Source organism: Tenacibaculum soleae, from assembly GCF_001693415.1.
Lineage (GTDB): Bacteria > Bacteroidota > Bacteroidia > Flavobacteriales > Flavobacteriaceae > Polaribacter > Polaribacter soleae.
Window position 1 is genome coordinate 115,344 of record NZ_MAKX01000024.1, and the last position, 57,671, is coordinate 173,014.

Sequence of the window (57,671 nt, forward strand, 5' to 3'; positions counted from 1 at the left end):
GTGGAATAAAGCTCCTGTTGATAAGTGTGTTGTTAGGGTGTTTGATTTAAAAATATAAAATAAATGAATCTTAAAGTTAAAAAACCAATCGTTACTGTAACATGGTTATACAACAATAAAGAAAAAGAAAATTTAATAATTTTAGATGCTAGTATACTAAAAGTAGGAACGGCACAAAAGAAAGAGGAGTCAAAAAAAACAATTCCAAATTCTACTTTTTTCGATTTAAAAAACGTGTTTTTAAATAAAGATGGGCAATTCCCAAATACTATTCCAACACAAAACCATTTTGAAGAAGAAGTTCGAAAATTAGGAATTAACAAAGATAGTTGTGTTGTGGTTTATGATGATTTAGGCGTGTATTCTTCACCTAGAGCATGGTGGTTATTTAAATTATTCGGGTTTAAAAATGTAGCTGTTTTAAATGGTGGTTTACCTGCTTGGGTCAAAAACAATTATCCAATAGAGTTTTTATCATTAAAAGAATCTCAACAAGGAAGTTTTACAGCTATTTTTCAAAAAGAATTACTTTGTAAAACGGATAATGTTTTGTTGGCGTCTAATAATAAACAGATGATTTTAGATGCTCGATCTAAAGAAAGATTTTATGCAACAGTTCCGGAGCCTAGAAAAGATTTAAGAGGTGGACATATTCCGAACTCTAAAAGTTTGCCTTATACTGAACTACAGGTTGATGGTAAAATGAAATCTAAAGAAGAGTTACAAAAAGTTTTTTCAATATTAAATCCACATAATAGGAAAGTCATTTTTTCTTGTGGATCAGGAATTACTGCATGTATCTTAGCTTTAGCTAATGAAATTATTGGAAATACTAATTATAGTGTTTACGATGGTTCTTGGACAGAATGGGCAAGTACTTTAGAGCTTCCTGTTGAAAAATAAATTAACGTATGATTCAAAAAAAAGCCACTATTTAATAGCGACTTTTTAATTATATTAATTTTCTTACCTCTTGTTTTAAGTAAATAATAGAGGTTTGTGTAGGGTTTTCATTTTGAGAATAATCTATCAAAACATTTTCGCGTAATTTTTTTGCAGAATCAGAGGTGTCGGCAGTACTACGTAATTTGGCTATTATTGATAATTTGGCAGCTAATATAGCTTTCCAACTATCCTCCGATACGTATAATTGTTGTACCATATTATGCTCGTATTCTTGTTCGATATTAGCAATTAATAATTGTAAATAACTATTTACATCATCACCAATAGGGTTTACTCTAATTAGTAGTTTAGTTGGGTTTATTCGTTCGCAAAATAAAAGTAAGCGTTCATAAGCCTGTAATTTAATAGGTAAGCTTTCACGCTTTTTATCAACTAAAGCATTAAACTTTTTTTCATTATTATCTTGCTTAATAAATGCGCCTAATATAAAATAAGCTACAAATCCTGTTACTAATGCGGGTAACGCGTATGCTAATCCTTCAATAATTTTATCTTCCATAATGCGAATATACAAGTCCTGTTAAAATAGCCAATCCAAAACTTAATAAAGTTCCAATTAAAATGTATTCAGTTAATTTTCTGTCTTTAGCCAAGGTTAAATCTCCAAAACGAAAAACAGATTTGGCTGCGAGTAAAAATCCTACTCCAGCCCATTGCCCAATAATTACAAATATAAAAATTAATAAACGTTCTAAAATACCAATATAATTACCTGCTTTTGATAGTGATTCATTTTCTTTTTTATCATTTTTTTCAGGATTCCATTGCGATATTATTGTTCTTATAATTATTGAGGACACAAAACTCACAAAAAGTAAGCTAGCTACAAGTAAAAGTTTTTTTTCAGAAAAGTAGAAAGTAACATCAAATTTAATGGGTTTATACCAAAATGTTACCAATAATAACATTAAAATATGTAAAAATTGATCTAAGAAAAATAACCATCTCTTATTTTTTTTATTTTGTAAATATAACTTTCCTAAATCAATACCATAATGTGTTACAACTATAAATAAGATACCCAAAGTGTATTTAAAATTAAAAACTAAAACAAGTAATAGGAGTAATAAATGAATTGATATGTGAAGGTATAACTTTTTTGATTTGATTTTTTTCTTCTCCTTGTTTTTAACCCATTTTTCTGATTGAAAAATGAAATCACCTAAAAAATGTGCAATTAAAAATTTTAAAAATAAGATCATAACAGTGAGGTTTTTTCTTTAATTTGTTTTCGATATCTTTTTTCTAATTTGCTTATAGCATCATATCCAGCTCTTTTTTGACGTTCACTAACACGACCTTGTGTAATTCCTAATTTATCGGCAATTTCATTTTGAGTAAGCGTAGGGTTTTCTAAAGATATTTGAAAAACTTCAGCTGAGTTTTTTGTCCAGTTATTCATTGTTAAAAGCGCTAATTCTAAAGCTAAATTAAATTCATCATCAAGTTCTGTCCAAGGAGATTTTATAGCAATCAATTGTTTTTTTACTAAACCTTCAAAAACTTTTCCAGAGTTAATAAACGCTTCTCCATTAGCTTCTGTAATGTTTTTAGAGTTGTTAATTCCTTTACCAATACCAACTCCAATTCTAACATCTATATTTTCAATTTGTTTTAAATAAGATTTTATTAAAAAAGCAGCAAAAAAAGCCTCTTCAATAGCAATTTTTAATTGAAAACTGTCACCTCTAAAAATATCCCAGTCATTAGGCTGTTTCCCGAATTTTATAAGCGTTTTTTTTAAAGCAGCAAGCCAAGTAAAGTCGGATGCTTTCCTCGAATTTACAATATCACCTGTTATTATACTAATCATAAAAAAATATTAGAAGTTTTAAAATTACTTAAATTTTTATATATAAACAAATTTATCTGCTTTAAAGCAGATATTTGTACTTATCTGTCTATTGGCAGATATTTATATTTATCTGTCAATAGGCAGATAAAAAAAAGTAAATAAAAAGTAGCTAACATTCTTTAAAAAACCTAAAAGAATGGTTAAATTTCCATTTTAAAAATTCTTTCAAACTATTTCTATTGAATACTTATTTACAGCAACTTAACGAACCCCAAAGAGCCGCCGTTTTACAAAAAGATGGACCAATGATAATTATTGCAGGTGCCGGATCGGGTAAAACAAGAGTTTTAACGTATCGTATTGCTCATTTAATGCAGCAAGGGGTAGATTCTTTTAACATATTATCACTAACCTTTACTAATAAAGCAGCACGCGAAATGAAAGAACGTATTGCTGGTGTAGTTGGGCATAGTGAAGCTAAAAATTTATGGATGGGAACTTTTCACTCGGTTTTTGCACGTATTTTACGTTCAGAAGCAGATCGTTTAGGGTATCCATCAAATTTTACAATTTATGACTCGCAAGATTCTGTTCGCTTGATAACAGCCATTATCAAAGAAATGAATTTAGATAAAGACCGTTACAAACCTAAGCAGATTTTGAGTAGAATCTCATCATTTAAAAATAGTTTAATAACGGTAAGAGCGTATTTTAATAATTCTGATTTACAACAAGCAGATTTAGAAGCCAGTCGCCCAAAGGTAGGTGATATTTATAAAGCTTATGTAGAAAGATGCTTTAAATCTGGAGCCATGGATTTTGATGATTTATTGTTAAGAACCAATGAATTATTAACACGTTTTCCTGAAGTGCTGGCAAAATATCAAGATCGTTTTCGTTATATAATGGTTGATGAGTATCAAGATACCAATCACTCACAATATTTAATTGTAAGAGCTTTAGCAGATCGTTTTCAAAATATCTGTGTAGTAGGTGATGATTCGCAAAGTATTTATAGTTTTCGTGGCGCAAACATCAACAATATTTTAAATTTTCAAAAAGATTATCCAGATGTTAAAACCTTTAAGTTAGAACAAAATTACCGATCAACCAATAATATTGTTGAAGCTGCAAATAGTGTAATTGATAAAAATAAAACGAAGTTAGATAAAGAAGTTTGGACGGCAAATGACCCTGGAGAAAGTATAAAAATAATGCGTACAATTTCTGATGGAGAAGAAGGGCGTTTTGTAGCTCAATCTATTTGGGAAAACCAAATGAATCATCAGTTAACAAACGATTCATTTGCTATCTTATATCGTACCAATGCACAATCGAGAGCAATGGAAGATGCGTTGCGAAAAAAAGACATAAAATATAAAATTTACGGAGGTATTTCATTTTATCAACGCAAGGAAATAAAGGATTTGTTATCATATTTACGATTACTAATAAATCCGAATGATGAAGAAGCATTAAAACGAGTTATCAATTATCCAGCAAGAGGAATTGGAGCTACGACGATTGATAAATTAGCAATAGCAGCGAATCACTATAAAAAATCAATTTTTGATATTTTATTAAATTTAGATAAAGTTGATTTAAAAATAAACTCAGGAACAAAAACCAAACTGGCAAATTTTACTAGAATGATTCAACGTTTTCAAATTGAATCACAAAAAATGAATGCTTTTGAAGTTGCCGATTTAGTAGTAAAACAAACCCAATTAGTAAAAGATTTACAAAAAGACGGTACGCCAGAAGGAGTAAATAAAGTTGAAAATGTTCAAGAATTATTAAACGGAATAAAAGATTTTATTACCGATAAAATAGAAACAGGAGAAGATGCATCACTCCCTATTTTTTTAGAAGATGTAGCCTTGGCAACAGATTTTGATAGTGAAAAAGATGATACACCACGTGTTTCGTTAATGACAATTCACTTATCAAAAGGGTTAGAGTATCCGTATGTATATATTGTTGGTTTAGAAGAAAGCTTATTTCCATCGGCAATGAGTATGAACACACGTAGTGAGTTAGAAGAAGAACGACGTTTGTTTTACGTAGCCCTTACAAGAGCTGAAAAGGTAGCTTATTTAAGTTATGCGCAAACTCGTTACCGTTGGGGTAAATTAACAGATGGTGAACCAAGTAGATTTTTAGAAGAAATAGACGACAAATATGTCGAACATTTAGCACCTAAAGAGCCAAAAGGGTTGGCAAATAGATTTATTGATGCAAGTATTTTTGATGACGATTCTCCTAAAAAAATACGCTTTCAAAAACCAATTCAAAAAAAACGAAAAGAGTTTTTAGCTAAAAAAGAAAAACCAAGTATGGTACCTCCTAAAAGTAAAATGAAAAAGGTGTCAGACGTAAATCCGAAAATGAGTTTATTTGAAGGAGATATTGTTGTTGGTAACTTTGTAGAACATAATCGCTTTGGTACAGGAGAAGTAATAGGTTTAGAAGGAAAAGGCCCAAACAAAAAAGCCGAAATTAAATTTGGTACAGTAGGTAAAAAGAAATTATTATTACAATTCGCAAAACTAAAGGTAATCGGATAGCTAATTAATCCATAATAATTACCTATTTTGCATATAAATACAGAGAAATGACGTTTGATTTAGAGTATAATTCAGAAAGAGATCACTTAATAATTCCAGAATATGGAAGACATATACAAAAACTAGTAAATCATTGTATTGCTTTAGAAACTAAAGAAGAACGAAATACAATGGCAAAAGCAATTATTGATGTAATGGGTAATTTACAGCCTCATTTACGAGATGTGCCAGACTTTAAACACAAACTTTGGGATCAGTTACATATCATAGCCGATTTTAAATTAGATGTAGATTCACCTTATGAAAACCCATCAAAAGAAGAATTAACGGAGAAGCCAGCAAAAATGGACTATCCAAAATCAGCATCGAGATATCGTTATTATGGTAACAATATTCAAACCATGATAAATATCGCACTAACTTGGGAAGAAGGAGATAAAAGAGAAGCTTTAGTATTTACTATTGCTAATCACATGAAAAAATGCTATTTAAATTGGAATAAAGATACCGTTGATGATGCTGTTATTTTTAAGCATTTATATGATTTATCAGAGAAGAAAATAGATTTAAGAGAATCTACCGAAAAATTATCAGAAAGTAAAAATTTACTTAGAAAACGAAGTAGCCAACAAGGAAAAGCAAACCATAAAAACGCTTCAAAAGGAAAATCTAATTATAGTAATAATAAACATAGAAAAAAATAATGGCATCATTTAAAATTGAAGGAGGTCACAAACTTAGCGGAGTAATAACACCTCAAGGAGCAAAAAATGAAGCACTACAAATTATATGTGCCGTATTATTAACTCCAAAAAAAGTAATAATTAATAATATTCCAGATATTATTGATGTAAATAAACTAATATTTATTTTAGGAGAGTTAGGTGTTAAAATAGAAAAGTTAGGAACAAATTCATATAGTTTTCAAGCTAATGAAATTAATTTAAAATATTTAGAATCTGCCGAATTTAAAAGAGATGGAAGCTCACTAAGAGGTTCAATTATGATAGTTGGTCCGTTATTAGCACGTTTTGGTAAAGGATATATTCCACGTCCAGGAGGTGATAAAATAGGACGTCGTCGTTTAGATACACATTTTGAAGGTTTCATTAACCTTGGAGCAAAATTTAGATATAATAAAGAAGAGTATTTTTATGGAGTAGAAGCTGAAAACGGTTTAACAGGTACCGATATGCTTTTAGATGAAGCTTCGGTAACTGGTACAGCCAATATTATTATGGCAGCTGTTTTAGCAAAAGGAACTACTAAAATATACAATGCAGCTTGCGAACCTTACATTCAGCAATTATCTAAAATGTTGAACTCTATGGGCGCAAAAATATCTGGAGTTGGCTCAAACTTATTAACTATCGAAGGAGTAACTGAACTAGGAGGATGTGAGCATCGAGTTTTACCAGATATGATAGAAATTGGTAGTTGGATTGGTGTAGCAGCCATGACTCGTTCGGCATTAACAATAAAAGATGTTAGTTGGCAAAATTTAGGGCAAATACCAAGCGTGTTTCGTAAGTTAGGAATTAAATTAGAAAAAAAAGGAGACGACATATTTATTCCAGAACAAGAAAGTTATGAAATACAAAATTATATAGATGGGTCAGTGTTAACAGTAGCTGATGCTCCTTGGCCTGGTTTTACACCAGATTTATTAAGTATCGTTCTAGTAATCGCAACTCAAGCGAAGGGAACTGTATTAATACATCAAAAAATGTTTGAAAGTCGTTTGTTTTTTGTTGATAAATTAATTGATATGGGTGCAAAAGTTATTTTATGTGATCCGCATAGAGCAACAGTCATTGGACATAATTTCCAATCGATATTAAAGGCAACAAAAATGACTTCACCTGATATTCGTGCCGGAATTTCATTATTAATAGCAGCATTATCAGCCAAAGGAACTTCAATAATTAATAATATTGAACAAATTGATAGAGGTTACGAAAACATTGAAGCTCGTTTAAAATCTATCGGAGCAAAGATTGAAAGAATAGAAGATTAATAAAAACACAAAATAAATAAAAAAATCGTGTCATGTTGGCACGATTTTTTTATTGGCAATATTATTGATAAAAGTATGCTGAAGAATTTAAAGAAACGATTTACAATGAGTAAAGATCAATATACAAAAGAAGACGAGTTAAAAGATACTATTGATAATCTTGAAATTGATGAAAATCAAGAAGAGATTCAAGAAAATAAAGAGGTAGAAGCAAAAGAAGAAGAAAAATCAGTACCAACAACTGAAGAGTTGTTAGAGGCTGAAAAGAATAAATATTTACGCTTATTTGCAGAGTTTGAAAACTACAAAAAGCGTACTTCTAAAGAACGTATCGAGCTTTTTAAAACAGCAGGACAGGAAGTAATGACAGTTTTACTGCCAGTTTTAGATGATTTTGAACGCGCCTTGACACATATTGAAGATGATAAAGAAGCAGAAGAGTTACGTAAAGGAGTTTTATTAATCTATCAAAAAATGGTAAAAACTTTAGAGCAAAAAGGATTAACTGCAATTGAAGTAAAAGCAGGTGATGTTTTTGATGCAGAAGTACACCAAGCAATTACTCAAATTCCTGCACCATCTGATGATTTAAAAGGAAAAATTATCGATTGTGTAGAAAAAGGTTATAAGTTAGGAGATAAAATTATTCGTCACCCAAAAGTGGTGGTAGGACAGGCGTAAAAATAATAATTCCCAATTATCAATAATAAATCAATTGATAGTTGTCAATTACAATAAAATGACAAAACAAGATTATTACGAAGTATTAGGTATTTCAAAATCAGCATCACAATCTGAAATAAAAAAAGCATATCGTAAAATGGCGATAAAATATCATCCAGATAAAAATCCTGATGATAAAAATGCTGAAGAAAAATTTAAACTATGTGCTGAAGCTTACGAAGTACTTAGTGATGATAATAAAAAAGCACGCTATGATCAATATGGTCATGCAGCTTTTGATGGTCCACAAGGTGGTGGCGGTTTCGGTGGTGGCGGAATGAATATGGATGACATATTTAGTCAGTTCGGAGATATCTTTGGAGGCGGTGGCTTTGGTGGTTTTGGTGGTGGCGGTGGTCAGCGACAAGCCAGAGTTAAAGGATCTAATATGCGTATTCGTGTAAAACTTACTTTAGAAGAAATTGCAAATGGAGTAGAGAAGAAAGTTAAAGTTCGTAGAAAAGTTAAGGCAGACGGAGTAACCTATAAAACCTGTACAACTTGTAATGGTAGTGGGCAACAAATGCGTGTAACCAATACTATTTTAGGAAGAATGCAAACAGCAACTACTTGCGGTACTTGTCAAGGAGCAGGAGAAATACTTAATAGTAAACCAAACGGATCAGACGCTCAGGGTTTAATTGTAAAAGAAGAAACAGTTTCAATTAATATTCCAGAAGGAGTTACTGAAGGAGTACAATTAAAAGTAGGAGGTAAAGGAAATGAAGCCCCAGGTAAAAATTCTATTCCTGGAGATTTATTAGTGTTGATTGAAGAAGTACAGAATGAAACTTTAAAAAGAGAAGGAAGTAATATTCATTATGATTTATATATTAATTTTTCTGAAGCCGTATTAGGTGTTTCTAAAGAAGTAGCAACAGTAACTGGTAAGGTAAAAATTAAAATTGAAGCAGGTACACAATCAGGTAAAATTTTAAGATTAAAAGGAAAAGGATTACCAAGTATTGAGCGTTATGGAAAAGGAGATTTTTTAATCCATATAAACGTTTGGACACCGCAAGAATTGACAAAAGAACAGCGTAAATTTTTTGAAGCTATGCAAGAAGATGAAAATTTTAGTCCCAATCCTCAAACATCTGACAAGTCATTTTTTGATAAAGTTAAAGATATGTTTTCATAAACACTTAAAAAACTTATTATTAGTTAATTACGTGTGATAAAAAAGCTTTTCATTTTAATGAAAAGCTTTTTTATTATATTTTTTTTAAAAAAAGTATATGAAAACAAAAAAACATTCATATATTTGTACCGTCTAGGAGACGTTCTAGACACTTTTTCTTTTTCATAGCAATTTTCCCACTCAATTTATTGAGTGGGTTTTTTTATGAAAATAGCAAATTTATAAAATATTAAAGCAACCCAATCTTATCGACTTGTATTTAGTATAAGTAGGAAAGTCTGGACACCATAGAGTAGCATAGCGGATAACGTCCGTCCGGTGTAAACCGAGGACAAGTGCAGCAGAAAGTATGTACAGGTAATGCTGTAGTGAAACCAGGTAAACTCTATGCGGTGCAATGCCATGTACATTAGAGTTCGAGCGCTACTCGCGCGATTCTAAGGGGTAGGCAGATTGATTTTACAAGCAATTGTAAAACTAGATAAATGATAAGAGCCTTATTTTTTAGGGAACAGAATCCAGCTTATAGGGTTGCTTTTTTTATTATTTAGAATGGTTATATGTATTTTTTTTATGTATAACCATTTTTTAATTATCATATTCGTAATATATAGTTTGTTTTTAATGTTTTTTATGTGTTAAATTAAAACAAATTAAGTTTTATTTAGTTTTTATTTACTTTTTAATGCCTTTTCTTGTTTATTTTTAAATATGAAGCTAAAATTGTATTTTTGCCTAGCAAAAAAAACAATATAATTTATACAGAAAAACAGTTTTTAAATTAAAACACTTTAAATATAAAATTGTGTTATAAAACTATTTCTTATTAAAAATATACCTTTTATATTATGAATATATACTCAGACTACCTTAAAGAGATAGAAGAAAGAAAAAAACAAGGACTACATCCAAAACCTATTGATGGAAGCGAATTATTGAATAACATAATTTCTCAGATAAAGGACGAGAATAATGAGCACCGCGAAGCATCTTTAAACTTTTTTATCTACAATGTTTTACCAGGAACAACAAGTGCTGCTGGTGTAAAAGCAAAATTTTTAAAGGAAATTATTTTAGGTGAATCTATTGTTTCTGAGATTTCTATCGATTTCGCTTTTGAGTTATTATCACACATGAAAGGAGGACCTTCTGTTGAAGTGTTAATTGACCTTGCTTTAGGAGATAATAAAACAATTGCAAATCAAGCAGCTAAAGTGTTAAAAACACAAGTTTTCTTGTACGAAGCAGATACAGACCGTTTAGAAGAAGCGTATAAAAATGGAAATGAAATTGCTACAGATATTATAGAAAGTTATGCAAAAGCAGAATTTTTCACAAAACTTCCAGAAATCGAAGAAAAAATAGAAGTAGTAACTTACGTTGCAGGTGTTGGAGATATTTCTACAGATTTATTATCTCCAGGAGGTGATGCACATTCAAGATCAGACCGTGAATTACATGGTCAATGTATGTTTGAGCATAATAAAGACATGCAAAACGAATTATTAGCTTTAAAAGAAGCTCATCCTGATAAACGTGTAATGCTAATTGCAGAAAAAGGAACTATGGGAGTAGGATCTTCAAGAATGTCAGGTGTTAACAACGTTGCTTTATGGACAGGTATTTCTTCAAGTCCATATGTTCCTTTTATTAACATTGCACCAGTAATTGCTGGTACTAATGGTATTGCCCCAATTTTTTTAACAACAGTTGGTGTAACTGGAGGTATAGGTTTAGACCTAAAAAACTGGGTTATCCAAAAAGATGCCGAAGGAAAAACGATGCGTGATGAAGATGGCGAACCAATCTTAAAAGAAGAATATTCTGTAGCAACAGGAACAGTACTTACAATTAACACAAAAGAGAAAAAGTTATATAACGGAAAAACAGAATTAAAAGATATCTCAGCAGCATTTACACCACAAAAAATGGAGTTTATGAAAGCAGGTGGATCTTACGCTGTTGTTTTCGGTAAAAAATTACAAACATTTGCTTGCAAAACTCTAGGTATTGATGTTCCTAAAGTATATGCAACTTCAAAAGAAGTATCTATTGAAGGACAAGGGTTAACAGCTGTAGAAAAAATATTTAATAAAAATGCCGTAGGAACTTCAGGAGCAACTTTACATGCAGGTTCATACGTACGTGCAGAAGTAAATATTGTAGGTTCGCAAGATACTACAGGGTTAATGACATCTCAAGAATTAGAAATGATGGCAGCAACTGTTATTTCTCCAATTGTAGATGGAGCATACCAATCGGGTTGTCATACAGCATCAGTTTGGGATGATAAATCAAAAGCGAATATTCCAAGATTAATGAGCTTCATGAACGACTTTGGTTTAATTACCGGTCGTGATCCAAAAGGGAAGTATTTCCCAATGACAGATGTTATCCATAAAGTATTAAATGACATTACAGTTGGTGATTGGGACATTATTATAGGTGGAGATTCACACACACGTATGTCTAAAGGTGTTGCCTTCGGTGCCGATTCAGGAACCGTTGCTTTAGCTTTAGCTACAGGTGAAGCTTCAATGCCAATCCCTGAATCTGTTAAAGTAACCTTTAAAGGACAAATGAAATCTTATATGGATTTCCGTGATGTGGTACACGCAACACAACAACAAATGTTACAACAATTTGGAGGTGAAAACGTATTCCAAGGTCGTGTAATAGAAGTTCATATCGGAACATTAACTGCAGATGAAGCCTTTACATTTACAGATTGGACCGCCGAAATGAAAGCAAAAGCATCTATTTGTATTTCTGAAGACGATACTTTAATTGAATCGTTAGAAATTGCAAAAGGCCGTATCCAAATCATGATTGAAAAAGGAATGGATAATGCAAAACAAGTATTAAAAGGACTTGTTGAAAAAGCAGAAAATAGAATTGTTGAGCTTAAAACAGGTATCAAACCATCTTTAAGACCAGACGCTAATGCTGTTTATCATGCAGAAGTTATTATTGATTTAGATGAAATCGCTGAACCAATGATTGCAGATCCAGATGTAAATAATGATGACGTATCTAAACGTTATACACATGATAATATTAGACCACTATCTTATTACGGAGGAACTAAAAAAGTTGATTTAGGCTTTGTAGGGTCTTGTATGGTGCATAAAGGCGATATGAAAATATTAGCACAAATGTTAAAGAATATTGAAGCCCAACAAGGTAAAGTAGAATTTAAAGCACCTTTAGTTGTCGCTCCTCCAACATACAATATTGTAGATGAGTTAAAAGCAGAAGGCGATTGGGAAGTATTACAAAAATATTCAGGATTTGAGTTTGATGACAACGCACCAAAAGGATTAGCACGTACCAAATACGAAAACATGTTGTATTTAGAGCGCCCAGGGTGTAACCTTTGTATGGGTAACCAAGAAAAGGCTGAACCAGGAGATACAGTAATGGCAACATCAACACGTTTATTTCAAGGTAGAGTTGTAAAAGATACTGGCGAGAAAAAAGGAGAATCGTTACTATCATCAACACCAGTGGTCGTTTTATCTACAATTTTGGGTAGAACACCAACTATGGCAGAATATGAAGCAGCGGTTGATAATATTGTTCTAACAAAATTTAAACCATCTACAAAACAATTAGTACGATAATTAAAAAGGTACAAACTATAAAAAGTCTGAGTTTTAAACTCAGGCTTTTTTTTGTTTAAAACAAGTTCGTTATAATTTGGAGGTTACCACGCCAAAAAAAGGCGCGGTCGGGCTTTTTGTTACAATCTTTTCATTCATACTTCACAAAAAGGATTTCCACGTCAATCCCTAACCCGAGCAATAGTAATTTTTTAAAATTAAGATGTTTGTTACAATAAATTTCAATCAAAAAATCCTATAAAACTATCAGTATTACGTATATCATAAAAAATAAATAAATAATATATTTTGTATCTTGGTGAAATAGAAAAAGTATAACCATTTAAATATATTAAATTCTTATGGCATTTGACATTGACATGATTAAAAAAGTATACGCTAAAGTAGTTGACAGAGTTGATACAGCTCGAAAAATTACTGGAAAACCTTTAACACTTTCTGAAAAAATACTTTATACTCATTTGTGGGACGGTAATCCAAAAAAAACATTTGTAAGAGGTAAAGATTATGTAGATTTTGCTCCAGACCGTATTGCATGTCAAGACGCAACAGCACAAATGGCGTTACTACAATTTATGCAAGCTGGTAAAAAGAAAGTAGCCGTGCCAACAACGGTACATTGCGACCATTTAATACAAGCAAAAGAAGGCGCTGTAAAAGATTTAAAGCATGCAAACAATGTTAGTAGCGAAGTTTTTAATTTTTTAGAGTCGGTTTCTAATAAATACGGAATTGGTTTTTGGAAACCAGGCGCAGGAATTATACATCAAGTAGTGTTAGAAAATTATGCGTTTCCTGGAGGAATGATGATTGGAACCGATTCTCACACCGTAAATGCTGGTGGGTTAGGAATGGTAGCCATTGGCGTTGGTGGCGCGGATGCAGTAGATGTAATGGCAGGGATGCCTTGGGAATTGAAGTTTCCGAAATTAATAGGTGTAAAATTAACAGGAAAAATTTCTGGATGGGCAGCACCAAAAGATGTTATTTTAAAAGTAGCTGGTATTGTTTCTGCAAAAGGAGGTACAGATGCAATTGTAGAGTATTTTGGTGAAGGAGCTAAAAATATGTCTTGTACAGGTAAAGGTACTATTTGCAACATGGGAGCTGAAATAGGAGCAACCACATCAACTTTTGGTTATGATGAATCTATGGAGCGTTATTTGCGTGCCACTGATAGAAGTGATGTTGCTGATGAAGCAAATAAAGTAAAAGAATACTTAACAGGAGATGACGAAGTATATGCAAATCCTGAATTATATTTTGATCAAGTTATAGAAATTAACTTGTCAGAATTAACACCATTATTAAATGGACCGTTTACACCAGATTTATCTACAAAAGCAGGAGTTGATATGACTGCAATCGCAAATAAAAATGATTGGCCTTTACTAGTAGAGTGGGGTTTAATAGGTTCTTGTACAAACTCGTCTTATGAAGATTTATCAAGAGCTTCATCAATAGCAAAACAAGCTTTAGATAAAGGGTTAAAAATGAAATCAGAATTGGGAATTAACCCTGGTTCAGAAAAAGTTAGATATACGGCTGAAAGAGACGGGATTTTAGATTTATTTAAAAAATTAGATGCGAAAATTTTCACCAATGCCTGTGGTCCTTGTATTGGACAATGGGCAAGATATAGTGACCCTAAAAATGCACCAAAAAATAGTATTGTGCATTCATTTAATAGAAATTTTGCAAAACGTGCCGATGGTAACCCAAATACACATGCATTTGTTGCTTCACCCGAATTAACAGCTGCTATTGCTATAGCTGGTCGTTTAGATTTTAACCCAATGACAGATTCGTTAATAAATGAAAAAGGTGAAAAAGTAATGTTTGATGAACCAACAGGATGGGAATTACCTCCAAAAGGTTTTGAAGTAAAAGATGATGGTTATTTAGCACCTGAAGAAGATGGTAGTAGTGTGGAAATTAAAGTAAGTCCAACTTCAGAAAGACTAGAATTATTAACTCCATTTTCCCCTATAGGAAACCAACTAAATGGTGTAAAATTGTTAATAAAGGCCTACGGAAAATGTACGACAGATCATATCTCTATGGCAGGGCCATGGTTACGTTTTCGTGGTCATTTAGATAATATTTCTAATAACTGTTTAATAGGAGCTGTAAATGCTTTTGGTAAAAAGACCAATTTTATTAAAAATCAATTAAATGGCGAGTATGGTGGGGTGCCAGACATAGCACGTAAATATAAAGCTGCAGGAATATATTCTATAGTTGTGGGAGATCATAATTATGGTGAAGGTTCATCAAGAGAACATGCGGCAATGGAGCCAAGACATTTAGGAGTTGCAGCAGTTTTAGTAAAATCATTTGCCCGTATTCATGAAACAAACCTAAAAAAACAAGGAATGTTAGGGTTAACATTTGCAAATGAAACAGATTACGATTTAATTCAGGAAGATGATACCTTTAATTTTATTAATTTACAAGATTTTGCACCTAATAAACCTTTAACTATTGAAGTTGTTCATGCTGATGGATCAAAAAATATAATTATTGCAAATCATACATATAATGAAGGACAAATAGAATGGTATAATGAAGGTTCTGCTTTGAATTTAATAAAGAAACAAAACGCTTAAAATAGTCATCATTAATCTTTTGAAAGAACTCCAGATTTTATCTGGAGTTTTTTATTTTTGTTAAATGATAAATTTGCTAAATAACATTTCAGAAAAACCACTATTCGTAATTGATAAAAATATACCAATTACTAAATACATTCCTATTTCAATAGCAAGTACAAATAAAGATTTAACCTTTGATGTTTCTTCTTCTGATGAATGGGAGGTTTATATTAATAACTATCTAAAAGTAAACGATAAATTACTTGCTTTTGGAGGCTATTTAGAAACTAGAGATATTTATAATAGAAGTGAATATTTTAATAAACAATCTAAAGAAAATCAACGCAATATTCATTTAGGTATCGATTTATGGTGCGATGCTAATACCGCTGTTTTAGCTGTTTTAGATGGCAAAATACATAGCTTTAAAAACAATAAAAATCACGGTGATTATGGTCCAACAATTATTCTAAAACACGTTATTGATAATCGTGTTTTTTATTCACTTTATGGTCATTTATCTGAAAGTTCACTTAAAAATTTAAATATCGGAGATAAAGTATCAAAAGGTGAAAAAATAGCAGTGTTAGGTGATAACTCAGTAAATGGAGATTATGCACCGCATTTACATTTTCAACTTATAATTGATATGGAAGGTAAGCTTGGTGATTATCCGGGAGTTTCATCAATAAAAACATTAGACTTTTATAAAAATAATTGTCCAGACCCTAATTTATTATTAAAATTGCCAAATGAAGTATAGACAACTTACCAAAGAACAATTTGAAGGATTACATGAAGAATTTGCTCGTTTTTTAGCCTCACAAAGTATTGATGCCAAAGAATGGAAGGAGTTAAAAGAGGAGAAACCTAAAGTGGCTGAGGATGAAATGAATGTTTTTAGCGATGTTGTTTGGGATGATGTACTTACCAAAACAACACATTTAGAACATTTTTCTCCAAAAGTGGTGAATTTATTTAAATGTGATGAAGAAGAAATTCACCGTATTGTTATTAAAATTGATAAAGAAATAAATTTATTACAGCAAGAAGGTTTTGAATGGTTGATGAAAAACCCAAATGACGAAAAAATAGAGTTTTTTACAGGAACAAAAAAATATGATCAAGAAAGAAATACCGAAATTTTCGATTTGATAGAAAAAGGAAGTACTATTTCTAAAGGCGAAATTTACGAGTATTTTAATCGCTTAACATCGTAAGTAACTTATTGGTTCCTAAACTAGCAACGTCTTTAATAATTGTTAAATTACTAAAGGCGTTTTTGTTTACCACAGGTTTTGGGTCGATAAAATAAATAGGCGTGTTTTCTGAAATATAATCAATTAAACTAGCCGCAGGATATACTTGCATCGAAGTACCAATAATAACTAAAATATCGGCTTTTAAAGTAATTTCAATAGCTTTTTCTAACATTGGTACATCTTCACCAAACCAAACAATATGTGGTCGTAATTGGCTTTTATCATTCGCTAAATCACCTAAAATTATATCTTTCTTCCATTCAAAAATATCGTTTTTATTTTTTGAACTTCTTGCTTTTAATAATTCGCCGTGTAAATGTATAACGTTGGTACTTTTAGCACGTTCATGTAAATCGTCTACATTTTGAGTAATTATATTAACATGGTAATCTTCTTCTAGTTTTACAAGATTATAATGTGCTTTATTAGGTGAAACAGTTAATAATTGTCTTCTTCGTTGATTGTAAAAATCAAGCACTAGTTCAGGGTTTTTATCAAATCCTTCAGGGGTAGCAACTTCATAAATATCATGACCTTCCCACAAACCATCAGCATCTCTAAAGGTTTTTATTCCGCTTTCAGCGCTAATTCCCGCACCAGTTAATACTACGACTCTTTTTTTCATTATAACTATTGTTTCTTTAAAGTATTTGTTTTAATTAAATACTTATTTATAAGTACAGTGGTAATTTTTACACCAATTATAAATCCAAAATAATATAGTAATTTGTTTCCACTAAGATTAGATAAACGATGGCCTAAAAAAAAGCTGACACTTGTTCCTATAAGCATTAAACCAATGTAAAAAAGCATTTTTTTCTTTGCAGATTTGATCAATAATTCATTTTTGGTTACATAACTTTTTTTTGTGCTCAAAAACAGCTTTAAATTAGATAAAAAGCATTCATAAAATGACGAAAATGCAATGGGAGTAATAAACCCAAAGCCGTCAGAAGTTACTTGGTAATTAATTGAAATACTTTTACTTTCATGTATATTAATATCAATTTTTGTTTTTAAATTTAGAGGGTTTAAGGTATATCCGCTAAAAAAAGACCATTTTTTTATAAAAATAATTTGATTTTCATTTTCTTTTTCTAGTTTAAAATTATAAGTGTCAAAATACTTTTTGATATTAGTTTTTAAATTGACAGTGTTTTTAATTTCATACTGAAAATGTTTAATATATTCTTTCATAAATAGCAATTTTAAAACGTATTACTAAAATATGAAATTTTAGTATGTTTGTACTATGATTGACGAAGGATTATTTGCGTATTTAGAAGGTTTTATTACAGATAAAAGAAAAGAAACATTTTATAAAGTTTTAAATGAACGAACACGTCATTTTACAGTTGTATTAGAAGATATTTTTCAGCCTCATAACGCAAGTGCTGTGGTAAGAAGTTGTGATATTTTTGGAGTACAAGATGTGTATGCTATTGAAAATAAATTTACCAATAAAGTTTCTCGACATGTAGCAAAAGGAAGTCAAAAATGGTTAAATATTAACCGTTATAAAGAAGATGGAAATAATACCAAAACTTGTTTAGAAGACTTACGAGCAAAAGGATATCAAATAATTGGTACTACTCCTCATACCGATTCGTGTGTTTTGGCCGATTTTGATGTTACTAAAAAATCTGCTTTTGTTTTTGGAGCTGAAAAAGACGGAATATCAGATTATATTAAACAAGAAGCTGATGGTTTTTTAAAAATTCCGATGGTTGGTTTTACCGAAAGTTTAAATATTTCGGTTGCAGCTGCAGTTACTTTAAATGATGTAACTTCTCGATTGAAGAAAACAAATGTCGAATGGCAATTAAGTGATTCAGAAAAGAAAGAGTTGTATTTCGAATGGATTAAAAATACTATTAAAAACCCTGATAAGTTAACAGCACATTATTATAAAGAGCTTAATAAATAGAAAGAATTGTTAGCTAGAATTCGTTTCAAATCTTCAGAAGGAGATTCTTGTTTTATAGGATGCGATTCTGAAACAAGTTCAGAAAGATGAATTTTAATATTTCTTGATTTTTAAAAGCGGATATTTTATGTCAACCTAAATATATTTTAAGTTATCATACAAACAGATTTATTTCTGTTTATAGGATGCGATTCTGAAACAAGTTAAGAATGACGTTAAGTACTAATTTGAACTTATAATTTTAAAAACCAACTCTTTAGTCAATGCTTGTCCGTTAGCTATTTTTTTGATGTTATCAAACGTAAAAACAAAATCACACCCATTTTTATAATTAGAGCATCCGTAAGCAGATTTTCCTTTTAAAATAGTTCCTTTTTTACATTTAGGACAAGTAATAATGTCAGCAACTTCAGATATTTTCGATTGTGATTTAACGGACGTTTGTTTTTGCTCTAGCTTTAAATTGAAATTAGCATCAAAACGAACCAAACCTTCAACTTTATCTTTGCCTTGTTTAAAACCTTTTAAATTAGTGGTACATCCTTTATCGATTAAACGAATTAGTTGCGTTTCAGATATTTTTTTATCCATAAAACTAAAAGGCAATTTAAAATCACATCCATTTTTGTAACTAGAACATCCGTAGGCTGTATTTCCTTTTAATAATTGTCCTTTTTTACATTTCGGACACTCTTTAGCAACGACTGTTTTCTTCTTTGAAGTAGCTTTTTTATGTTTTACTTTCGGAGTTTCATTTTCAGAAGACAGTCGTTTTGTTTTATTGCTAGAACGGACTTCATACACCAATTCATCCACCATTTTTTTCATATTATTGATGAAAATACCGGCATTAAAATCACCACGTTCAATTTCTTTCAAGCGTTTTTCCCAACGACCTGTTAATTCAGCAGATTTTAGTAATTCATTATCTATCAAATCAATTAAATCAATTCCTGTTTGGGTAGGAATTACTAATTTTTTTTGACGCTCGATATATTTTCTTCTGAATAACGTTTCAATAATACTTGCACGAGTTGACGGACGACCAATACCGTTTTCTTTCATTAATTCACGCATTTCATCATCATCAACCTGTTTACCAGCAGTTTCCATAGCACGTAATAAACTTGCTTCGGTATAATTACGTGGAGGTTTGGTTTCTTTTTCTAAAAAACTAGGTTCGTGCGGTCCTTTTTCACCTTTTACAAAGGCAGGTAAGGTGTTTGCTTCTGTTTTTTTAGTATCATTTCCGTATTCGAATACAACACGCCATCCTTTAGATACAATTTCCTTTCCGCTTGTTTTAAAAGCTATTTTGTCAACCTCACCAATTACCGAAGTATTTGCAACCTCACTTTCTGGATAAAAAACAGCAATAAAACGACGCGTAATAATATCATACACTTGTTGTTGATTATATTGTAAATTATTTTGAATTCCGGTAGGAATAATAGCGTGGTGATCGGTTACTTTTTTATCGTCAAAAACCTTTTTAGATTTCTTTATTTTTTGCCCTAATAACGGTTTTGTTAACTCGCTGTAGTCTGTTAATTTGGTTAATATTCCTGCTATTTTAGGGTACACATCATTCGGTAAAAAAGTAGTATCAACTCTAGGATAGGTAACTACTTTCATTTCGTAAAGTTTCTGAACTATTTTTAAGGTTTCATCCGCAGAAAACCCGAATTTATTATTGCAATATACTTGTAAGCCCGTTAAATCAAATAATTTAGGAGCATATTCTTTTCCTTTCTTTTTGGTAACCGAAGTAATTTCGAAATCGCTTTCTTTTACTTTATCAGCAAAAATCTGACCTTCTTCTTTTTTTAAAAAACGTCCTTCTTCGTAGCTAAAAAGCGTATTGCGATATAAAGTTTGCAGTTCCCAATAAGGTTGTGGTTTAAAATTTTGAATTTCATTAAAACGATTTACCAACATTGCTAAGGTAGGAGTTTGCACTCTACCTACCGATAATACTTGCTTGTAGCCACCAAATTTAACAGTATATAATCGTGTTGCATTTAAGCCTAAAAGCCAATCGCCAATGGCACGAGAAAAACCTGCGTAATATAAATTATCGTATTTTTCGGCAGGTTTTAAATTGTTAAAACCATCTCTAATAGCTTCTTCGGTTAGTGAAGAAATCCATAAACGTTGTACTTCTCCTTTGTAATTTGCTTGGTTTATTACCCAACGTTGTATCAATTCTCCTTCTGTACCAGCATCCCCACAGTTTATAACAACGTCAGCTCTTTCAAATAAGGATTTAACGATATTGAATTGTTTTTTTATACCGCCATCGTTGGTTACTTTGGTATTAAAACGCTCGGGAAGCATGGGTAAGTTGTTTAAATCCCAACTTTTCCAATGTGGTTTGTAGTCTTTAGGTTCTAAAAGTGTACATAAATGTCCGAAAGTATAGGTAACGGCATAACCATTACCTTCGAAATAACCATCTCGTTTGGTATTGGCTCCTAATATATTAGCAATTTCGCGAGCTACACTTGGCTTTTCGGCAATACAGACTTTCATTAAAACTATTTAGAAAATCGAAATTACTAAAAAACTTGAGTTACGACAATAAAATTATGGTGTAAAAAGTATATTTAAAACCCTCGTTGTCTTTTGGCCTCGAAAGTTAAAATGGCAGCGGCTACAGAAACATTCATAGAATCTATTTGTCCTTGCATAGGTATATTAATGTTTTGGGTAGCTTTATCTCTCCAAATTTGTGTTAATCCGTTTGCTTCGGTACCTACAACTAAAGCAGTTGGTTTTGTATAATCGTTTTTATGATATTCGTTAGAATTTTGAAGCGTAGCGCTGTAAATATTGATGTTTTTTTGTTGTAAAAAATCAATAATTTCTTCGGATGTTCCAACTCCGATTTGATTGGTAAATAAACAACCAACACTAGAGCGCACAATATTAGGGTTAAATAAATCGGTTTTTGGATTTGCAATAAAAACTGCATCTACATTTGCGGCATCCGCAGTGCGTAACATAGCACCAATATTACCGGGTTTTTCAATGCCTTCTAAAACTAAAACAAGTGGAGTAGTGGTATTAAATTGAATACTCTCTAAAGTATAATCTTTCGATTTTACTACAGCAACCACACCTTCGGTAGTATCGCGATAAGCAATTTTTTGATAGATTTCTTTTGTAATTTCTATACAGTTTTTAGTATGTTTCAATAGCTCTTCTAAACTTTCGTTAGAAAACATATCAGTTACAAATAAAATAGTTTCTATTTGATAGCCACCGCTAACTACTAAGGATATTTCACGTTGGCCTTCAACTAAAAACAATCCTTTCTTTTTACGTTCTCGGGATTTATCTTGAAGTTTTAATAAATCTTTAATAAAAGGATTCTGTATGCTGCTAATTTGTTTCATAAATACAAAAATACCCAATATTGAGTATTTTATACTATTGATTTTCGTATATATTTATAATGAATTTGTTAACGTAAACTTTGTGGTTAAAATTTATTATTAATAATTTTTAACAAATTGATTTGAATTAAAAGCTCGGTAGTGATACCGAGCTTTTTTATTTTTATTGATTTTTATATTTATTAGAATAACGTTTCCAAAGTTTTGTTTGATGGGTTTCTAAACTAATTTTTCTACCTTGAATAAAAGCTTCTGTTAAAATATTGGTTCGCATATCTAGCGCATCTCCTTCCGAGATAAATAAAGTAGCATCTTTACCAACTTCTAAAGTACCTACTTTATCATCAATGCCTAAAATTTTGGCATTGTTTTGTGTAATTAACTGCAATGCTTTTTCTTTACCTAAACCATAAGCAGCATAAGTTCCTGCGTAAAAAGGTAAGTTACGTGTACTCATACGTTCCATTTCCCCTTCCATACCTATACCGACAGTAATACCTGCATCTACTAGTACTTTTGCTGTACGGTATGATAAATCATAGTCTTCATCTTCGGCACCCGGTAGACGATGTGAGCGTAATACGATTACCGGAATATTATTTTCCTTTAATAAATCGGCTACTTTTTCAGCTTCACTTCCTTGTACAATAACGATGTTTTTAATGCCTACTTTTTTCAAGGTTTTAATTACATCAGTAATTGCCTTTTGCCCGTTTACATGCACAAACATTTTCTGAGAACCGTTTAAGACTCCTTGTAAAGCTTCATAAGGTAAAATTTTAGCAGCTTTATCACCTGCTAAATACGTCTTTGCATTGTTAATGTAGTCAGTAATTTGATTGATGTTTTTAGCGTAGTTTTTATTTGGTTTTAAGCCAGGATCTTCTCCTAACCACCAACGTCCACGACTAAAAACTCTTGGCCAATTCATGTGAATTCCATCATCTGTTTTTAAAGCAGCATCTTCCCAGTTCCATGCATCAAATTGCACTACAGATGAAGTTCCTGAAATAACGCCACCACGAGGTGTAATTTGTCCCATTAAAACTCCGTTAGGACGCATAGATTCCACTATTTTACTTTCTGCATTGTATGCAATAATACTACGAATGTGAGGTAGCATAGCACCAACTTCATCAGCATCTACAGTAGCTCTTACAGCATCAATTTCTGCCAATCCTAGAGAAGTGTTTGCAGCAATAAATCCAGGATACACATGTTTTCCTTTTGCATTTATAACTTTGCCTTTTCTGGCAATTTTCATCATTGTATTACCAACGAATGATATTTTTCCGTCAGAAAACATAATTAATGAATTTTCAATCACTTTTCCGTTTCCTAAATGAGCAGTCGCTCCTTCGATACTATAATCTTGTGTTTGTTTTGCGGCGGGTGTTTGTTGCGCTATTATATTTCCTATAAATAAGAAACATAATAAACTATATATAACTTTAATTTTCATGTTTAATGTTTTAGGTTTCTTATTCTGTATCACAGTGAAATAATTTTTTAGACTTCTTAACAGGTGCTTGTGTTTTAGCTCCTTTTAGTTTTTCTTGTAACATCATGTTAATCAATTTAGCACGTTCTGCCTTAATTGTAACACGTTTCTTTTTATCTTTTTCGATATCAAAATAAACAGCTCCATCAATAATTGTTTTTTCAGCTTTGCTGTAAACAGATAAAGGATTTCCGCTCCATAAAACAACATCTGCATCTTTACCAACTTTAATACTACCAGTACGATCGTTTAAGTGTAATAATTTAGCAGGATTTATGGTTACAGTTTCCCAAGCTTCTTGTTCACTTAATCCACCATATTTTATCAATTTAGCAGCTTCTTGATTTAAGCGACGCGACATTTCAGCATCATCTGAATTAATAGCAACCGTTATTCCTTGGTTATGCATAATTGCAGCATTGTAAGGTATTGCATCGTTAACTTCGTATTTATAAGCCCACCAATCTGCAAAAGTAGAACCACCAACACCGTGTTCTTTCATTTTATCAGCTACTTTGTATCCTTCTAAAATATGTGTGAATGTGTTGATGTTGAAATCAAATTTTTCAGCAACTTTCATTAACATGTTAATTTCTGATTGCACGTAAGAGTGACAAGAAATAAAACGTTCTTTATTAATAATTTCAGCCAACGTTTCTAGCTCGATATCTTTACGATAAGGTTGTCCGCTTTTCTTTTTAGCATCGTATTCTTTAGCACGCTGAAAATAATCGATATACACTTGTTCAACTCCCATACGTGTTTGTGGGAAACGAACGGTTTGTAAATCTCCCCAGTTGGCTTGCTTTACATTTTCACCTAAGGCGAATTTGATAAATTTCGGACTGTTTTTATAGATTAATCCATCAGCATTTTCTCCCCATTTAAGTTTGATAATTGCAGAACGACCACCAATTGGATTTGCTGAACCATGTAAAATTTGAATAGAAGTAACCCCACCAGCAATGTTTCTGTAAATATTAATATCATCCGGGTCTACAACATCTTCAATAGTAACTTCGGCAGTAGAATTATGACCAGATTCGTTTACTGCAGAAGTTGCAATATGTGAATGCTCGTCAATAATACCAGCGGTTAAATATTTTCCTTCACCGTTAACAACTTTAGCTCCTCTTACAGAAATGTTTTTACCTATTTCAGAAATTTTTCCATCTTTAATTAAAACATCAGTATTGGTTAAAATTTCTTTGTTTTCAGAAGTCCAAACAGTTGTATTTTTGATTAAAATAGTTTCTTTTTGAGTTTTAGTATAATTCCCATACCCGATATTCGGATAAGAAACAGCAACAACATTAACGTTTTCTTCTTTTTTCTTCTTTTTCTTTTTGCCTTCTTTTTTAGAGTTGAAAGTAGCTGTCCAATTGGTTTCATCACCAGTATTGGTAACAGCTTTACCTTTAATGTTTTTAGCATCTACTATTCCAGATAAACGTGTAAAAGCATCACCTTCTCTTAAAGTAATAGACATCCAATCATCTTTAAAAGAAAATTTAGAGTTTACCTTTTTTCCGTCTTTCTTAATGATAGCTTTTTGCTTTGTACCTTTTCCGCTGATAGACATTTTATAGGTATTACCATTAACTGCCAATGTATATTCACCAGAAAGATCTTTTATAGTAATATCGTTTACAACATTTTTGTTTCCTTGTACCCAGTTTTCGTAAAGTGTAGTGTTTTTATCAAAAATATCACCAGAAGTAATTAAAAAGTTAGCATAACTACCTTTATTTAAGTTTCCTATTTTATCATTTTTTAAAATTTTAGCAGGAACACTAGTCAAGGCTTTTAAAGCAGTAGTTTTATCCAATCCAAATTTTATTGCTTTGTATAAGTTGATCTTAAAGTTTTCTACTTTTTTTAATTGAAAAGTAGTTAAAGCAAATGGTACATTATTTTTAGCAAGAACAGCAGGGTTTGCAGGTTCTTGATTCCATTTACGCATATCGCTTAACGCAATTTTATCCGCTAAAAAAGCATTACTTACATCGTATGCTTTTCTGAAATTAATAGGAATAATAAAAGTAGCATTCGTATTTTTAATATCGTTTACACGTTCATACTCGTTTCCTCCACCTACAATTGTGTATTGAATTCCGAATTCATCACCAATTTTATCAGCACGTAAATCATCTAAATAATTTCCGGCTCTAAATATTTGAGGAAGGTCTTTTTTATCATTTAAAGCTTGTAAAGCTAAATCTGTATTATCGATATTTCCACCAGCATACCAGTTTGCATCTGAGTAAGTTTGACGTAATAAAGACATCGCACCCATACGAGAAGTAGGGTAGGATTGACGAGATTTGTTACTTTTACTAAACGATAAATAGTTTGCAGATTTTTTATTTAAAATACGATATGCATCAGATGATACGCTGTTTAAAGCAACTAATACACCGTTACCTTGCATAATTCCGTCGTTTTGATGTGTGTTTACAACCCCAAAACCTAAATTAACTAATTCTTTAGCTTTTTTGTTATCAAAACTAAAAACTTCAAAAGCATCAGTATCAGGACGAATATGATCGTTCCAATAATATCCTTTTCTGCTAGCATCGTATTGTGGACCTCTACCGCTTTTTCTTTTTGGAGCTGTTACACCAAAAGTACTGTAGACATCTACAAAAGATGGATAAATAGTTTTACCTTTTAAATTAATAATTTCTGTTCCTTTCGGGATTTTTACAGATTTACCTATGTTTAAAACTTTTCCGTCTTTAATAAGTAATGTTCCTTTTTTAATAATATAAGTCGGACTAGCATAAATTTTTGCATTTGTAAACGCAAATAATTTATTTTTTGAAGTTTTAACTCCGGTGTTACTTGGAAAGTATTCTTGTGCATAAAGTGTTGTTACACACAAGAATACTAATAGCATGAGGATTTTTTTCATTGATAATTAAGTTAGTTTATGTGATAAAGGTATTTGTTTAATATTAAGTTGTCTTTGTTTTAACAAAATATTAATATTTGTTTAGGACTAATTTCCCGATTTTTTGGTGTCCAGATAACCACGCAGTATTTTTATCTACAAATTGAATAGTATAATAAGCGTCGCTGCTTACTTCTGTCCATGTATGCCCGCCATCGTTAGAAAATGAAACTCCGGTTTTACCCACAGCAAAAATTTCTTTACCGTTAGTATTAGGTACATATTGGACACAACTTTTGTAATTAGGATTTTGATTATCGGCAACTAAAGTCCATGTTTTTCCTCCATCTGTAGTTATGGCTTTATTGGCACAATTATCATTAGGTTTTGCATAATTACCACCAATAGCAATCCCGTTATTTTCATCATAAAAATCGATAGAATAAATCCCTTGTGATCCATCACCTTGAATAATAGGCGTGTTATATATTTCCCAAGTTTTTCCGAAATCAACAGATTTTAAAATTCTAGCTTTAGTTCCACCAGAAGCAATCCACACCGTATTGTTTACAATTTTTATATTGGTATTACTTGCAGCAAAAAAAGCTTCACCTTCTTCGAAATTAGGTAGTTTATTGCATGGAAGTTTTGTCCAAGTAGTTCCACCATCCGAAGTTAAAATAATAGAGGCACAGTTTTCGGTAGGATCACCAACTGCGATTCCGTGTTTTCCACCAGCAAAGAACTTCATGCTGTCGTAAAACACTTTTTCATGAGTTTCTTTGTATACTAAAGTTGTTTTTTTAGTTGAATTATCTATTTTATAAAGTAAAGCAGGATTACCAATGCTTAACGCAAAGGCATTTTGGCCATTAAAAGCTATGCTTCTGAAATGTGGAGTGATAGTGTCTTGGTGTTTAACATATGTCGTACCCCAAGTTTTTCCTCCATCTTTGGTACTACTAATATCTCCTTTTGAACCAGCAAAAAGAATTTCATTTTTAGTAATTGCTTTTATTGCACGAATACTTGTGCTATCTTGTTTAAATTCAGTAATTTTAATAGTATCAAAAGATCTTGGTAGGTGTTTTTTTTTGCAAGAAAAAGAAATTAAAAGAACTAAAATTAAAAGTGAGAATCGTTTCATTTTTTATGATATTTTTACAATTCTAAAAATAGGTAAATCAAATTAAAACAATGAAAAAAGCATTGGTAATTTCTGGAGGTGGGAGTAAAGGCGCATTTGCAGGAGGTGTTGCACAGTTTTTGATGAAACAAAAGAAGAAAGAATACGATATGTTTTTAGGAACATCAACCGGTAGTTTAATGGTTTCTCATTTAGCGTTAGGAATGGTTGATGAGTTAAAAGAATTGTATACATCGGTAAATCAAAAATCTATTTTTAGTAACAGTCCGTTTAGAGTAAAATCTGTTCACGGAGAAAAAGTTATATCTATACGACATACCAATACATTTTGGAACTTTTTAAATGGACGTAAAACTTTTGGAGAAAGTAAGAATTTACGAAAGTTAATTAAGAAAAAAGTTACCAAAGAAATATACGATGAAATTCGTGCAAAAAATAAAGAAGTGGTAGTTACGGTTTCTAATTTAACAGCAAACCAGATTGAATATAAATCGATTTTAGAATGTGAATATGATGATTTTTGCGATTGGATTTGGGGTTCGTGTAATTATGTGCCGTTTATGAGTTTGTTAGAAAAAGATTACTGCCAATATGCAGATGGTGGTTTTGGAAGTTTAATTCCGATAAGAGAAGCTATTGAAAGAGGTGCTACCGAAGTTGATGCTGTTATTTTAGCCACTGAAGTAACACAGATTAATAGATTGCCAGCTAAAAATCCGTTTTCGTTAATGATGGATACGTTTGATTTTATGCTAGAAAATGTGGAGCGTCATAATATTACTATTGGAAAATTATCTGCTAAACAACATGGTGTAAAATTGAACTTATATTATACACCAACTGTTTTAACAACCAATTCATTAGTTTTTGATAAAGAAAAAATGAAAAAATGGTGGAAATCTGGTTATAGCTATGCTAAAAAATTAGATGATGAGAAAATGAGCGAGTTTAGACCTGAAATGATTGATAATAAAGAAATAGAAGAGGGTTTAGAAAACGCATAATTTTATGAAATTTGGAAAAGTACCCAATCCTGAGTTAATCGATTTTACATTAGCAAAAACACATCAAAAAACAGTAAAACTATTAAGCTCTTTTAATAAAGTTGATACTCCAAATATTTATGTTGGATGTGCTAAGTGGAATAAAGCCGATTTAAAAGGGTTTTATCCGAAGGGAACTAAAGATGAATTGGGGTATTATTCGAAACAGTTTAATTCAATTGAGTTAAATGCTACATTTTATCGACAATATTCAGCCGAACAATTTGAAAAATGGCAATTAAAAACATCGAAAGGATTTAAGTTTTTTCCGAAGTTAAACCAAGATATTAGTCATTTTAAACGATTACAAGGTGTTCAAGATTCTGTAAATTTGTTTTTAGATAACGCAGTTCATTTACAAGAAAAATTAGGTACTATTTTTTTGCAAATGCATGAAGGGTTTAATTCTAGTAATTTTGATAGTTTACAAAATTTTGTAATTAGTTGGCCAAAAGAAATAAAGCTAGCAATAGAAGTTAGAAATGAAAACTGGTTTAATAATTTAACTGTTTTTAATGAATATACACAGTTACTAGAAGAAAATAATATAACAAATATAATAGTAGACACTGCGGGTAGGCACGATATGCTGCACTAATTTGTGTATGTTTATATTTAAGTATATTTTTACAAAAAGTTAAAGTATGCTAGCTATTTATACACGCCTTTCTGTTGAAGATGATGAGAATAATTCAATTGAAAATCAAATAAATGAGGGTACGCACTACGCTGTTAATAATGGTTTTAAAGATAATTTTAAAATTTATAATGAAGGTGAAGGGGTTAAAGGTAGCACAACAATAAAAAAACGTCCAAAACTATCCTTGCTAATTGAAGATATTAAAAAAGGGGATATAAGTATTATTTATGTTAGGTATCAATCACGTATATCTCGTAAATTAAAAATATTAGGGGAGTTTTTAGAAATTATTGAAGAATATAACATTAATTTATTTGTAGGAGATAAAGGACTCATTGATATGAATCTTCCTAGTAATAAATTAATGATTCAATTTTTTGGCGCAATAGACGAGTTTACACCAAACAACCAATCTTATCAAACAAAAAAAACACAGAGACTTAAAGCTGAACAAGGTTATGTATGGGGTGTTATACCCTATGGTTATCAAGCAGACTCAATAACAAAAAAAGCAATAATTAATGAGGAAGAGAGTAGTGTAATTAAAAGAATATTTAAATTATCAAAAGAAGGATATGGTTGTGAAAAAATAGCTAAAACTTTAAATGCTGATGGAGTAGAGACTAAAATGAAAAAAATGGTAACTAATCAGTACAGTAATAAAGAATATAAAGATGAAAAAAAATATTTCAGTAAATCACAAAATAAAATAGTTAAAGTAGATAGAACTACATCAATATGGTTATCAAAAACCATTTATGATATGTTAAAAAATACTTGGTATATAGGTCAAAGAAAATGGGGTGGTGTAGTGTATCCAGTACCACCAATTATTTCAAAAGAACTATTTAACGAAGTAAATAATAAATTGACTAATAGTAATCATAAGAAAGGTAAATCAGTAAATTATCGCTTTTTACTTAAGGGTATTATTTTTTGTGAAAAGTGTGGTCGTGCATATAATGGTAATAGAAAATATAATAACAAGAATCACAATAAAACAAGTAAGTATTCAGCTAATTATTATCAATGTGCATCTAAACGATTAATGAAACATAATTGTGATAATTTTGGTATTAACATAACTAATTTAGAAAGCTTTATTATCTGTCATTTATTTAAAAATAAAGAACTATTGAGTCATCTTGAAAATTTAGAAAAAAAAGATACTGCATTAATTGAAAATAAAGAAGAGTTAAATAGATTAACTGAACAAATAATTGAACAAGAGGATATTAGAGATAACGTTGAAAAATCATTATTTGTAGAAGGCATTAATGATATTACTAGAACAAGATTTATAAAAAAACTTAATAATCTTGAAGAACATGTTAAAGGATTAAACACTAAAATTGAGCATACTAGGTTAAGAATTAAAGAAATCGAAAATGACCGTCTTTTAAACATCAGTAATCAAATAAATAGTTATAACAAGAATTGGGAATTTCAAGAGTATAAAGAAGCTGTAAATAATATAATTGATAGGATAATAGTACTAGGTGAAAGAAATGAAAAAAACTTCAACAATAAAAAATATCATTTAATTCAAGTCAAATATAAAGGGTACGATGATTATTCAGTTTTTTTATCAAAAAAACCACATACTAAATGGATATGGTTAAATAGTGTCAGAAAAATGACAGAAAAAGAAATAAATGAAGAAATAAGTATACAAGAAGAATTAATAAAGTATGAAACAGGTAAAGAAATTAAAGTAACAAAAAAAGAAATTCAAAATATTTATCATGAAGGTTTATTAGTTAATGAAAACATAAATAAAATAATTCAACTTAAAACCGAAGATATAATTGATTTTGATTAATAACAAAACTTATATTGTTATGCGAAAAGCAAAAAATATGAAATAAAAAATAACAGCTATTATTAGTATTCTCTCTTCTATAACATGGACGATTATTGCATTGTATTTTCTAATTTGAATCTAGTGTTAATAGTGATAAATATATTTTATTAGGAATTCTTGTATCTTCAATTTCTGTAATGTTATACGTTATTTGGACGAATTATAGTATTATAAATTCTTCAAAATTAAAAAAATGGACATTGATATTAAATTGTTAAAAAAAACTTAGAAAAAAAACTTAATGAATACAAGTAGAACATTTAGGTTTAATTCAAATGAAGGTTTAAATTATACTGTTAGATGTGTTGTTGGTAATAGAAATTATATTGTAATAAGTATTAATAAAAATCCATTAGTTATTAATACTTACAAAACAATATATGAAGCTGTAAAAGACAGACAAAATTTAATGATTATTATGGATTTATTGGGTCTAATAAAAGAATACAAAGGAACTCCTTTGATAAACAAGATTTAATTACTCCTCACTAATAACAGGAACAACTCCCAATACATCTCTAAAAACAGATTCCATAATTTCTAAGGTGATTTTTTTATCTTCTTTTCTTACTATCAAAGCATCATGAATAGTAAAAGGAGTAACTTCTTTTTCTACTAATTTTCTGCAAATTTTATTTATAAAAATATCTGATTCAATTTGTTGTAATTTTATGGCAAATTCAGCATAGTTTTTAGTTTTTTGTGATGAGATGATTTTGTAAATATTTGGATAAACTTCTTTAAAAACCTTTTTATCTTCCTTATAACTTTTGTTTTTCGAATAAGCTATCTTCATCCACAAATCTTTAGATTCTTTTCTAGCTATACCGTATAGCTCTTGTAGGTGTTCATACCAATTTCCGTTAATTGTAAGATTGAAATACTGTTCAATCTCTTTCTTTAAATCTTCTGTTGCATTTATTAAGTAATCTTTCAATAGAATATTAAATAACACTGGTTGCGAGTTCTTTAAATCCAAATAGACCATATTTTCATAACCAATTATAAACTGACGTAAATCACTACTCATATTAGTTAAGTTGGTGTCTATTCTTCTATTAGTTTTATTTCTTTTAAAATAAATTGATTTTAAATTTTTACCTCCACCAATAGCTTTAATAGACGAAATTCTTGAAGCGTATTTATTATACGCTTTTATCTTTTCTTCATTATTATTAGCGATATCAATATTTTTATAATATTCATTAGTAGTGAAGTCAATAGCTTTTTCAGCATCAATTTTAAAATTCTTTCTGAAATGGCTTCCCATTTTTTTTATATGCTTCGTAGCATTGTTAATAAAACTTGAATCCTCATTGTAGCTACTTGTTAAATAGCTTTTGTTTTTAGAGGTAATCAATATTTTTACTTCATACCAAATAGTTGAAATCCTACTTTTTTGACTGTTGTAATCTTTAGGTATTTCGGTGCTTTCAGAGTGATTGTATTCTATTATTGTGAAACAATTGGGAGTAACTACATCTTTACTAATTATATTATGAATAGATAATAGCTTATAATATTCTTCAATATATTTATTCAGTTCTAATAGATAGTAATATGTTGTTTTTCCTTTGAAATAATAATCGTTCCAAATAATATTATTGTTAGCTAAAAAATCAATATGCTTTACATAAGCATTACCATACCTACTCTTTAAATATCTAGAGTCTAAAGGTGAAAATAAGTTTAAAGAGCTATCCTTTTTATTAAAAATGGAGTTTTTTGTAATGATATCATTTAAAATACTAATGAATATTTCTGGTTTATAATTAAAATCACCAAGTCCTAAATGAAGTTTCAATAGTAAATTGTCTACAATTACTTTGGGTAAATATATTGCCCTATATTTTTTATATACTTTTTTCTTTGACATCAGTTCAATTTATAATACGCAATATAGCACTCATATTTTTATGATAATTGCATGTTCTTAGATATAGACATAGTGTTTTACTTGAAATTTTTTCTTTCTCTTTAATGTGATTCCTTTAAAACAGCTTTTATTTAGAGTTAAAGCCTCTAATTTTAAAATTGCATGTTAGCTAGTAGGTGAGAGAAAAACTACAAAAAAGTACATTTAGAACATTATGTGCTACTTATTACCTCTTCTAGGGAGGGAGGATAAGAGAGGTCTCCCCTCCGTGGTAGGTATAGGTAGGGTGTTTAATTAATAATGTACTCTGTAGTGTATATTTATTTTGTTTTAAGTTTTCCAATAGTTGGAATTATAATATGAAACACTCCGTTTTCATCCTTCAATAAAGAAAAGTCTTTTAAAATTGATTCATATAAAACATCTTCAAGTCCTTCATATTTTGTCTTTATTAAAGAAATTAATTGTTGTTTAATTTGCGAACTATAAATTGATTCTTCTTGCTCTTTAAAATTATTGCTATTAATTTTCATTTAACTAAGCTATTTGTCTTGCTTCACATGATAAATACTCTGCTAGAATTAACTGGTCTAACTCATTATTTTCATGTAACCAGATAAGTTCGATTTTTAAACTTTCATCACTGTAGTCAGCTTCTTCTTGGTATTGAATACTAACGTAATTTATTAATAGTTTTTTGGTGTAAGGTGTGTATAGTAATTCGATATTTTCAATAGTCATTTCCATAGTTTAGTTTTTGTTAGTGTATTTGTTATTAAATTCAAATAAGATACTTATGTGAATCTTCCAACTATGCCTTTTTTTGTACAGTAAATCTGGTTGGTCTTTATACTTGGTTTTGAGTTCTTTTATACGGTAACGAAAAGTACGTTCACTGATTTTAGTTAATTCAAGTACATCTTTAAATTCATAGTAAATTTTTTGCTTCATAAATATTGTTTGTTAATAAATATGCAGCTGCAAGTAAAAAGGATAATTTTAAAATATATTTTTTCAAAATATTGTTTGTTGCCTTCATTATTGATACATTTAGGACACAAAATATGTACTAACATATTTTAGATAAAAATAAACCAGCTGAATGACAAATGTTAAAGAATCTGCCAATTTTATTTGGTCGATAGCAGACTTATTAAGAGGAGACTACAAACAAAGTGACTACGGAAAAGTAATATTACCACTAACTGTTTTAAGACGTTTAGATTGCGTTTTAAAAGCTACAAAAGCAAATGTTTTAAAAAAGCATGAGCAAGTAAAGACTATGAATATTCAGAATCTTGACCCGATTCTAAATAAAGTAGCTGGATATAACTTTCATAATTCAAGTTTATTCGATTTTGATAAACTAATTGCAGACCCAAATAATATTGCTTCTAACTTACGAAACTACATTAATGGTTTTTCAGAAGAAGCAAGAGAAATTATAGAACAGTTCGAATTTGAGAACCAAATTACAAAGTTGGATGAATCGAACTTACTGTTTATGATACTGAAACGTTTTCAAGAAATAGATTTACATCCAACCCAAATTTCTAGTATGGAAATGGGGTATATGTTCGAAGAACTAATCAGAAAATTTGCCGAAATATCTAACGAAACCGCTGGAGAACACTTTACACCTCGTGAAGTAATTCGCTTAATGGTAAATCTATTGTTTATGAACGATAGAGAAATCTTAACACAAAAGGGAATTGTAAAAACAATTTTTGATTGCTGTGCGGGTACTGGCGGAATGTTATCTGTAGCCGAAGAATATCTGAATGAATTAAATCCAAATGCTCGATTAGAAGTATTCGGACAAGAATTAAATCCAGAATCGTATGCTATCTGTAAATCTGATATGCTAATAAAAGGGCAAAAACCAGATAATATAGCCAGAGGAAATAGCTTAAAAAGTAAAGACACTGAAAAGCTAAAAGGCGACCAATTTATAAATCACAAATTCGACTATTTAATTACCAATCCACCATTTGGTGTAAAATGGGGTAAAGTTCAAAAAGAAGTAACAGAAGAACATCAATTGCTTGGTCATGGTGGTCGTTACGGTGCTGGTTTACCTTCTGTAAGTGATGGCTCATTTTTATTCTTAATGAATTTAATGTCTAAAATGAAACCTAAAAGCGAAGGTGGTTCTCGTTTAGCGATTGTATTTAATGGTTCACCATTGTTTTCTGGCTCACCAAGTAGCAAGAAAAACGAAAGTACAATTCGTCAATGGATTATAGAAAACGACTTACTAGAAGCTGTTATAGCGTTACCAAATCAATTATTTTACAATACAGGTATTAGCACTTATATCTGGATAATTAGTAATCATAAAACTACTGAACGAAAAGGTAAAGTACAACTAATTAATGCGGTAGATTACTTTAAGAAAATGAGTAAATCTTTAGGTAGTAAACGTAATGAACTATCTGATGAACATATTACAGATATTACAAAACTATATGGTGATTTTAAAGCCAGTGAGCATTGTAAAATATTTGATAATACCGATTTTGGTTACGCTAAAGTAACTGTAGAACGTCCTTTAGTAGAAAACGGAAAACCAGTTACCGATAAAAAAGGAAAACCAAAAGCAGATGCCAAATTACGTGATACCGAAAATATCCCGTTAAAAGAAAAAGTAGCTGATTATATGAAACGTGAAGTACTACCACACGTACCAGATGCTTGGGTAGACGAAAAGAAAACTAAAATTGGCTACGAAATTAACTTTACAAAATACTTTTACAAGTACAAACCACTAAGGTCTTTAGCGGATATTAAAGCCGATATTTTAGCATTAGAAACTGAAACCGATGGTTTAATTAAAAAGGTAATGCAGTAATGACTGACTTTGAAAAAGTTATAGAAAACGTAGCAGTTCGTTTACCTAAACTCCCAGCTAAAAGGAAAAAGAATATATACGATATACTTGGTGTTCAAACTAAAGAAACTATCAACTCAAGAGTATTAGCTTACTTTTTAAACAATAAAGAAGAGCATCAATTTAACACTCTTTTTATTGATGCTTTAAAAGAATTACTCAAAGAAAAGCAAAAAGACGGAACTGGAATAGATATTGAAGCCTTTACTGGTGATTTTAATGTGCTTACCGAAGATGTAACTCGTAGAGCAATTGAAGACGAGGAAAAACAAAAACGTATTGATGTTAGTATTGAAGGTAGTGATTGGACAATTATTATTGAAAATAAAATAAACCACACTCTTAACAATCCACTAAAAGCCTATTGGGAACACGCACAAGCTAAGTTTTCTAATAACGTAATTGGTGTTATACTTTCTATTCCTAAGCTACCAAGAAAAGAATGTGTAGTAAACAATAATATTAAATACATTAATATTACACATAAAGAGCTAATACGTAAGGTTCAAAAAAACTTAATTATAGGTACAAAAACAAACGACCTCAGCCTTTTTTACTTAAAAGAATACATAAAAACAATAGAGTCTCATTACAAAACAAGAACAGACCAACCAAAAATGAATGAATTAGTAAACGTATTAACCAAACAAGGAAAACACATTAAAAACATTCAACATAAAGTAGATGAATCTGTACGGTTTATTGATAATGAAATAATTGAAACTTTTAAAATGTTTGGATACAAAAAAGTAAAAAGTTGGTTTGTTAATGAAGATAAACACCCCGATATGTATTTTTGGATTCACGATTCTAAAAAAATACTTTTAGATAATTCTCTTTGGTTTTGCTATGAATCTTGGGATAGCCTTAATAACAAAGTAAATCAAATAGAACAAAAGGATTTATTTAAACATATAGATACACATACTGCTAAAATAACTCATGGAAATTCTAGCAAATCCAAATTAAGAACTCATATTGCTAAATATAACCACCATAATTTTTTAAAAGAAGGTGAATCATTTAGAGAAGCTTTCACAAATGTTTTAAGCACTTATTTTATGGCAGAAAATACAGGTATAGTTGACAAAACAATTGCTCATTTAACTAAAGAAAACTTGTAGTATGAAGCAATACAAAACATACAAAGATTCTGGTGTCGAATGGATTGGTGAAGTTCCAGATTCTTGGGAGTCATGGAAAATAAGTCACGCATTTAAAAAAGTTGGTAGTGGTACAACTCCACAATCTGGAAATCCAATTTATTACGAAAATGGTACAATTAATTGGTTAAATACAGGAGATTTAAATGATGGAATATTATATTCTTGTGCAAAAAAAGTAACACCAAAAGCATTAGAAGATAATTCTTCTTTAAAGTTATTTCCTAAAGGCTCTTTGGTTATTGCTATGTATGGGGCTACTATAGGAAAGACAGCTTTACTTCAATTTGAAACGACTACAAATCAAGCTTGTTGTGTATTTAATGAGTCTAATATAATTGATATTCATTTTTTACAATATTGGTTTAAAGGAAATAAAGAACATATAATTAATTTAGCTATTGGAGGGGGACAGCCTAATATAAGTCAAGATATTTTAAAAGGTATTAGACTTTATTGCCCAAGTAAAGAAGAACAAACCCAAATAGCCAATTACCTCAACCACAAAACAGCACAATTAGATAGTTTAATAGCTAAAAAAGAGCAGTTAATAAGCTTATTACAAGAAGAGCGCACGGCAATGATTAATCAAGCGGTTACCAAAGGACTCAATACAAATGTGCCCATGAAAGATTCGGGTATTGAGTGGCTGGGTGAGATTCCAGCGCATTGGGAGGTGAAAAAATTGAAATATTTTGCAAATGTTGTATTAGGTAAAATGTTAACCAATGAGGATAAGGGAGATTATGAATTAAAACCATATTTACGAGCTAAAAATGTAGAATGGAATACTCCTAATGTAGAAGATGTAAAAAAAATGTGGTTTTCTAAATCGGAATTGGAAAAATACAGAATTCTTAAAAATGACTTATTAGTTAGTGAAGGTGGTGAAGTTGGCAGAACTTGTATATGGAATGATGAACTAAATGAGTGTTATATCCAAAATTCTGTTCATAAGGTTACTTTTAAAAACATTACTAATTCTCATTATTTTTTAAGTCAATTTATTTTATTTGGCGAAAAAGGTCATTTTGATGCAATAGTAAACAGAATTAGTATAGCTCACTTGACTAAGGAAAAATTAAGTGCAGTTACTTTTGTTTATCCTCCGTTAAAGGAACAAGAAAAAATTAATGAGTTTATAGAAATTGAATTTGAAAGAATTAGCACAGTAATTTCAAAAACTCAACAAGAAATCGACTTACTAAAAGAATACAAAACCGCATTAATTAGCGAAGTAGTTACAGGAAAAGTAGATGTTAGAGAAGAAGTTTTGAATTAAAAAAAGAGTTATGGCAAAAGGCATACATACAGAATTAACGTTTGAAGCAGCAATAGAATTATCGTTATTAGAAGATGGCTGTTATGTTAAAGGGCATTCTACAGATTATGATGCAGATTTAGGTGTTTTTCCAAAATACGTTATCGAGTTTCTTAAAAATTCGCAAGCAAAACAATGGGATAAGCTGGCTAATATTCATAAAGATGCGGTAGAAACAAAGGTTATTCAACGCTTGCTTAAAGAGTTGGATTCTAAAGGTACGCTGGAGGTTTTGCGTAATGGTTTTACAGATTATGGTGTTAAGTTTAACATGGCGTATTTTCGTCCAGAAAGTAGCTTAAATCCAGAAGCTGAGGTTTTATATCGTAGCAATCATTTAGCTGTTACAAGGCAGTTGTACTACGAGCGTAATGGTAAGAACTCGCTAGATATGGTGTTAAGTTTAAACGGCTTGCCAGTTTCAACAATCGAGCTAAAGAATCAGTTTTCTGGTCAAGATGTTAGCAATGCTAAAAAGCAATATGTTTTTGATAGAGAGCCGAGCGAACCGATATTTCAATTTAAAAAGCGTACGTTGGTACATTTTGCTGTAGATGCAGACGAATGCTACATGACCACAAAGCTGGCTGGTAAGAAAACACGCTACTTGCCTTTTAATTTAGGAGCTAATAACGGAGCTGGAAACCCGCTAAATAAAAATGGGTATCGTACTGAGTATTTATGGGAATACGTTTGGGCTAAAGATAGCTTTATGGATATTATTGGAAAATTTTTACATTTAGATGTGGAAGTTTACGAGCTAAATGGCGTAAAAAAGAAAAAGGAAACCATGATATTTCCAAGGTTTCACCAAATGGATGTCGTTCGTAAATTAACTAAAGACGCTAAAACAAAAGGAGCTGGTCAAAATTACTTAATACAGCATTCAGCTGGTTCTGGTAAATCTAATTCCATTGCGTGGTTATCTTACCGATTATCAAGTTTACACGATACTCAAAACGAACGAGTATTTGATTCTGTCATTGTTATTACTGATAGAAAAGTATTAGATAGTCAGTTACAAAACACTATTTATCAATTTGAACACAAACAAGGCGTAGTTCAAAAAATAGATAAAAATTCTCAACAGTTAGCCGATGCTATTACGGCTGGTTCAAATATTATTATTACTACGTTACAGAAGTTTCCGTTTATTATAGAAAAAATTGGAGAACTAAAAGCTAAAAAATATGCAGTAATTATTGATGAAGCACATTCTAGCCAAGGAGGTGAAGGAACAAAAAAGCTTAAAGAAGTATTATCTGCAAAGTCATTAGAAGAAGCTGTTTTAGAAGACATGCCTTCTGGCTTAGATGAAGATGCCGAAGACCAGATACGCAAATCTATGGAAGCTAGAGGAAAACAAGATAACCTTAGTTTTTTCGCATTTACAGCAACTCCAAAAGACAAAACAATTCAAGTATTTGGAACTCCAGATAAAGAAGGAATACCAAAACCTTTTCATGTATATAGCATGAAACAAGCTATTGAAGAAGGTTTTATTTTGGATGTTCTTAAAAATTATACAACGTATAAAACATACTTTAAGTTATCTAAAGAAATTGAAGACGACCCAAAAGTTAATAAAAAACAAGCAGCCAAAGCAATCGGGCGTTTTATGTCTTTACATCCGCATAACTTGGCACAAAAAACCGAAGTAATTATAGAGCATTTCCGACAAGTTGTATCTAAAAAAATTGGAGGGAAAGCAAAAGCAATGTTGGTAACAGGTTCTAGATTACATGCTGTTCGTTATAAAGAAGAGTTTGATAAATATATTAAAGAGAAAGAATATACTGATATAAAAACTGTAGTAGCATTTTCTGGAAAAGTAATATATGATGCGTACCCAGAAGGAGTAACTGAGGTAGAACTAAACGGATTTAAGGAAAAAGAACTGCCTAAAAAATTTGCTTCTGATGAATACCAATTACTTTTGGTGGCTGATAAATATCAAACAGGTTTTGACCAGCCGTTATTACATACAATGTATGTAGATAAAAAGTTATCTGGAGTAAAATGTGTACAAACATTATCTAGGTTAAACAGAATGCATGCTGGTAAAGAAGATACTTTTATTCTTGATTTTACTAACGATACCGAAGACATATTAAACTCTTTTCAACCGTATTACGAACTTACCACAGTAGAAAATACAACAGACCCTAATCAATTATATGATTTAAAATCTGAAATTGAAAAAGGACAAATTATTTGGGATTCGGAGGTGGATAGTTTTTGTAATGTGTTTTTTAAATCAGCAAAAGCATTATCTGTAAAAGAACAGGGTAAATTAAATGCTTTTGTAGACCCAGCAGTTGACCGTTTTAAACAACTACCAGAAGAGAACACCAAAGATGATGTAATTGGTACTGAAATTACGCAAGATAATTTTAAACATGCATTACAAACCTTTACAAGATTGTATTCATTTTTAACTCAAATAATGCCGTTTAGTGATGTGGAGTTAGAAAAACTATTTACGTATTCTAGATTTTTATTAAAGAAGCTACCTCGTAAAAATGAAAGTGATAGATTTCAATTAGGCGATGAAGTTTCTTTAGAATATTACAGACTTCAACGTGTAGCAGAACAAAACATTGCTATGGAGAGCCAAGGTGAATATAGTTTAGAAGTTATGGATGGTGCTGGAATACGCATGAGTAAAGAAGAACAAGAAGCATTATCTGAGATTATTAATGTATTGAATAATAGATTCGGTACAGAATTTAATGAAGCCGATAAGTTATTTTTTGACCAAATAGAAGCCGAATTAATTGCTGATAATAAATTATCAGAACAAGCAAAGAATAACACACTTTCTAATTTTAAGTTTGGTTTTGAAGATGCTTTTATGGATAAGTTAATTGCTAGAATGGAGCAAAATCAAGATATTTTTACCAAAATGATGGATGATAATGATTTTGGTAGTTTGGTGAAAGATTATATGTTAAAGAAGGTTTATGAAAGATTGAATAAGTAAGATTATAATTAGATAATAACTTGTAGCACTTTTAGACTATAGTCTTTTACTAACACAGTTTATAATTAAAAAATAATAGCTAAATCGTTACTTTTGTATCATTTTATTTAGCAGTTTAAAAATAATACACTATCTTTATTGAAAAGCTAGATAATGTATTATTTTTATTCAAGAATTTCTACAGTAGGTCAGAACACAGGTCGCCAGATTACTAATTTTAAATCTCATGGAGAATTTAAAGCTGAAAATTTATATATAGATAAAGTTCAAGGTAATGTTCCTTTTTTAGAACGTCCAGAAGCTTCAAAGTTATTCGATGCGGTTACTGGTCTAAACAAAGAAGAGATTACAATAGTAGTAGATAGTATCGATAGACTTGGTAGAAACTTAATTGACATATTGCATACTATTGAACGATTTACTGATAACGGTATCAATCTAAAATCAATTAAAGAAGGCTTTGAAACTTTAATAAATGGTGAAAAAAATCCAATAGCAATGGTCGTGGTTTCTGTAATGGGTTCTATTGCCGAAATGGAAAGAAACCGCATAAAAGAACGTACAGCAGAAGGTATTAAAATAGCACAGGCAGAGGGTAAATTTAAAGGTAGAAAGATTGGCTCAACTCAATCTAATGCTAGATTATTAGAACGTCACCCAAATATTATTAAAAAACTAAATAAAGGGCTTACAGTTCGTGAAGTAGCTGAAATTGTAGGTAAATCTACAACTACTGTTGTTAAAGTTAAAAAAGTTTTGGCATTGAATAAATAATAAATGGAATCACTTTTTATGATTCCATTTATTTATATTTTAATAATCAGTTAAATTACCATCATAAATTCCTGTAACAGAAATCCCATCTTGATTAATACAATCAATAGTAATTTTGTAGTTGTTATTGTTTTTTTCAATTATAACTGTTCCACTAACAATTTCACCTTCAATCTCTTCAAAATTATTAGATGTAAATTGATTATTTTGAACAAAATAATCACCATTATAAAAAGTGCCATTTTCACGTGATAAAGAATGATTAAAAGTATGCACTCCATCATCTAAACTTGTTCCGTTAGAATTATACATGCTAAAGCTTAAATGTAAACCTTCTCCATGTTCAAAATAAGAATTAGCCATTAACTCGATATAAAAATTATTCTCATTTATATTTCCCATTGAGAAAATAGAAATATTATAATCTTCATTGTTAATTGTTATTTTATTTTCATTATTACCAATTCCATCATCAGATGAACATGATAATAATGTAAATGCTGTTACAAAAAGTATTATTATTTTTTTCATGATATATTCTTTTATTTATTAATAACAAAAATTAGAACTAAAGATATTTGCAGCTCCATAATAACCAAATACAGGACTTCCGCCATTTTTAGAAGCACCTACAAATAATTCCATACCATTATCTGAATCGTAGTTTCCTTCTTTTATATAATAAACAACACCTATTTTATCATATTTATCATGATTACTCCATTTTACACCTTGACTTTCATTATGTAGGATAGATAAGCCAGCAGAAGTATTAAAAACTATATCCTTAAAAGAATCATTATCAACATCAATTGAAACAATATCATAAGTAGTCAAATATATATCTTCTTCTATAGGTAATTCTACTCGTAATTCTTGATAACCTCCATCTAGTATAGATTTATTATTACTTAATAATATATAAACGTTAGGTACTCTAATCTGGTTGTTAGAAATATCAGAAGAGGGAGGTTTAGAAGTACCCACAATTAAATCTTTATAGCCGTCTTTATTCAAATCAGTTAAATCACCTAGTGAACCTCTCATTTCATTTGCTAACATACTTTCATCATTAAAAGAAAACTGTTTTTTTGAGAAAGTATTTGAACCTTCATTTATATATAATGTTGTTCTACCAGTAGTCCAATTTGCAGATGCTCCTTCAATGGTTAAAATATCCATATCTCCATCATTTTCAAAATCTACTAACTCCATAAAATGAGAAGAGCCGTTAATCGATTGAATATTAAAATTTGAATTACCCTCATTAATAAATAAATCCATATTATTATTAATAAAATCTATATCTCCATCATTATCAAAATCCGAACTAACAAGACTATAAGATATTCCATAAGAATGAGGTCTTGGGTCGCTTTTTGTTGAGTATGATTTAATAATATTGAAATCTGAAAAACTGTTTCCTAAATTTTTAAACCACCCCACTTTACTTAAATCCGTAGAATAAGCACTACAATTAACATAACTAGTAAAAATAATATCAAGATTTCCATCATTATCAATGTCTCCAACCTCAAGAGTTGCTATTGTTTTGTTATCACAAGGAGAAGCCCAGTTTGTAGTTTTATATTCTTTGAGTAGCTCTTTATTATAAATTTTATTACCATCATTCCTATATAAAAAAAAGCTATTTCTATTTTCATAAGATATTATATCAATATCTCCATCATTATCAAAATCTATTGGTTTTGAACTATAAGATGATTCCCCAATTTTGCACACAGATGAAATGTTAAAGTCATTATTGTTTTCGAACGGATTATCTATATTATCACCATCTTCTATTGGATTGTCATCAGAAATATCCTCTTGGATAGTCGATGAACAAGATATGATAGTATAAATACATATCATTATTATGAATATATTTTTCATGTTAAAATTTAAGTTTGATAAGTGTGTCCATATATTTGTTAAACCATTCTTTACTTATATCTACTACTTTAGCCTCACTGTTTTCATTAGGTTCATACATACCACTTATGTATACATGACACTTTAAAAAAGTTATAAGGTTATTATGTTGATAGTCTTTAGAGTAAGTAAAATAATGATGGTTCTGTTTATACTCAAACTCTGGAAAAGGAATAATCATATCTTTAGAAGCATATTTAGCCTCTAATTCTTCATTTAAAATATTTATTACTTTGTTAAAATTTACTTGTTCAGTCATATTTGTTTTTTTATTTAACAAAGAAAAACAAATAAAAGAGCTGTTTTTTTACAAATTATTTTGCGTTGTATTTTTTAAAGTAATCGTTACAATTGTTCCTTTTAAAGCAGATGAAGTAATTGAAAAGGAATCAGAAGGTAAGTTTAATAATTGTAGTCGTTCGTTTACTAATTTAATTCCTTTAGATTGATGTTCAGCTATATTTAAATTACTATTAAACCCTTTACCATTATCAATTATACTACAAATTAGAAAATCGTTTTTTTGATTAAAATCAATAGTTAATTTAGAATTATTAGAATTATTATTAAAAGCATGTTTAAACACATTTTCTATAATTGGTTGTAATAACATAGGAGGAATAGTAGTAGTATTTACATCAATATTATTAAATTTTATTTTGATGTCAATTTTATTTTGAAAGCGTAAATTTTCAAGTTCTATGTATGTTTTTAAATAACTAATTTCTTCTGCTAGAGAAATGTATTGATGTGATGAATTATGAAGTGTTTTACGAATCAATTTTGAGAACTCACCCATATATTTTAATGAATTATCAATATCATTATCAATGATGAAATTTTGAATAGAGTTCATTGCATTAAAAATAAAATGCGGATTCATTTGACTTTGCAATGCCTCTATTTTAGTTTCTGAAACACGTTTGTAAATATCTTGTTTAAGCTGTTGTTCTTTTTTAATTCTATTGATTTTGTGCTTATAAAACAGATAAAAACTAAATAATACAATACCTAAAAAGAGACTAATAAACCACCAAGTTTTCCAAAAAGGAGGGTTAATAGTTACTTTTAATAAACTATTAGTATAAGTTTTACCATTGCTATAATCTTTTATCTCTCCAGTAATATTATAGTTGCCATTACTTAAATAGTTTAATCGCACTGTATTTTTATTACTCCACTGACTCCAATCGTTATTCGATACTTTATATCGGTATTTTAGTTTGTTTGGATACGGATGGTTGTTTATACTATAGTTAAACGAAATTGTGTTTTGATTATAAGGTAACTCAATTGACTCTTTAGTGTATTGAAACCAATTGTAATTTGAAGAATCAATATTTTTATAATTTACTTTAATGTTTGAAACATTAAACTCATGATATTCAGCATTAAGATTATTAATAATAGTATCCAAATTAATTTCATAATATCCTTTATCTGTACCTACTAATAATTTATTGTCGGTTACAGTTGCTGAGCTAAAAAATTTATTTGTAATTCCTTGTTCTTCATCTAAGAAAATAATTGAATCATTTTTATATAAATTAATTCCTTTTTCTGTTCCAATAATTAGATGTTCTTTATAAGTTTTTAAAAACAAGATGGTGTTTCCAACTATTTCTTTATTTTTAATTGTGTTTATTATTTTAAAACTATCATTTGGTTCTGTTATAAAAACAGTGCCTCTAGTATTTGCTATAACTAACTGTTTTTTATTATTAACTACAGAGTATGTTAATTCCTTTTCACTCCAAATACTATCTTGTAAATAGGAAGTAAACTGTTCCTTTTTGTATTGATATAAACCAGAGAACTTGGAAGAAAAATATAACTTATTATCAATCTTATTTATTGAAATAATATCTCTTGGATTATTTTTATGACTAAGTTCAAAAACAATGCTTTTAGTATTCATTCCAATATTATCTATGGCATAAACCTGTGAATATGGTCTTTGAAAAAAAGCATTGTATTTAGAAGTAAAATAAAAAGCATTGGTATAAATAGGAAAGTAACTTTCTAATTTATTAGAATTAGATAATTTATAAAGACCAATTGTGGTATTAATCCAAATTTCATTGTTATAATTTTTTATACTTAACAACTCTAAATCGTTAAAGCTATTACCTTGAAAATGCCCACTAAAACCTTCGTTAAACAATAACTTCTTATTTTTATAATAAGCTTTAAATTTTGAATAGAATTCTAATTTAGAAATATGAAACTTGTTTTTTTTTGATTCTATAACTAATCCTTTTTTTGTAAGAAAAAACGCTTCATTTTCTTTAGTTTGAATGTCAATAGTATTTTTTATATTATTATAAAAACGAACCTTTTTTGATAGATTAACTTTATAAATTCCTTTATCTAAAGTTCCAATTAATAAATTATTATTGTTTTTATCATATTCTAAACACCATTGTTTAGTACTTTTTATATTGAATGTATTGTTTTCTTTTACAATAGATTTGTTGTCTATTTTAAATACTCCACCTGTAGGATAATTAATACCATCTGCAACTCCGTAGATATTTTGGTTTTTGTCAAATATAAAGTCCCAAAAAACACTATTTCCAAACTCACTATTTGGTTTAATTCCGCTTATGTAATCTAGAATGTTGAACTTTTTTATCGATTGATTTTTATGAGCGAATCCATCAAAACTTACCAGAATAGAATTTTTGTTTTTGAAAATAGAAAAAACTGAATCATAGTTATGATGTAAAAAAACTAATTGATTTTTAACTTCATCATATTTCCATAAGCCACTTCGATACGTTTGAATATATACTTCATTCTTGTAAGAAAAGAAATCCATAATTTGAAACGAATTATCTGCTTTATCTGTTACATTTTTAATTTCTTTGGAATTAATATCAATAACTGACAATCCATTTTTAGTACCAATAAAAACCTTTTGGTTATGGTAAAATATCTTACGAACATAATTGTTTACTAAACCGTTGTTAGTGTTATAAACAGAGAAACCGTTACCATTATAAAAAGTTAAACCACCACCATAACTACCAAGCCATAAATTATTATTACTATCTTCTTCAATAGCCCAACAGTTATTATGAGCTAAACCATCTTCTTTATAAAAATTAGAGATTTTATTGTTTTCTATTTTAGAAACTCCAGCACCTGTACCAACCCACAAAATACCTCTGCTATCTTTTTTTAATGAATAAATACTGTTGCTTGGTAATCCATTTAAAGTAGTTATGTTTTTTGACGGAAATGTTTGTGTGAATGCTAATCGAATGCACAATAAACAAATCAGAAGAAATAATTTATTTTTTATGAAGTATTGCATTTAAGAAACTTTCTTTTTTTCGGGAAGCTATAGGTAATTGCTCACCGTTATTTAATTCAACATACAGTTCTACAGTTTTATTAAAACGCGCTACATGATTTAAGTTAACTAGATACGATTTATGTATTCGATGAAAATTTGTTTTTGGTAAAAGTTCATCAATATATTTTAATGTTTTAGATAAAGTTATTTTTTTACCGTTTACAAAAGTTACAGAACTGTAATTACTGTCAGCTTTGCAGTATAAAATTTTATTAGGATTTATAATTTCGTAACCAGATTCTGTTGGTAAAGCAATTTTATTATAATTAGAATCTCCAGAATCTATCTGGTTTAAAATCATCTTTAAATTATTTTCTTTAGTTCTTTTTTTAAGTAATAATTTATAGCGTTTAATTGTTTCCAATAAATCAATATAATTTATTGGCTTTAATAAATAATCTAACGCATTCTCTTTAATTGCTTTAATTGCATATTCTGAATAAGCAGTTGTGAAAATAACATCAAACTTTTTATCTTCAATCTTTTTTAATAGTTCAAATCCGTTTTTATTAGGCATTTCTATATCTAAAAACACTAATTCTGGTTCATGCTTTTCTATCGATAATTTTGCTTCATCTACACTTTCACATTTATCAAGAACTAAAAACTGATTTGATAAATACCTATTTAATAGTTTTTCTAAAAATTCTCTGGCATTGTATTCATCATCAACAATAATAGTTTTTATCATAGTAACAAAGTTAGTTTATTAAATGTGTGGTTAGTTAATGAATTAGTTATCGCTATGTAATTAGGCATAAATTAGTATAAGTACTTAGTAATCGTAAAAGCTTTATTATTTTTTTGAAGTATTTACTATTATAATTAAGTAAGGTTTTTATATCTTTATGACTATATGTATTGTTATGAAAAGCTAACTACTAAATTTATTTAATAAAAATATTATTTATAAAAAATCTTTATCAGTTCTAAAATAGTAAAATAAATAGAACACACTACCTAAACCTAATAAACAGAAAAATAATTTCCAAAATAAAAAATTATACATTAATAAAGGTGCAATAACTAATGATATAATGATGTATGTCTTAATAATCAGTATTAGTATTTTAGCAAATTGTGTTTTATTCACTCTATACTCTTCCTTCTTAAAATATTCAAGGATGTAAAAGAAACTAATCACTCCTATAATCGTAAAAGGAAACATATGTAGTATAACAGAATCTTTATTTATTTTGAAAATATTGTTGTAAGCCCAAAAAGTGTAAATGAATATTCCAATATAGAAATTATAAATACATAAAATAAAAAACTTACGTTTAATGTAATCCATAGTGCTATTTTAAGTTTTTAAATATAGTTATTTTATGTGTTATATATAATACATACACAAATATATGTAGGAGAGATATGCTGCACATGCGTTTAACAAACAACGAAGCTTTTATTAGGTTTGTAGGTGCAAATCATCCGACGGATTATGAACGTTTAGATGCTTGGATTTATAGATTAAAAGAATGGAGCGATTTAGGGTTGCAAAATATTCATTTTTTTATTCATCAGAATATAGAAGTCGAATCACCTTTATTAGCGGCTTATTTTATTAAAAAAGTAAACAAAGCCTTAGGAGCAGATTTAAAAATTCCGAATGAAAGTATAAGTCAACAAATGAGTTTGTTGTAAAGTAAAAATCCAGCTTTAAAGCTGGATTTTTTATTTATTGAAGCGGAGTAAAGTTGGTATTTCTTTTTTGAGTAGGTGACAAAACACTTGTAAAAAGAAGTATAGTTAATTGTTTTTTACTCTTCTTGTTTTTTTCTTAATTTGTTTTGAAAAAGGTTTGTCAAAAAAAGAAATAATTACAGATTCACCCTTGTTATTAAGCTTTATTTTTGTTGCGTATGATAAATATTCAAACTTTATTGAAATTATTTTTTTATTTTCTATTTCTTGAAATTGTTTTTTATTAATTTTTTTCAAAATTCGATCTATTTCAATATCCGAAAAATCATATTTACTTAATAATGATAACATTCTATTAAAGCCTTTTTTTTCTAATGCGTCTAGAATTTTTTTTCTATAATTAGGAATATCTATATTTTTTTCGGCTATGAATTTGTTATACTTATATAGCAAAACTAAAGTAGTCGTTCCTTCCAAAGGAATATTAATATTTATTTTTTTTATATTGTTGATATCTATAGAATATGATTGAATAACAGACGTAACTTCCTTAATAATTACTTTTTTTTCAGAGTCATCTAGGTCATAACTTGAAAGTAGTTCAATAGTTTTATTATTAATTTTATTCTGTTTATCTAATTTTTTTCTTTTCTCTTGTTCTTTTAACTTTTTAATTCGATTTACTTCTGCAATTTTTTTATTTTTTTCTTCTTCAATTAACTTTTTAACTTCTTTTTGTTCAGCTAATACTTTCTCTTTATATGCTTTGGTAATAACATAATTAATGGCCTTAGTACTTGCTCTTAAACTAAAAGATATATCGTTTTTTCCATAATTATCCTTAATTCTAACATTTACTTTATTAGCGGTTTTTAATTTTTCAATAAATTCAAGTTTACTTATACTTTCATTTGATTTAGTATTTATAAAATCATTGAAAAATATAATTTTATTATTATCTGACTTTGAAATATTAACTGATTTGTAGAGGGTGTCAAGTTCATCATTGAAAATCCATAATACATTTGTTTCTGATAAATTTTGAAAGTAACCAGCATCAGCAATATAAAAATTTAAAGATTCATTTTTAAAAAGATTGATTACAAGTAATGGGTTGTTATAAGGGAAGTCGGTTCCTTTTCCTTTTATACTTGATGTCTTATACTTTCCATCAAATACATTTCCACCAGATTCAAAGCTCCAATTTTGAGCTGAAACCATTATTTGACGAAGTAGAATAGCAATAAAAATAATTTTTTTCATAGTTTTTGTTCTTTATCCTTTTTTCTTTTTATAAAAATAGTACTATTCTGCAAGCCATTAAATAAAATTTTAATAAAATCTGTCGGAGCAAATCGTCCGTCAAGTTATTGCTTAAAAGAGTGGTGTGATTTAGGATTAAAAAATCTAACCAAGAATTTAGGACATATTTAAAAGTTTCTAATAAAAATACAAAAAATGAGCTTGTTATAAAGTAAAAATCCAGCTTTAAAGCTGGATTTTTGTATTGGTTTCAATCATTTATTTTAAATCGATATACATATTGTTATAATCAATATATTTCATGTTAGAGTTCCATTGTGGAGCAAAGTTCGATTTTCTTTTTTTAGTTGCAGAAACACCTTTAGCACCTGTGGTAATATATTGTATGGTTCTTTCTAATAATGGTTCGGTAATATCACCAATTATGCCTAAATTACCAGGATCTTCTTCTATAATTACTTCAGGAATAAATCCTTCAGGTTTATTTTCTCCATTACTATTCTGAATTTCTAAAACAATTGGTTGCATTGCCCAAGCATGATTTGTTTTAAAATTTGGGCCGTTACGCGAAAAGTTATCAGAATCGTACAAGGTTATTGAGCCTACATGTTTACCGTAAGTTTGAGATCCTACAAGTTTTACATTGATGTAAGGAGATAATGCATTTATAACTAATTCAGATGCCGAAGCGGTATTTTCTGAAACAATAAAATATACTGTTGGTAAGTTTAAATTATTAATGTTTTCATCTAAAATAGTGTTTCCATTACTGTCTTTATTTAAAATTTTATCCGTGAAATTATTAATAAAATCATCTGGGTTTCTAACAGCCATTACTTTGTTATTCCAAACTTGTTTAGAAAACAACTTATCATTACCTTGCCCAGCAATCATACTTCCTAAATACACAGCCGTTTGCACTGACCCACCACCATTGTATCGTAAATCGATAATTAAATCGGTAATGCCAGCGGTTTTAAAATTAGCAAATTCGGTATTTAAATCTCCATCAAAATCACGTGAAAATTGATTGTACATTAAATAACCAATAGTATGGCTACCATCAACAATAACAGTTGTTTTTTTAATTGGATTTTCAGTTACTATTGCGCTATTTAGTGTTATCGTTGTGCCATTACTTATAGGGTTTCCTGCATTATAATCGGCTAATTGAACCGTAAACGAATTGGCACTAAATAAGGTGTTTACATTGGCTTTTGTTAGTATGGTTCCGTTTACTTCAGTAATAAGCATTCCTCTAACAATTCCTTTGGTTTCAGCATCAGAATTTTTTACAACGTCATATACATACACATAATAATTTCCAGAACCATCGGCATAATCAGCTCCTTTAAGTTTTATTCCTGTCGTTTGTCGTGTACCTTCAAAAGATTGTTCTAAGGCAATGTAATCATCAACAATCCAAGAATAAGTTCTGTTAGGATCTTTGGGATATTCACTCGGTATGTGTAATAAATTGTAAAATAAATTTTCGGGATTATTATAATTATCTAAATATCCAAAAAGCTCTTGATTGTTATTAAAACGTCTGTCAGATAAATCAGGTACATCTTTTTGCCACAAATAATAGGCGTTTAAGCCTTTCCAAACAAAATTTTGAACTTGAATGTCAGTAGGAATATTTTCTTTATCGCTACAAGAAATAGTAGCAAAAGCTAAAAATACAATAAGTAATGTTTTATATAATTTCATAAGGAGTATATTAGTTATAATGTCAACGCAATTTAATCAATATTATTATTTTTTTTGATTGTTGCTGTAACAAACTTAAAACTACGTCGTCGTAGTTATGTAAACCAGCTAATAAAGATGTAATTTTAAAGTATGGCTTACAAATTAATTAACTAAACAATGAATCAATCAGATTTTTTAAAAGTTGTATTACCCTTTAAAGACAAAGTTTTTCGTTTAGCAAAAAGACTTTTAGTTTCTAGAGAAGAAGCTGAAGATGCTACACAAGAGTTAATTTTTAAGTTATGGAGAAATAAAGAGAAATTATCAGGTTATAAAAATGTAGAAGCATTTGCGATGACGATGACAAAGAATTATTGTTATGACCGATTAAAATCGAAACAAGCTAGTAATTTAACTTTAGTTCATAGTAATTATAAAGAAAAGGAAACGTCTTTAGATAAAAAGGTTGAGCATAATGATAGTGTAAGCTTAGTACATAAATTAATAGAAAAATTACCAGAGCAACAAAAAACAATTATTCAATTAAGAGATATAGAACAATATGATTTTGATGAAATATGTAAAATGGTAGACATGAAACCAACTGCTGTTAGAGTAGCTTTATCAAGAGCAAGAAAAACAATACGAGAACAATTAATAAAACAACATAACTATGGAGTTAGCTAACATAGAAAAATTAGTACATAAATACCTAGAAGCAACAACGAGCTTGCAAGAAGAAAAAGTATTACAAGAATACTTTACTTCTGATGATGTGGCACCTCATTTGCAAGAGTACAGTATGTTATTTAGTTATTTTAAACAAAGTAAAAACGAAACCTTTACCCAAACCATTCAGTTAAAACCTGAGAAAACTAAAAAGAACTGGAAATGGTTATCGGTAGCAGCGTCAGTCGTTTTACTATTTAGTGTATTTGTAGGTAATGAAAAGTATCAAGAGCATCAACAAAGAAAACAGTTTGCGCAGGTAACAGCAGCGTTACAACTACTTTCTGTCAATTTAAACAAAGGAAACGAGGCACTGTATGCCGTTTCAAACAACTTAAACAAAGGAAATGAAGCTTTAGCGCATTTAAACACCTACGAAAAAACAGTAAATAAAGTAATTAGTAAAGTAAATTAATAAAAAAACAAAGTAAAACCAAGTACTTAATAAACCAAGACAATCATGAAAAATATAATTATAATATTCGTATTCATATTCACAGCAAACTTAACTTTTGGGCAATCAATGTTTGATAAATTAGAAGACATCGATGAAGTATCATCAGTAGTAGTAAATAAAGATGCTTTTGAAATGTTATCAAAATTTAATGTAGGTTCAGGAGACAACGAAGCTATTGAAGTTTTTAATATGATAAAAGACTTAAAAGAATTAAAAGTTTTTACTACAGAAGATTCTGCTATTTCTTCACAGATGGAAGGGATGGTAAAATCATCAGTTACTAAAAATAATTTAATAGAATTAATGCGTGTAAAGGATAAAGGATCACGTGTTAAAATTTATGTAAAATCAACAAAAAATAAAGATTTTGTTAGCGAAGTTTTAATGTTTGTAAAAGACAAAGGTTCTAAAAAAGGGGCGGCAGAATCGGTTATTGTATCTTTAACAGGAACAATCGATATTAATAAAATGTCGAAATTAGTTGAAACATTTTCAAAAGAAAAAAATGTAAAGGTTAGTAATAACTAAAATCACTTTTATACAGGAGTAAGTAATGTATTTCTTACTCCTTTTTTATAAACCCTAAAAAAGAATCAATATGAAAAAAATATTTATGTACTCATTATTATTAGTTGTTTTTGCTACTGTTTCTTGTAAAAAAGAAACATCGTTACAAGGATATTTAGTAGAAAGTCAAGATAAAAAAGAATTTATAACGTTAGATGTTCCTGCAAGTGTACTTCAATTAAGTATGGATAAAGCATCAGAAGAAGATAAAAAGGCATTTGAAAGTATTCGTAAAGTGAACATTACCGGTTTACCATATAAAGATACTGACGTAAAAATGTATGAAGAAGAAAAAAATAAATTAAAAGCAATTTTAAAAAATTCTGACTACAAAAAATTAATCAATTTTAAAAAAGATGGCATGCATGCTGCAATTTACTATTCAGGAAAAACCGATGCTATTAACGAAATTATAGCTTTTGGTTATGGTAAAGAAATGGGCGTTGGTATTGCACGTATTTTAGGAGATAACATGAACCCTGGTAAGATTATGGAAATGATGAAAAAATCGAAAGTAGATGCAAATAATTTAGATTTAAGTCAGTTTAAATCTCTTTTAGGAAAAAATAAAAACCAAACAAATCAAACTGAATAAGTTACTGTGGAGTAATCTTAATAGTTAAAGTATAAAAAAGCCATCAATTTATTGATGGCTTTTTCTTTTTAACGACTCATTAACAAGCCTCCCAATAGATTTTCCTATTTTTGACATTCAAACGAAAATATTTTATGAAGCTTCAAAAAGCCCTTACCTTAACAATACTTTTTTTTTCACTTACATTATTTTCACAGTCTGAAAATAATTATAGAGCAGAAAAAGATAAAGTTCACGATTTAATTCACACAAAATTAAAAGTTGATTTTAACTTTAAGGAAAAGCAGTTAAATGGTGAAGCATGGATAACATTAAAGCCACACTTTTATAAAACGAATAAAGTTACTTTAGATGCTAAAGCAATGCTTATTCATACAATAACGATGAATAACCAAAATTTAGACTATAATTACGATGATTTTAAGTTGATAATTGATTTACCTCGTGCTTATACAAAAAATGAAAACTTTACACTTTATATTAAGTACACCGCACGTCCTGAAAAAGTAAAACAAAAAGGAAGTGCAGCGATAACATCAGCTAAAGGATTGTATTTTATCAATCCAACAGGGTTAGATAAAAATAAACCTACACAGATTTGGACACAAGGAGAAACTGAAGCAAGCAGTTGTTGGTTTCCTACAATAGATGCTCCAAATCAAAAAACATCACAAGAAATTTATATAACCGTTCCTAATAAATATGTAACACTTTCAAACGGAAAATTAGAAAAGCAAACAAATAATACCAACGGAACAAGAACCGATTACTGGAATTTTACGCAAAAACATGCACCATATCTATTCTTTATGGGAGTGGGGGAGTATGAAATTATAAAAGACACGTATAAAAATATTCCGGTAGATTATTATGTAGAAAAAAAATATGCACCTTATGCAAAAGATATTTTTGGAAAAACACCTGAAATGTTAGCATTCTTTTCAAAAATTACTGGAATAGAATATCCTTGGAATAAATATGCGCAAATTGTTGGGCGTGATTATGTAAGTGGTGCTATGGAAAACACAACAGCTGTTATTCATGGTGAAAATGCTTATCAAATGCCAGGGCAATTAATTGATGAAAACATACAAGAAAACACCATTGCTCACGAAGCTTTTCACCATTGGTTTGGCGATTTAGTAACTGCTGAAAGTTGGAGTAATTTAACCGTTAATGAAAGTTTTGCAAATTATAGTGAGTATTTATGGCGCGAATATAAGTACGGTAAAGAAGATGCTGATGCTCATTTATTAGCAACTATTGAAGGGTATAAAAACGGACAAAATTACGATAAACATTTAGTTCGTTTTAAGTATCATGATAAAGAAGATATGTTTGATGCGGTTAGCTATAATAAAGGAGGCGCAATTTTACATATGCTACGAAACTATTTAGGTGATGAAGCCTTTTATGCCGGATTAAATAAATATTTAACTGATAATAAGTACAGTACAGCTGAAGCTCATCAATTACGTTTAGCTTTTGAAAAAGTAAGTGGAAAAGACTTAAATTGGTTTTTTAATCAATGGTATTTTAGTAGTGGACACCCGAATTTAGAAATTTCGTATGATTATAATAAATTACGAAAAACAGTAACGGTAAATATTATTCAAAATCAAGCAAATGAATTTAAATTTCCTTTTGCTATTGATGTTTTTGAAGGAAGCAAGCGTACTCGTCACAACGTTTTTGTAACAGGTAAAGATGCATCATTTACCTTTCCTTTTACAAAACAACCTACTTTAATTCAAGTAAATGCAGACGGGGTTTTGTTATGCGATATTCTTGAAAATAAAGTATTAAGCGATTATATACATCAACTAAAATATGCCGATAATTATATACATAAAAAAGAAGCGTTACTTGAAGTTGCAAAAAAACAAGATGATAACAAAGCTTTTGAAGCCATTGCAAATGCAATGAATAATGATTTTTATAAAATTAGAATTTTAGCCTTAAAAAACATCAATTTAATCTATAAAGGCTCAAAGAAAAAGGTTATTGATAATATTAAGCGAATAGCAATGAGTGATCCTAAAACCTTGGTACAAGCAGCTGCTATTGAAACGTTAGGAAAATTAACCGATCCAGAATTAAAGTCGGTTTTTGAAAAGGGGTTGCAAAGTAAATCATATGCAGTATTAGGTAAATCATTAGTGGGCATGTATTATATAGATAAAGCATTTGCTATTCAAAAATCAAAAACATTACCTATTGAAGTTAAAAACATTATAGCAACACCTTTAACACGTATTTATTTAGAAGAAAATGATGATGATGAGTTGGTTTTTATAGCCGGTAATGTTATGTCGGGAATGTATTTAAGTCAAAATAAAAAAATACAATCTTTATATAAAAAGGCCTACGATAAAATTGCGATCAGTAATAATACTGAAGCTATTAAAAATTTAGCAGATGATATTGTAGCAAAAGGTATTCAATACAAACAATATAATTTTGATAAAGTAGGAATCAATTTATTACGACAAATAGTACAAAAGCAAAAAAATGTTAGCGCTACTAATAAAATACGCAATATTGAAGTTGTTAAAATAGCAATGGCAAAATTATTAGAATAAGTAATCTAAAAAATTAACTATTGGCATTATAATTGTCTGTTTTAATAAAATCAAAAAAACATGAAAAAAACTACTTTACTACTCATTCTTATTTCACTTATAACAATTTCTTGTAGTAGCATTAAAACAACAGAAAAAGCTATAAATTCAGGCGATTATGATAAGGCAATATCTTTATCAGTCAAAAATTTAATAAAAAATAAAAATAAAGAAAAAAATCAGCCCTATGTTGTAATGTTATCTAATGCTTTTAAAAAAGCAACGGATAGAGATGTTTCTAAAATTTCATTTTTAAAAAAAGAAGGCAAAGCAGAAAATTTAGAAACAATATATAATTTATATAAAAGATTAAATAATAGACAGGAAAAAATAAAACCATTGTTGCCTCTTAAAAATAATTTAACAGGTAAAAACGCAAAATTTTCTTTGGTAAATTATAATGATGAAATTATAAAAGCAAAAGAAAATTATGCTGATTTTTTATATAATAACGGACTTTCTTTATTAAGTAAAGGAAGAGAAAATAAAATTAATTATAGAAGAGCCTTTGATGAGTTTAAATATTTAGAGCGAGTTAATTCAAATTATAAAAACACAAGAGATTTATTAGAAGAGGCACATGCAAAAGGAACAGATTATGTATTTTTATCAGTAAGTAATGAAACTGATTTGATAATTCCTAGCAGGTTAGAAGATGATTTGTTAGCAATGGATACTTATGGTTTAAATGATTTA

The 57,671-nt window shown here is 29.4% G+C and carries 49 protein-coding genes and 1 other RNA gene (2 of these 50 cut by a window edge); 29 read left to right on the forward strand and 21 right to left on the reverse strand.

Annotated features, from left to right (window positions below; all coding sequences use genetic code 11):
* A protein-coding gene (locus BA195_RS11600) for a hypothetical protein (protein ID WP_068705650.1) crosses the window boundary here: on the forward strand, window positions 1-58 show its 3' end. 506 nt of this gene lie to the left of the window's left edge; the window shows 58 of its 564 coding nt (coding positions 507-564); its start codon lies beyond the left edge, outside the window; its stop codon occupies window positions 56-58.
* Between the two features lie 5 nt (window positions 59-63).
* Window positions 64-903 (forward strand): sulfurtransferase, encoded by an 840-nt coding sequence (locus tag BA195_RS11605; protein WP_068705652.1) that lies wholly within the window; start codon window positions 64-66, stop codon window positions 901-903.
* Window positions 904-952: 49 nt separating this feature from the next.
* Here the strand turns inward: BA195_RS11605 and BA195_RS11610 are convergent, their stop codons facing one another.
* From BA195_RS11610 to BA195_RS11620, 3 genes are read right to left on the reverse strand one after another with little or no spacing between them, the layout of a single operon-like run.
* Window positions 953-1,465, reverse strand: coding sequence for a DUF7935 family protein (locus BA195_RS11610; protein ID WP_068705654.1), 513 nt, complete (start codon window positions 1,463-1,465; stop codon window positions 953-955).
* Window positions 1,455-2,168 (reverse strand): DUF3307 domain-containing protein, encoded by a 714-nt coding sequence (locus tag BA195_RS11615; protein WP_068705656.1) that lies wholly within the window; start codon window positions 2,166-2,168, stop codon window positions 1,455-1,457. The genes BA195_RS11610 and BA195_RS11615 overlap by 11 nt, the downstream gene beginning before the upstream one ends.
* Window positions 2,165-2,779, reverse strand: a complete 615-nt coding sequence (locus BA195_RS11620; protein WP_068705658.1) for a SatD family protein — start codon at window positions 2,777-2,779, stop codon at window positions 2,165-2,167. The genes BA195_RS11615 and BA195_RS11620 overlap by 4 nt, the downstream gene beginning before the upstream one ends.
* 221 nt (window positions 2,780-3,000) lie before the next feature.
* Here BA195_RS11620 and BA195_RS11625 point away from each other — a divergent pair, with 221 nt between their 5' ends.
* From BA195_RS11625 to BA195_RS11670, 10 genes are all read left to right on the forward strand, one after another.
* Complete coding sequence (locus BA195_RS11625) at window positions 3,001-5,328, forward strand: ATP-dependent helicase (protein ID WP_068705660.1); 2,328 nt, start codon at window positions 3,001-3,003, stop codon at window positions 5,326-5,328.
* A gap of 47 nt (window positions 5,329-5,375) precedes the next feature.
* Window positions 5,376-6,032 carry a DUF4290 domain-containing protein gene (locus BA195_RS11630; protein ID WP_068705662.1) on the forward strand — a complete coding sequence of 219 codons (657 nt, stop codon included), beginning with the start codon at window positions 5,376-5,378 and terminating at the stop codon, window positions 6,030-6,032.
* Window positions 6,032-7,345 carry a UDP-N-acetylglucosamine 1-carboxyvinyltransferase gene (gene murA / locus BA195_RS11635; protein WP_068705664.1) on the forward strand — a complete coding sequence of 438 codons (1,314 nt, stop codon included), beginning with the start codon at window positions 6,032-6,034 and terminating at the stop codon, window positions 7,343-7,345. Before BA195_RS11630 ends, murA begins: the two co-directional genes overlap by 1 nt.
* A gap of 105 nt (window positions 7,346-7,450) precedes the next feature.
* Window positions 7,451-8,026, forward strand: a complete 576-nt coding sequence (locus BA195_RS11640; protein ID WP_068705665.1) for a nucleotide exchange factor GrpE — start codon at window positions 7,451-7,453, stop codon at window positions 8,024-8,026.
* Window positions 8,027-8,084: 58 nt separating this feature from the next.
* Entirely contained in the window at window positions 8,085-9,209 is a 1,125-nt protein-coding gene (gene dnaJ, locus BA195_RS11645; RefSeq protein WP_068705667.1) for a molecular chaperone DnaJ, read from the forward strand.
* 231 nt (window positions 9,210-9,440) lie between these two features.
* An RNA gene (rnpB, locus tag BA195_RS11650) (RNase P RNA component class A) lies at window positions 9,441-9,751 on the forward strand.
* A gap of 306 nt (window positions 9,752-10,057) precedes the next feature.
* Window positions 10,058-12,832 (forward strand): bifunctional aconitate hydratase 2/2-methylisocitrate dehydratase, encoded by a 2,775-nt coding sequence (locus tag BA195_RS11655; protein WP_068705668.1) that lies wholly within the window; start codon window positions 10,058-10,060, stop codon window positions 12,830-12,832.
* A 341-nt stretch (window positions 12,833-13,173) separates the two neighbouring features.
* On the forward strand, window positions 13,174-15,441 hold the full coding sequence (locus tag BA195_RS11660) for an aconitate hydratase (RefSeq protein WP_068705669.1): 2,268 nt from the start codon (window positions 13,174-13,176) through the stop codon (window positions 15,439-15,441).
* Window positions 15,442-15,505: 64 nt separating this feature from the next.
* Complete coding sequence (locus tag BA195_RS11665) at window positions 15,506-16,189, forward strand: peptidoglycan DD-metalloendopeptidase family protein (RefSeq protein WP_141677709.1); 684 nt, start codon at window positions 15,506-15,508, stop codon at window positions 16,187-16,189.
* Complete coding sequence (locus BA195_RS11670; RefSeq protein ID WP_068705671.1) at window positions 16,179-16,646, forward strand: DUF6495 family protein; 468 nt, start codon at window positions 16,179-16,181, stop codon at window positions 16,644-16,646. The genes BA195_RS11665 and BA195_RS11670 overlap by 11 nt, the downstream gene beginning before the upstream one ends.
* Here the strand turns inward: BA195_RS11670 and BA195_RS11675 are convergent.
* Entirely contained in the window at window positions 16,627-17,313 is a 687-nt protein-coding gene (locus tag BA195_RS11675) for an SIR2 family NAD-dependent protein deacylase (protein WP_068705673.1), read from the reverse strand. The genes BA195_RS11670 and BA195_RS11675 overlap by 20 nt on opposite strands.
* Before the next feature lie 5 nt (window positions 17,314-17,318).
* Entirely contained in the window at window positions 17,319-17,885 is a 567-nt protein-coding gene (locus tag BA195_RS11680; RefSeq protein ID WP_068705675.1) for a hypothetical protein, read from the reverse strand.
* Between the two features lie 55 nt (window positions 17,886-17,940).
* Between BA195_RS11680 and BA195_RS11685 the strand changes: the two genes are divergently transcribed.
* On the forward strand, window positions 17,941-18,615 hold the full coding sequence (locus tag BA195_RS11685; protein WP_068705677.1) for a TrmH family RNA methyltransferase: 675 nt from the start codon (window positions 17,941-17,943) through the stop codon (window positions 18,613-18,615).
* A 222-nt stretch (window positions 18,616-18,837) separates the two neighbouring features.
* Here the strand turns inward: BA195_RS11685 and BA195_RS11690 are convergent, their stop codons facing one another.
* From BA195_RS11690 to BA195_RS11710, 5 genes are all read right to left on the reverse strand, one after another.
* Complete coding sequence (locus BA195_RS11690; RefSeq protein ID WP_068705679.1) at window positions 18,838-21,147, reverse strand: type IA DNA topoisomerase; 2,310 nt, start codon at window positions 21,145-21,147, stop codon at window positions 18,838-18,840.
* Window positions 21,148-21,221: 74 nt separating this feature from the next.
* Window positions 21,222-22,013 (reverse strand): TrmH family RNA methyltransferase, encoded by a 792-nt coding sequence (locus tag BA195_RS11695; RefSeq protein WP_068705681.1) that lies wholly within the window; start codon window positions 22,011-22,013, stop codon window positions 21,222-21,224.
* Between the two features lie 163 nt (window positions 22,014-22,176).
* Window positions 22,177-23,475: an amidohydrolase family protein gene (locus BA195_RS11700; protein WP_068705683.1), complete on the reverse strand. Its 1,299-nt coding sequence runs from the start codon at window positions 23,473-23,475 to the stop codon at window positions 22,177-22,179.
* A 19-nt stretch (window positions 23,476-23,494) separates the two neighbouring features.
* On the reverse strand, window positions 23,495-26,428 hold the full coding sequence (locus tag BA195_RS11705; RefSeq protein WP_068705685.1) for an amidohydrolase family protein: 2,934 nt from the start codon (window positions 26,426-26,428) through the stop codon (window positions 23,495-23,497).
* Between the two features lie 70 nt (window positions 26,429-26,498).
* Window positions 26,499-27,554, reverse strand: coding sequence for a WD40/YVTN/BNR-like repeat-containing protein (locus BA195_RS11710; RefSeq protein WP_068705690.1), 1,056 nt, complete (start codon window positions 27,552-27,554; stop codon window positions 26,499-26,501).
* A 50-nt stretch (window positions 27,555-27,604) separates the two neighbouring features.
* On the opposite strand from BA195_RS11710, the gene BA195_RS11715 reads away from it, so the two are divergent.
* The 4 genes from BA195_RS11715 to BA195_RS11730 all read left to right on the forward strand — a co-directional run bounded on the left by BA195_RS11715 (window position 27,605) and on the right by BA195_RS11730 (window position 31,579).
* On the forward strand, window positions 27,605-28,558 hold the full coding sequence (locus BA195_RS11715; RefSeq protein WP_068705692.1) for a patatin-like phospholipase family protein: 954 nt from the start codon (window positions 27,605-27,607) through the stop codon (window positions 28,556-28,558).
* 4 nt (window positions 28,559-28,562) lie between these two features.
* A complete protein-coding gene (locus BA195_RS11720; protein WP_068705694.1) occupies window positions 28,563-29,195 on the forward strand; it encodes a DUF72 domain-containing protein in 633 nt (210 codons plus the stop codon).
* A 46-nt stretch (window positions 29,196-29,241) separates the two neighbouring features.
* On the forward strand, window positions 29,242-31,059 hold the full coding sequence (locus tag BA195_RS11725) for a recombinase family protein (RefSeq protein WP_068705696.1): 1,818 nt from the start codon (window positions 29,242-29,244) through the stop codon (window positions 31,057-31,059).
* A gap of 283 nt (window positions 31,060-31,342) precedes the next feature.
* On the forward strand, window positions 31,343-31,579 hold the full coding sequence (locus BA195_RS11730) for a hypothetical protein (protein ID WP_068705698.1): 237 nt from the start codon (window positions 31,343-31,345) through the stop codon (window positions 31,577-31,579).
* On the opposite strand, the gene BA195_RS11735 is transcribed toward BA195_RS11730, so the two are convergent.
* The 4 genes from BA195_RS11735 to BA195_RS11750 form a co-directional block, all read right to left on the reverse strand.
* Window positions 31,580-32,977, reverse strand: a complete 1,398-nt coding sequence (locus BA195_RS11735; RefSeq protein WP_068705700.1) for a hypothetical protein — start codon at window positions 32,975-32,977, stop codon at window positions 31,580-31,582.
* 320 nt (window positions 32,978-33,297) lie between these two features.
* On the reverse strand, window positions 33,298-33,510 hold the full coding sequence (locus BA195_RS11740; RefSeq protein ID WP_068705702.1) for a hypothetical protein: 213 nt from the start codon (window positions 33,508-33,510) through the stop codon (window positions 33,298-33,300).
* Between the two features lie 4 nt (window positions 33,511-33,514).
* Window positions 33,515-33,724, reverse strand: a complete 210-nt coding sequence (locus BA195_RS11745; protein ID WP_068705704.1) for a hypothetical protein — start codon at window positions 33,722-33,724, stop codon at window positions 33,515-33,517.
* 3 nt (window positions 33,725-33,727) lie between these two features.
* On the reverse strand, window positions 33,728-33,928 hold the full coding sequence (locus tag BA195_RS11750; protein WP_068705706.1) for a hypothetical protein: 201 nt from the start codon (window positions 33,926-33,928) through the stop codon (window positions 33,728-33,730).
* Window positions 33,929-34,079: 151 nt separating this feature from the next.
* Between BA195_RS11750 and BA195_RS11755 the strand changes: the two genes are divergently transcribed.
* The 5 genes from BA195_RS11755 to BA195_RS11775 all read left to right on the forward strand — a co-directional run bounded on the left by BA195_RS11755 (window position 34,080) and on the right by BA195_RS11775 (window position 42,108).
* Window positions 34,080-35,828 (forward strand): type I restriction-modification system subunit M, encoded by a 1,749-nt coding sequence (locus BA195_RS11755; protein WP_068705708.1) that lies wholly within the window; start codon window positions 34,080-34,082, stop codon window positions 35,826-35,828.
* On the forward strand, window positions 35,828-36,991 hold the full coding sequence (locus BA195_RS11760) for a PD-(D/E)XK nuclease family protein (RefSeq protein WP_068705713.1): 1,164 nt from the start codon (window positions 35,828-35,830) through the stop codon (window positions 36,989-36,991). The genes BA195_RS11755 and BA195_RS11760 overlap by 1 nt, the downstream gene beginning before the upstream one ends.
* 1 nt (window position 36,992) lies before the next feature.
* Window positions 36,993-38,312 (forward strand): restriction endonuclease subunit S, encoded by a 1,320-nt coding sequence (locus BA195_RS11765; protein WP_068705715.1) that lies wholly within the window; start codon window positions 36,993-36,995, stop codon window positions 38,310-38,312.
* A 10-nt stretch (window positions 38,313-38,322) separates the two neighbouring features.
* Complete coding sequence (locus BA195_RS11770; protein ID WP_068705717.1) at window positions 38,323-41,334, forward strand: type I restriction endonuclease subunit R; 3,012 nt, start codon at window positions 38,323-38,325, stop codon at window positions 41,332-41,334.
* Window positions 41,335-41,487: 153 nt separating this feature from the next.
* Complete coding sequence (locus BA195_RS11775; protein ID WP_068705721.1) at window positions 41,488-42,108, forward strand: recombinase family protein; 621 nt, start codon at window positions 41,488-41,490, stop codon at window positions 42,106-42,108.
* A gap of 39 nt (window positions 42,109-42,147) precedes the next feature.
* Here the strand turns inward: BA195_RS11775 and BA195_RS11780 are convergent, their stop codons facing one another.
* From BA195_RS11780 to BA195_RS11800, 5 genes are read right to left on the reverse strand one after another with little or no spacing between them, the layout of a single operon-like run.
* The gene (locus BA195_RS11780) at window positions 42,148-42,639 is read right to left on the reverse strand and encodes a putative periplasmic lipoprotein (RefSeq protein WP_068705722.1); all 492 of its coding nucleotides are present in this window, start codon (window positions 42,637-42,639) and stop codon (window positions 42,148-42,150) included.
* An 18-nt stretch (window positions 42,640-42,657) separates the two neighbouring features.
* Complete coding sequence (locus BA195_RS11785) at window positions 42,658-44,004, reverse strand: FG-GAP repeat domain-containing protein (protein ID WP_084443193.1); 1,347 nt, start codon at window positions 44,002-44,004, stop codon at window positions 42,658-42,660.
* Between the two features lies 1 nt (window position 44,005).
* Entirely contained in the window at window positions 44,006-44,302 is a 297-nt protein-coding gene (locus tag BA195_RS11790; protein ID WP_068705726.1) for a hypothetical protein, read from the reverse strand.
* 48 nt (window positions 44,303-44,350) lie between these two features.
* Window positions 44,351-47,362 carry a sensor histidine kinase gene (locus BA195_RS11795; protein ID WP_084443195.1) on the reverse strand — a complete coding sequence of 1,004 codons (3,012 nt, stop codon included), beginning with the start codon at window positions 47,360-47,362 and terminating at the stop codon, window positions 44,351-44,353.
* On the reverse strand, window positions 47,340-48,095 hold the full coding sequence (locus BA195_RS11800; protein ID WP_068705730.1) for a LytR/AlgR family response regulator transcription factor: 756 nt from the start codon (window positions 48,093-48,095) through the stop codon (window positions 47,340-47,342). Before BA195_RS11800 ends, BA195_RS11795 begins: the two co-directional genes overlap by 23 nt.
* A 689-nt stretch (window positions 48,096-48,784) precedes the next feature.
* Between BA195_RS11800 and BA195_RS11805 the strand changes: the two genes are divergently transcribed.
* A complete protein-coding gene (locus BA195_RS11805) occupies window positions 48,785-49,048 on the forward strand; it encodes a DUF72 domain-containing protein (protein WP_338116850.1) in 264 nt (87 codons plus the stop codon).
* A 105-nt stretch (window positions 49,049-49,153) separates the two neighbouring features.
* Here BA195_RS11805 and BA195_RS11810 read toward each other — a convergent pair whose 3' ends face one another.
* A complete protein-coding gene (locus BA195_RS11810) occupies window positions 49,154-50,311 on the reverse strand; it encodes a hypothetical protein (RefSeq protein WP_068705734.1) in 1,158 nt (385 codons plus the stop codon).
* Window positions 50,312-50,569: 258 nt separating this feature from the next.
* Window positions 50,570-52,024, reverse strand: coding sequence for a S41 family peptidase (locus tag BA195_RS11815; protein WP_068705735.1), 1,455 nt, complete (start codon window positions 52,022-52,024; stop codon window positions 50,570-50,572).
* A gap of 159 nt (window positions 52,025-52,183) precedes the next feature.
* On the opposite strand from BA195_RS11815, the gene BA195_RS11820 reads away from it, so the two are divergent.
* The 6 genes from BA195_RS11820 to BA195_RS11845 form a co-directional block, all read left to right on the forward strand.
* Window positions 52,184-52,693 (forward strand): RNA polymerase sigma factor, encoded by a 510-nt coding sequence (locus BA195_RS11820; RefSeq protein ID WP_068705736.1) that lies wholly within the window; start codon window positions 52,184-52,186, stop codon window positions 52,691-52,693.
* Window positions 52,680-53,150: a hypothetical protein gene (locus BA195_RS11825; RefSeq protein ID WP_068705740.1), complete on the forward strand. Its 471-nt coding sequence runs from the start codon at window positions 52,680-52,682 to the stop codon at window positions 53,148-53,150. The genes BA195_RS11820 and BA195_RS11825 overlap by 14 nt, the downstream gene beginning before the upstream one ends.
* Before the next feature lie 45 nt (window positions 53,151-53,195).
* Window positions 53,196-53,720, forward strand: coding sequence for a DUF4252 domain-containing protein (locus tag BA195_RS11830; protein ID WP_068705742.1), 525 nt, complete (start codon window positions 53,196-53,198; stop codon window positions 53,718-53,720).
* Window positions 53,721-53,790: 70 nt separating this feature from the next.
* Window positions 53,791-54,354: a DUF4252 domain-containing protein gene (locus BA195_RS11835; RefSeq protein ID WP_068705744.1), complete on the forward strand. Its 564-nt coding sequence runs from the start codon at window positions 53,791-53,793 to the stop codon at window positions 54,352-54,354.
* Window positions 54,355-54,488: 134 nt separating this feature from the next.
* Entirely contained in the window at window positions 54,489-56,936 is a 2,448-nt protein-coding gene (locus tag BA195_RS11840) for a M1 family metallopeptidase (protein WP_068705746.1), read from the forward strand.
* A gap of 60 nt (window positions 56,937-56,996) precedes the next feature.
* Window positions 56,997-57,671: the 5' portion of a hypothetical protein gene (locus BA195_RS11845; protein ID WP_068705747.1), read on the forward strand. It continues 522 nt past the right edge of the window; 675 of the gene's 1,197 nt are visible here — the first part of the coding sequence; the start codon lies at window positions 56,997-56,999; its stop codon lies beyond the right edge, outside the window.

Coding starts and splice junctions, on each gene's coding strand:
- BA195_RS11675 (WP_068705673.1), bottom strand. CDS start 17,313: ATGAAAAAAAGAGTCGTAGTATTAACTGGTGCGGGAATTAGCGCTGAA.
- BA195_RS11670 (WP_068705671.1), top strand. CDS start 16,179: ATGAAGTATAGACAACTTACCAAAGAACAATTTGAAGGATTACATGAA.
- BA195_RS11700 (WP_068705683.1), bottom strand. CDS start 23,475: ATGAAAATTAAAGTTATATATAGTTTATTATGTTTCTTATTTATAGGA.
- BA195_RS11655 (WP_068705668.1), top strand. CDS start 10,058: ATGAATATATACTCAGACTACCTTAAAGAGATAGAAGAAAGAAAAAAA.
- BA195_RS11835 (WP_068705744.1), top strand. CDS start 53,791: ATGAAAAAAATATTTATGTACTCATTATTATTAGTTGTTTTTGCTACT.
- BA195_RS11800 (WP_068705730.1), bottom strand. CDS start 48,095: ATGATAAAAACTATTATTGTTGATGATGAATACAATGCCAGAGAATTT.
- BA195_RS11740 (WP_068705702.1), bottom strand. CDS start 33,510: ATGAAAATTAATAGCAATAATTTTAAAGAGCAAGAAGAATCAATTTAT.
- BA195_RS11640 (WP_068705665.1), top strand. CDS start 7,451: ATGAGTAAAGATCAATATACAAAAGAAGACGAGTTAAAAGATACTATT.
- BA195_RS11680 (WP_068705675.1), bottom strand. CDS start 17,885: ATGAAAGAATATATTAAACATTTTCAGTATGAAATTAAAAACACTGTC.
- BA195_RS11830 (WP_068705742.1), top strand. CDS start 53,196: ATGAAAAATATAATTATAATATTCGTATTCATATTCACAGCAAACTTA.
- BA195_RS11620 (WP_068705658.1), bottom strand. CDS start 2,779: ATGATTAGTATAATAACAGGTGATATTGTAAATTCGAGGAAAGCATCC.
- BA195_RS11660 (WP_068705669.1), top strand. CDS start 13,174: ATGGCATTTGACATTGACATGATTAAAAAAGTATACGCTAAAGTAGTT.
- BA195_RS11735 (WP_068705700.1), bottom strand. CDS start 32,977: ATGTCAAAGAAAAAAGTATATAAAAAATATAGGGCAATATATTTACCC.
- BA195_RS11630 (WP_068705662.1), top strand. CDS start 5,376: ATGACGTTTGATTTAGAGTATAATTCAGAAAGAGATCACTTAATAATT.
- BA195_RS11750 (WP_068705706.1), bottom strand. CDS start 33,928: ATGAAGCAAAAAATTTACTATGAATTTAAAGATGTACTTGAATTAACT.
- BA195_RS11755 (WP_068705708.1), top strand. CDS start 34,080: ATGACAAATGTTAAAGAATCTGCCAATTTTATTTGGTCGATAGCAGAC.
- BA195_RS11780 (WP_068705722.1), bottom strand. CDS start 42,639: ATGAAAAAAATAATAATACTTTTTGTAACAGCATTTACATTATTATCA.
- BA195_RS11760 (WP_068705713.1), top strand. CDS start 35,828: ATGACTGACTTTGAAAAAGTTATAGAAAACGTAGCAGTTCGTTTACCT.
- BA195_RS11840 (WP_068705746.1), top strand. CDS start 54,489: ATGAAGCTTCAAAAAGCCCTTACCTTAACAATACTTTTTTTTTCACTT.
- BA195_RS11605 (WP_068705652.1), top strand. CDS start 64: ATGAATCTTAAAGTTAAAAAACCAATCGTTACTGTAACATGGTTATAC.
- BA195_RS11820 (WP_068705736.1), top strand. CDS start 52,184: ATGAATCAATCAGATTTTTTAAAAGTTGTATTACCCTTTAAAGACAAA.
- BA195_RS11790 (WP_068705726.1), bottom strand. CDS start 44,302: ATGACTGAACAAGTAAATTTTAACAAAGTAATAAATATTTTAAATGAA.
- BA195_RS11615 (WP_068705656.1), bottom strand. CDS start 2,168: ATGATCTTATTTTTAAAATTTTTAATTGCACATTTTTTAGGTGATTTC.
- BA195_RS11725 (WP_068705696.1), top strand. CDS start 29,242: ATGCTAGCTATTTATACACGCCTTTCTGTTGAAGATGATGAGAATAAT.
- BA195_RS11705 (WP_068705685.1), bottom strand. CDS start 26,428: ATGAAAAAAATCCTCATGCTATTAGTATTCTTGTGTGTAACAACACTT.
- BA195_RS11710 (WP_068705690.1), bottom strand. CDS start 27,554: ATGAAACGATTCTCACTTTTAATTTTAGTTCTTTTAATTTCTTTTTCT.
- BA195_RS11720 (WP_068705694.1), top strand. CDS start 28,563: ATGAAATTTGGAAAAGTACCCAATCCTGAGTTAATCGATTTTACATTA.
- BA195_RS11745 (WP_068705704.1), bottom strand. CDS start 33,724: ATGGAAATGACTATTGAAAATATCGAATTACTATACACACCTTACACC.
- BA195_RS11610 (WP_068705654.1), bottom strand. CDS start 1,465: ATGGAAGATAAAATTATTGAAGGATTAGCATACGCGTTACCCGCATTA.
- BA195_RS11785 (WP_084443193.1), bottom strand. CDS start 44,004: ATGAAAAATATATTCATAATAATGATATGTATTTATACTATCATATCT.
- BA195_RS11825 (WP_068705740.1), top strand. CDS start 52,680: ATGGAGTTAGCTAACATAGAAAAATTAGTACATAAATACCTAGAAGCA.
- BA195_RS11810 (WP_068705734.1), bottom strand. CDS start 50,311: ATGAAAAAAATTATTTTTATTGCTATTCTACTTCGTCAAATAATGGTT.
- BA195_RS11770 (WP_068705717.1), top strand. CDS start 38,323: ATGGCAAAAGGCATACATACAGAATTAACGTTTGAAGCAGCAATAGAA.
- dnaJ (WP_068705667.1), top strand. CDS start 8,085: ATGACAAAACAAGATTATTACGAAGTATTAGGTATTTCAAAATCAGCA.
- BA195_RS11665 (WP_141677709.1), top strand. CDS start 15,506: ATGATAAATTTGCTAAATAACATTTCAGAAAAACCACTATTCGTAATT.
- BA195_RS11695 (WP_068705681.1), bottom strand. CDS start 22,013: ATGAAACAAATTAGCAGCATACAGAATCCTTTTATTAAAGATTTATTA.
- BA195_RS11685 (WP_068705677.1), top strand. CDS start 17,941: ATGATTGACGAAGGATTATTTGCGTATTTAGAAGGTTTTATTACAGAT.
- murA (WP_068705664.1), top strand. CDS start 6,032: ATGGCATCATTTAAAATTGAAGGAGGTCACAAACTTAGCGGAGTAATA.
- BA195_RS11730 (WP_068705698.1), top strand. CDS start 31,343: ATGAATACAAGTAGAACATTTAGGTTTAATTCAAATGAAGGTTTAAAT.
- BA195_RS11815 (WP_068705735.1), bottom strand. CDS start 52,024: ATGAAATTATATAAAACATTACTTATTGTATTTTTAGCTTTTGCTACT.
- BA195_RS11715 (WP_068705692.1), top strand. CDS start 27,605: ATGAAAAAAGCATTGGTAATTTCTGGAGGTGGGAGTAAAGGCGCATTT.
- BA195_RS11690 (WP_068705679.1), bottom strand. CDS start 21,147: ATGAAAGTCTGTATTGCCGAAAAGCCAAGTGTAGCTCGCGAAATTGCT.
- BA195_RS11765 (WP_068705715.1), top strand. CDS start 36,993: ATGAAGCAATACAAAACATACAAAGATTCTGGTGTCGAATGGATTGGT.
- BA195_RS11805 (WP_338116850.1), top strand. CDS start 48,785: ATGCGTTTAACAAACAACGAAGCTTTTATTAGGTTTGTAGGTGCAAAT.
- BA195_RS11775 (WP_068705721.1), top strand. CDS start 41,488: ATGTATTATTTTTATTCAAGAATTTCTACAGTAGGTCAGAACACAGGT.
- BA195_RS11795 (WP_084443195.1), bottom strand. CDS start 47,362: ATGCAATACTTCATAAAAAATAAATTATTTCTTCTGATTTGTTTATTG.